We start from the raw sequence: 55,072 nt of genomic DNA on the forward strand, positions 1-55,072 counted from the left end.
AGAGCGCCGATGTCGTGCTGATGTCCGGCGATGTCGGCGGCGTGGTCAAGGCGATCGGCCTGTCGGAAGCGACGATCCGCAACATCAAGGAAAACCTGTTCTGGGCCTTCGCCTACAATGCCGCCCTGATCCCGATCGCCGCCGGCGCACTCTATCCGGCTTATGGCTGGCTGCTGTCGCCGATGCTGGCGGCCGGCGCCATGGCGATGTCGAGCGTCTTCGTCGTCGGCAACGCGCTTCGCCTGAAGCGCTACCGGCCCATCGAATAGCCAGGAGAGATCCAGCCCATGAACATTGGCGAAGCTTCCGCCGCCTCCGGCGTCTCGGCCAAGATGATCCGCTACTATGAACAGATCGGCCTGATCCGGCCGGCGGCGCGCACCGATTCCGGCTATCGGGTCTACGCGCCGAGCGAGGTCGAGACGCTGCGCTTCATCCGCCGCGCCCGCGATCTCGGCTTCTCGGTCGAGGAGATGGGCACGCTACTCGCGCTCTGGCAGGACAAGGGCCGCGAGAGCGCCGACGTCAAGCGCCTGGCGCTGCAGCACGTCGCCGAGATCGAGAAGCGCATCCACGAACTGGAGGGGATGGCGCGGACGCTGCGCCATCTCGCCGGCCATTGCCATGGCGACGAGCGGCCGGATTGCCCCATTCTCGACGACCTCGCCACCCTTTCCGACGCGGAGACGGCGGCGCCGGCCCGCAAGCCGGCGCTGCGCGGCCGGCGATAGGCCGCGTCAGCGGCAGACGCCGAGCATCGCGTTCAACTGGCGAGCGACATGCTCGATCACACCCTCGGCACCGAGTTCGACGCCATGCAGCAACGCCACCACGATCACCGGCGCGACCAGCAGCCAGACCCAGCGGAGCCGCACCGGGCGCTGGAAGAGATCCTGCCGACTGGCAAGGAGGGAGGGTGCGAGCAGGCCGATCGCCCCGCCGAGCACCGTCTCCGACAGCGTATGGGCGCCCAGAACGATGCGCGTGACGGCGATCGCCAGCGAAAGCCCGAAACCGCAGAAGATCGCCAATCCGGCCAGCGCTTGGGTTCGCGCCAGCCGCGCCACCAGCACCGCCAGCCCGCCATAGACCGCGACCGACGCGCCGGCATGACCGCTGGGGCTGCGCAGATTGAGGCCCGGGAGATAGCCGCCGCAGGGGATGAAGGCGATCTTGGCGACCAGCACCAGCCCCAGCACCAGAACGACCGAGAACGCCCACCAGAACGCGGCGCGACGCTGGCCCGACGCCAGCAGGATCAGCGTTACCAGCAGCAGGATCGGCAGGATCACCGCCTGGCCGCCGAAACTGGTGACGAAGAGAGTGAGGGGGCGCAGCGACATCGGCGTTCCGGAAAGAGCAAGGTAAACGCGGCCCCTGCCGGCGCTGCGCCGCGCCAGGCGGGTCGATTCGTCCCGCTTCCCGCGCGTGAGCGCCACCATGGCGGCCGCCAATCGCCCTGTCCATGCGGCGATGCGCCGAAGGCTTGCATCCCGGCGGCGATCCCGGCCAAGTGGGCGCCCCAATGCAATCGGACAGCCTGCTAGCCATGACCACCATCGAACGCTTCGCCATCGCGGGCCCCGCCCTCCTCCACCCCAAGGTGCATGGCGATGCACGCGGCCATTTCTTCGAGGCCTTCCGGCAGGACATGTTCCAGCGCCACGTCGATCCGGCCGTCGCCTTCGTCCAGGACAACCAGTCGCTCTCCCGCCCGGCCGGCACGGTGCGCGGACTGCATTTTCAGCTTGAGCCGCGCGCGCAGGCCAAGCTGGTGCGCGTGCTGCGCGGTTCGATCCTCGACGTCGCGGTCGATATCCGCCCGTCCTCGCCGACCTTCGGCCAGCATGTCGCGGTGACGCTTTCCGCCGAGAACCGCGCGCAGCTCTATGTTCCCGCCGGCTTCGCGCACGGCTTCTGCACGCTCGAACCCGATACCGAGGTCTTCTACAAGACGTCGGACTATTACAGCCCCGAACATGATCGCGGCCTTGCCTGGAACGATCCCGCCCTTGGCATCGACTGGCCGGTCACGGAAACGGCCGCGACCCTTTCGGATCGCGACCGCAAGCATCCCCGCCTGTCCGATTTGGCCCTCTAGCGTCGGGCGCCCTCCGAGGCGCTCTACCGCATGCGCGCCAGACGAGAGAGATCCGAACCCTCGAAATCGGTCGAGGCGCTGACCTCGGCCCATTCCCTGGCATCCGCCTGCCGGACTGCCTCGGCTTCGCCGTAGACGAAGAGGGCGTCGCTGCCGAGCAGCAGGTGCGCAGGGACCTTGTCGCGCCCCGCGAGATCGACGACGACCTTGGCGACCTTGGCCGGATCTCCGACCTCGTGGCCGATATAGCCCTTGAGCAGAGCCAGCATCGCCCCCACCCCCGCCTCGTAATCCGGCAGGAGCGGCGGCGTGTTGCCCCGCGCGACGAACCCCCAGTCGGTGCGCATGCCGCCCGGCTCGACCGCAACCACCTTCACGCCGAAGCCCGCGACCTCCTTCGCCAGCACCTCCGTGAAACCGCCCACCGCCCATTTGGCCGCCTGATAGGCGCTCATGCCGGACGCGCTGGTGCGGCCGCCGACCGAGGAGATGTTGATGATGTGGCCCGAGCGTTGCCGGCGCATAACGGGGAGCGCGGCGCGGCTGAGATGCACGACACCATAGAAATTGGTGTCGATCTGCGCCCGGAAATCATCCTCGTCCGTCTGCTCGAATGGCGAGAAATGCCCGAAGCCGGCATTGTTGACGAGCACGTCCAGCCGCCCGAAGGTCGCGACGGCGAAATCGACGGCGGCCTGCGCTGCCTTGGCGTCGGTCACGTCGAGCGCGAAGCTGCGCAGGCTTTCGCCATGCTTCTCAACCAGATCGTCAAGCCTTTCGGGACTGCGTGCCGTCGCGACGACGCGATCGCCCGCCGCCAGCGCGGCCTCGACGATCGAGCGACCCAGCCCGTGGGCGCTGCCGGTGATCAACCAGATCCTGGACATTGGATGTTCCTTTCGATGAGACAATTTTAATGAGTGAGTACACACTCATTAAAAAGACAAAACCCTATCGGGCAATTCCTCGCCAGAAGGCGTCGAAGCCGGCGCGCTTGTAGTGTTCGCGCTTGTCCGGGTACCGCATGATGAATTCGAGCGTCGTCTCGGCCAGCGTGTCGAGAATGGCGCTGACATAGGCCGCGTCATATTCCGTCGAGACGTGACCGGCGAGGTTGCCCTCCAGCCGCCCGACGATCTCTTCGAACAGCCCGCTGGCGCGGCAACGGCTGGCCTCCGAAACGCGATCGGAAACCTTGAGCTGCCGGATCGTCTTCCGCTTGGCCGGGTTGGCCGCGCCCCAGTCGATCAGGCGGCTCCAGATATGCCGGGTCCGCTCATACGGGCTGCCATCGGCCGGGTAGTCATCCAGCAGGGCCGCCGCCAGCTCCGCCTCGATTTCGAGGAAGAGCTCGTTGAGGAGGTCGTCCTTGGTGGCGAAATAGGTGAAGAGCGTTCCCTCGGCGAAGCCGGCTTCCTTGGCGATCTTGGCCGTCGGCGCGCCGGTTCCCTGCGCCGCCACCAGATCGACGGCGGCGGTCAGGATCGCTTCGCGCTTTTCTTCACTGAGGGGGCGTGCCATTCGAAGACCCTATGAGCGAGTGCTTGCTCATTAATTGGATCAAGCGTGGCGACGCTTCAAGGGGCCCTTCGGCCAGCCGGACGAATTTTTTCGCCCGGCACGCCGCGCGCAGGCCGATAGTCTCCGGAAATCAGCGACTTGGATGATCCGACAATTTAGAGAGGCTCAACCCCGACGCGGCGCCGGGCCGGCAACGCCGGGGCCTCAGCGCTCGGCGAGCACCATCTTCAGCAGGTACTGGCCATAGCTGCTCTTGCCGAGCGCGATGCCGAGGCGTTCGAGCGCTGCCGCGTCGATGAAGCCCATGAGATAGGCGATTTCCTCGGGACAGCAGATCTTCAGGCCTTGCCGCTTCTCGAAGGTGCGCACGAACTCCGATGCCTCGATCAGGCTGTCCGGCGTGCCGGTGTCGAGCCAGGCATAACCGCGCCCCATCTTCTCGACATGCAGCGCGCCGCGTTCGAGATAGGCGCTGTTGACGTCGGTGATCTCCAGTTCGCCGCGCGCCGAGGGCTTCAGGTCGGCGGCGATGTCGACCACCGCCTCGTCATAGAAATAGAGCCCGGTCACGGCCCAGTTCGAGCGCGGCGACTTCGGTTTCTCCTCGATCGAAACCGCCTTCTTCTGGCGGTCGAAGGCGACGACGCCATACCGCTCGGGATCCTGCACGTGATAGGCGAACACGGTCGCGCCGCTCGTCCGCGCCCGGGCCTCCGCCAGCAGGTCCGTCAGGCCATGGCCGAAGAAGATGTTGTCGCCGAGGATCAGTGCCGACCGTGAGCCGGCGACGAAATCCGCACCAATGCGATAGGCCTGCGCCAATCCCTCCGGCGCCGCCTGCTCGGCATAGGAAAGCGCGATGCCCCATTGCGAGCCGTCGCCGAGCAGCGCCTGGAATTTCGGCAGGTCCTGCGGCGTCGAGATAACAAGGATGTCGCGGATCCCGGCCAGCATCAGCGTCGACAGCGGATAGTAGATCATCGGCTTGTCGTAGATCGGCAGCAGCTGCTTGCTGGTGACAAGCGTCATCGGATGCAGCCGCGTGCCGGCGCCGCCGGCGAGAACGATACCCTTCATGCCGCATTCCGTTCGAGATCGAGGATGGCAGCGACCGCAACGCCGAGGCTTTGCGGCCAGCCGGGGAGCCGGACGCCGAAGCTGTGTTCCGTCCGCCCGCAATCGAGCCGGGAATCGCGCGGCCGCGCCGCCGGCGCGACATAGGCATCGCCCGAGATCCGGCCGAGCGTCGGCACCCTGCGCCCGGCTTCGGCAAGCCGCGCCATGACGCCGGCGGCGAGGTCGAACCAGCTCGCCTCGACGCTGCCGGCGAGATGAAAGATGCCGCCCGAGGCGACGCCCCTCGCCTGCCCGGCGATCGCCAGCAGGCCGTCGGCGAGATCGGCGGCATGGGTCGGATTGCCGAAGCGGTCGGCAACGATGTCGAGATGCTCCCGCTCGCCGGCGAGGCGGACCATGGTGCGGACGAAATTGCCGCCATCCTGGCCATAGACCCAGCCGGTGCGGAAGATCAGCGCGTCGGGATTTTCTGCCAGCACCCGCTCTTCGCCGGCAAGCTTGCTGCGTCCATAGACGCCGAGCGGGTTCGTCGCGTCGGTTTCGACGTAGGGCTCGCCCTTCTCGCCGTCGAAGACATAGTCGGTCGAGACATGCAGGAACGGCAGGCCGAGTTTTCGCGCGCTGGCGGCGAGAGCCGCTGCACCGTCACGGTTGATCGCCATGGCGAGCGCTTCCTCGCTTTCGGCCCGGTCGACCGCCGTATAGGCGGCGGCGTTCAGGATCAGATCCGGCTCGAAGCCGGCGATCCGCTTCGCAGCACCATCGGGATCGGCAAGATCCAGCGCCGGCCGGCCGAAGGTCTCGACGACATGGCCATGCGCGGCCGCCCGCGCCTTCAGCGCGCGCGCCAACTGGCCGCTGGAGCCGGCAACGAAGATCCGCATCAGTTCGCGCCCTCAAGCAGGCCGAGGCGCTGGCCGCGATAGACGCCGCTGCGGATCGGCTCCCACCAGTCGCGCCGGTCGAGATACCAGGCGACGGTCTTCTCGATGCCGCTGTCGAAGCTTTCCGCCGCCCGCCAGCCGAGTTCCGTCTCCGCCTTGGTCGGGTCGATGGCGTAGCGCTGGTCGTGGCCTGGCCGGTCGGCGACGAACTCGATCAGTTCGGCATGCCGTCGGCCGCCGAGGCGGCGATCGAGAATGGCGCAGATGCCCTGCACCACGTCGAGATTGGTGCGCTCGTTGCGGCCGCCGATATTGTAGCTCGCGCCCGGCTTGCCCAGCGTCAACGCCAGGAACAGGGCGCGGGCGTGATCCTCGACATAGAGCCAGTCGCGCACGTTGGAGCCGTCGCCATAGACGCGGATCGGCGCGCCCGCGATGGCGTTCAGGATGACGAGCGGGATCAGCTTCTCCGGGAAGTGGTACGGCCCGTAATTGTTGGAGCAGTTGGAGATCAGCGCCGGCAGGCCATAGGTGCGCTGCCAGGCGCGGACCAGATGGTCCGAGGCCGCCTTGCTGGCCGAATAGGGCGAGGAAGGGTCATAGGGCGTCGCCTCATGGAAGAGGCCGTCGCTGCCGAGCGATCCGAACACCTCGTCGGTCGAGACATGCAGGAAGCGGAAGGCCGAGCGCTTCTCGGCGCCGAGCGTGTCGTGATAGGCGCGCGCCGCTTCCAGCAGCGTCGCCGTACCCATGATGTTGGTCTCGAGGAACACGCCGGGAGCACCGATCGATCGGTCGACATGGCTCTCGGCCGCGAGATGGATGACGCCGTCCGGCTCGTAGCGACGGAAGACGTCGGCAAGCGCGCCCGCATCGCCAATGTCGGCCTGCACGAAGGCATAGAGCGGATGATCGGCGATCGGCGCCAGCGAGGCAAGGTTCGCGGCATAGGTCAGCTTGTCGACATTGACGACGGCGACCCCGAGATCACCGACCAGATGGCGGCAGAGAGCCGAACCGATGAAGCCGGCGCCGCCGGTGACGAGAACACGCATACGAGACCGACCACCCTGTTGAGCGGTCAGCCTAACCCCTCCCCCTGTCATCGCAAAGGCGGCCTGTGGAAGACGGGCTCAGGCGCTGCCGATGAAGATGCCGGCGGCGAGCACCAGCAGGCCGCCCAGCACGACCTGCCCCATGGCGGAATGGAACTTCGTGTCCATGTAGCGCCAGCGGATCCAGGCGATGGCGATGAGCTCGGCCAGCACCACGACACCGGCCACCACCGTCGCCGTCCAGAAATGCGGGATGAGGAACGGCAGCGTATGCCCGAGGCCGCCGATCGCGGTCATCACGCCGCAGACGACGCCGCGCAGCCAGGGATGGCCGCGGCCGGTGATGACGCCGTCGTCCGACAGCGCTTCGGTGAGGCCCATCGAGATGCCGGCGCCGATCGAGGCGGCGAGACCGACCAGAAAGGCGCTGAACGAATTCTGCGTGGCGAAGGCGGCGGCGAAGATCGGCGCCAGCGTCGAGACGGAACCGTCGATCAGGCCGGCAAGGCCGGGCTGGACCACCTGCATGACGAACATGCGCCGCCGCGTCGCGTCCTCCTCGCTCCGCACGCTCTCGCGCAGGTGCTCGGCCTCGAGTTCCTCGACCTTGCGCTCGTGCTGCGCCTCCATGGCGGCGAGGTCGCCGAGCAGCTTTCGCACATCCGGGTCGGTCGCCCGCTCGGCCGCCTTCAGATACAGGCGCTGCGCCTCGAGCTCCATCGTCGCGGCGTCGAGCCGGAAGCCGTCGACGGAGATGTTGCGCATCGACCAGACCGGCGCATGCCGGACGAAGCCGCGCACGTCGTCGCGCCGGACGAGTGGGATATGATCACCGAACTTTTCCTTGAAGAGATCGATCAGCAGGCGCCGGTGCCCGTCCTCCTCGACCGCCATGGCGTCGAAGACCCTGGCCGAACCGGGAAAGTCGGGCGCAAGCCGCTCCGCCATGTCGCGATAGCGCCGGGCATCCTCTTCCTCGGCGCCGATCGCCAGCGCCATGACCTCGCGCACCGAGAGGTCCTTGAACGAGCGCTTGCCGAATGAAAACACGGGAGTAGTCCTTACAGATTAGAATTTTTCTAATCTGGTATCAGCTGCGCCATCCCTTCACAAGCGCGACACCTTGCCAACGAGGTTGCCGGATGGGGATCGGCGAAGCGGCGGCGCCGCCCAAAGAAAATGGCCGGGATTCGGGTCCCGGCCATCGGATCGAAAGGTCCTGAGTGCGGTGGTCAGATCGAGACCGCGATCGCCCGCTTCTCCTTGACCGACTGCAGCGCGGCGTCGGCGAGCACCAGCGCCTTCCAGCCGTCCTCGCCGGAAGGCGTCGCCGGCCCCCCCTTCTCGACGGCCTGAATGAAGGCGGCGATCTCGTTGCGATACGCCTCCGTGTAGCGGGTCATGAAGAAGTTCAGCAGCGGCTCGCGGCGATAGCCATCGCCATTGGCGATCTCGACATTGGTGGCGCGCAGATTGTCGGCGCTGACCAGCCCCTTCGAGCCATGCACCTCGATGCGCTGGTCATAGCCATAGCTGGCGCGGCGCGAATTCGAGATCTGGGCGATGCGGCCGGATTTCGTCGTCAGCACGACGGAAGCGCTGTCGAAATCGCCGAGCTTGCCGATCTCCGGATCGACCAGCACCGACGCCGAGGCGAAGACGCTGACCGGCTCCTCGCCGAGCAGGAAGCGCGCCATGTCGAAATCATGGATGGTCATGTCGCGGAACAGCCCGCCCGAACGGCGGATATAGTCGGCCGGCGGCGGGCCGGGATCGCGCGAGGTGATCGACACCATCTCGACCTTGCCGATGGCGCCGGCGTCGATCTGCCGGCGCACCTCGATGAAGTTCGGATCGAAGCGGCGATTGAAGCCGACCATCAGCAGCGCCTTCTCCGCCGCGACGACGGCGAGGCATTCCTTGACGCGGGCGACGTCGAGATCGACCGGCTTCTCGCAGAAGATCGCCTTTCCGGCGCGCGCCGCCTGCTCGATCATGCTGGCGTGCAGGTCGGTCGGCGTCGTGATCAGGACGGCGTCGATGTCGCCGGCGTTCATGATCGCGTCGGCCTCGCGCACTTCCGCGCCGGTCGCGGCGGCGAGCGCCTTGGCCGCCTCGGGGAAGGCGTCGGCGACGGCGACGAGCGTCGCGCCCGCATTCGCCGCGATCGCGCCGGCATGTACCTTGCCGATCCGGCCCGCTCCGAGAAGTCCCAGTCTCACGGTCATTCCAATTTCCTCAATCTGGTTCGGCGCCCGCAGGGCTCGCCGGTCTGGAGCTCAATCGATGTCGACCCAGCCGCGCGTCTCGTGCGAGCGGGCCATGGCATGGACGGTGCGTTCGATCCGCAATCCCGTTGCAAACTCGATCAGATGGGCCGGCTCGCCGGCGATCCGCCGCATCAGTTCGCGCGCCTCGATCACCTTCAGATCATTGAAGCCGAGGCCATGGCCCGGCGCCGGGATGAAGCGGTCATAGGGTGGATGCACCGTCCCGGTCAGGATGGTGCGGAAGCCCTGCTCGGCCGCCGGTCCGCGCGCCTGGAACAATTGCAGCTCGTTCATCCGCTCCTGGTCGTAGAGCAGCGAGCCCTCGGAGCCGAAGATCTGGATGGCGATCCGGCCCTTGCGGCCCCAGGCCGAGCGATTGACCAGCAGGCTGCCGGACGCGCCGCTTTGAAGGCGGAACAGGATGTTGGCGATATCGTGCGTCTCGACCGCGCGGCTGCCGCCCGAGGCCAATGGCCGCTCGGCATAGGGCTTCGCCATGTCGACCACGACGCTCGCCAGCGGCCCGACCAGAATGGTGAGCAACGACAGCGGATGGACGGCGAAATCGTCGAGCGCGCCATAGCCGGACGCGGCCTCGCTCTTCCAGCCGAACGGCGCCGCCGCGTCGGCCATGAAGTCCTCGTCCATCTCGACGCGGACATGGTTGACCGTGCCGATCGCGCCGTCCGCGATCAGCCGGCGCATGTGCCGCGTGGCGGGGTTCTGGATGTAGTTGTAGCCGAGCGCCGCCACCTTGCCGGATGCTTCGGCCGCCTCAAGCATCGCCGTCGCGTCGGCGAGCGACGTCGCCATCGGCTTCTCGCACCAGACATGCTTGCCGGCCGTGAGCGCGGCGATCGCCATCTCGGCGTGGAACTGGTTCGGCGTCGTGATCGAGACGAGGTCGACCTCGGGATCCTCGACCACCCTGCGCCAGTCGCCCGAGGCGCGGGCGAAGCCCAGTTCCGTCGCCTTGCTTCTGGCCAGCGCCTCGTTCGCCTCGCCAAGATGCACCAGCCTTGGCCGTGCCACGTCGCCGAAGGTCGGCGCGACGGCGTTCCAGGCGAGCGCATGGCACTTGCCCATGTATCCAGTGCCGATCAGCCCGATGCCGAGAGATTTCATGCCCAATATCCCGATTCTTCCTGCTCTCAGACCGTGCCGCCGAGTTCGGCGGAAAGATCGGCGAGTTCCTTGCCGCCGGCCATGAGATTCTGCAGTTCATCCGCCGTGATCTGGCCGCGCGCCGCCGTGCCCAATGTCCGCCCGCGGTTCAGCACGGTGAAGCGGTCGCCGACCGCGAGCGCATGGCGGACATTGTGGGTGATGAAGACGACGCCGAGCCCGCGCTTGCGCACCATGTCGATATATTTGAGCACCATCGACGTCTGCCGGACGCCGAGCGCCGAGGTGGGCTCATCGAGGATCAGTACCTTGGCGCCGAAATAGACGGCGCGCGAGATCGCCACGCATTGGCGCTCGCCGCCCGAAAGCGTGCCGACCGCCTGGCCGGGATCGCGCACGTCGATGCCGATCCGCTGCATTTCCTCGCGCGTGACGCGGTCGCAGAAGCCCATGTCCATGAAGCGGAACGGCCAGATGCCCTTGACCGGCTCGCGACCCATGAAGAAGTTCCGCGTCACCGACATCAGCGGGATCATGGCGAGGTCCTGGTAGACCGTGGCGATGCCGGCATCGAGCGCCTGACGCGGGCTGGTGAAATGCACCGGCTGGCCGTTCAGGAGCATCTCGCCCCGGGTCAGCCTGTGCACGCCCGCCATCGTCTTGATGAAGGTGGACTTGCCAGCGCCATTGTCGCCGAGCAGACAATGCACCTCGCCGGCATGGATCGAGATCGACACGCCGGCGAGCGCCACCACGGAGCCGAAATGCTTCTCGATGTCGCGCATTTCCAGGATCGGCGTCGTCATCAGCGCTCTCCCGTCACGCGCTTGCGGATGATGTTGTTGAAGAACACGGCCATCAGCAGCATGCCGCCGAGGAAGACGAGGTACCAATCCTGGTCGATGGCGGTGTAGGTGAGGCCGATCAGCACCATGCCGAAGATGACGGCGCCGACCGCCGCGCCCACGACCGAGCCATAGCCGCCCGTCAGCAGGCAGCCGCCGATCACCGCGGCGATGATCGCCTCGAACTCCTTCTGGAAGCCGCGCCGAGCATCCGTCGAGCCGGCATCGAGCACCGTCAGCACGGCCACCAGCGCCGCGCAGCAGGCCGTGAGGACGAAGAGGGACGTCTTCACCCGCCGGGTCGGGACGCCGGAATTGCGCGCGGCATTGGGATCGCCACCGGCGGCGAAGATCCAGTTGCCATAGCGCGTGCGGGCCAGGACGATGGCGCAAACGACGGCGAGCCCGACGAACCAGACGATCTCGACCGGGACGCCGGTCACCTTGGGCTGGCCGTTCGGGAACTTGGCGATCCAGTCATGCGCGGCGAGCCAGGCGAACAGGCCCTCGAACGCGTCGCCGGCGAAGAGCTTGTAGATGAAGGCGTCGAGCGAAGTCCGCGTCGCCGCCTCGCGCACGCCGCGCAATTGCGTCGCGCCGCCGGTCGCCCATTTGAGCCCGACCAGCGAAAGACCCCGGAGTACGAACAGGAAGGCGAGCGTGACGATGAAACTCGGCAGGCCGGTGTGGATGACGAGCTGGCCGTTGATGAAGCCGATCGCGGCGGCGCAGATAAAGGCGATCAGGATCGCCACCGGCAGCGGCAGGCCGAAGGTGACGAGGCAGGCGGCGAAGATCAGGCCGGCGAAGGCAACCATCGAACCGACTGAAAGGTCGAACTCGCCGCCGACCATCAGCAGCGAGGCACCGATCGCCAGGATGCCGAGCTGGGCCGCCGGCGCCATGAAGTTCATGATCCCGGACAGCTCGAACATCACCGGATTGGCGATCGCGATGAAGAAGCTCGTCACGATGACGAGGCCGAGTATGGCTCCGAGTTCGGGCCGGCGCAGCAGGCGCGTCAGCGCGGACGCATGCTTGAGCCGTTCATCGGCCGCCTTGGCGGCCAGCGCCGCCGGGCTATTCGGCTCGGTCATGGCGGCGTCCTCCCTGCTTCGCCATCCTGTCCCGCCGGCTGCCGGCGCCGACGAGACGAGCCGATGCATCCACGACGGCAGTACCTGGAAGCGGGCGCACCGCGAAGGTGCCGGGCGCCGTCATCGCGGCGGCGCTGACCTGATTGCTGCGCATTTCGTCTTTCCGACTTGGGTATTCGGCGGAGGCCGCGGATCTTTCGTGGGATCGACGCGCCTCGGCGGAGGAATCGGGAAAACGGGCGCGCGCGGGAGGGGGTGCGCGCGCCCGGGATGGCCTCAGCGAATGCCCTTGGCCGACAGTTCCACCACCTTGGCGGCCGAGTCCTTGGTCACGAGATTGGGACCCGACGGCACGTCGCCGCCCGGCATCAAGCCGTACTTGCTGTGCAGCGCCAGGAAGGCGACGGGCAGATAGCCCTGCAGGAACTGCTGCTGGTCGATGGCGAAGGCCGCCTTGCCGTCGGCGACGGCCTGCAGGAAGCCTGCCGAAAGATCGAAGGTGGCGACATTGACCTTGCCGTCCATGCCAGATTCCGAAACGGCGGCGACGGCCGGTTCGCCGGCGAGCGACGCATTCAGGGTCAGGATGGCGTCGATCGCCGGGTCCGAGGCAAGCGCCGCCTTGACCTTGGCCTTGACGTCGGCCGGATCGTTGGACGTCGGCAGCACGGTCACGGCGCCGAAGCCGTCGGTGAAGCCCTTGCAGCGCAGGTCGAGCGAGACGTTGCCCACTTCCTGGTTGACGCAGAGCCCCTTCTTGGCGCCCATCGTCTTCAGCTTCTCGCCGGCGGCCTTGCCGGCGTCATATTCGCTCTGGCCGACATGCAGCAGCGCGCCGAGCTTCTTCGAGACGTCGGAGCCGGAGTTCATCGAGATGACGGGGATGCCGGCGGCGACCGCCTTCTGGATCGACGGCCCGAGCGCATCGGCATCCGGGATCGAGACGACGAGGCCTTCCGGCTTCTGGTTGACGGCGGCATCGATCAGCTGCGCCATCGCGACCATGTCGAAGGTCTCCGGCGCGCGGTAGTCGACCTTGACGCCCAGATCCTTGCCGGCCTCGGCGACGCCGTTCTTGACCACCGACCAGAACGGATCCGAGGCCTGGCCGTGGGTGACGACGATGATGTCGGCATGGGCAGCGAGCGTGGAGACGGCAAGCGCCGTCGCGGCGAGCATTGCCTTGAATTTCAGCTTCATGACATTCCTCCCGAGAATGAAAAAAGGGCGGGAATCCGGCGTCTTTTTTTGGCTCTGATTTCCCTCGCATCGAGAATTTCGGAACAAAACAGCTCCGCATATCGATGTCGGAATATTCATTCCATAGAGGTTGACACCCGTCAAGAGTTGATTTTCGGCGAGAAGTGGGAGAAAGCTGCGGAAAATGCGCTGGAAAGGCCCGCGATGACGACGCCCGACGACCCCGATGCCTTGCCGCCCCGCGACTTCTGGAACCTGCGCAACCTGATGGTGAGCCGCAAGGACACGCTGCCGAAGCGCCTCGCCCAGGTCGCGATCTATGCCGTCGCCAATCCCGACGACGTCGCCTTCGGCACGGCGGCCAGCATCGCCGAGAAGGCGGAAGTGCAGCCGTCGACGCTGGTGCGCTTCGCCCAGGCCTTCGGCTATCAAGGCTTTTCCGACCTGCAGGCGGTGTTCCAGGACAGGCTGCGCGACCGCACCTCGAACTATTCCGAGCGGCTTTCCTCGCTGCGCTCGCATGTCGCCGGCGACAGCAAATCGGCGACACTCTTCTCAGGCTTCTGCAAGGCAGCGGAACGCTCCGTCGGCTCGCTGCGCGAGCGCGTCCAGGTCGAACAGATCGACGAGGCGGCGGCGCTGCTCGCCAAGGCCGAGACAATCTACCTGATCGGCCAGCGCCGCTCCTTCCCGGTCACCTCCTATATGAGCTACGCCTTCGGCAAGCTCGGCGTGAAATCCGTGCTGGTCGGCTCGGCGCAGGGCAACGACCCGGAAACCCTCTCCTTCGCCACCCCGCGCGACGCGGCGATCGCCATCTCCTTCACCCCCTATGCCTCGGCGACGCTCGCCTATGCGCGCCAGATCAACGAGGCAGGCACGCCGCTCGTCGTCATCACCGACAGCCCGTTCAGCCCGCTGATTCCCAAGCTCGGCGTCTGGTTCGAGGTGGTCGAAGCCGACTTCGAGGGTTTCCGCTCGCTCTCCGCCTCGATGGCGCTCGCCATGACGCTGACCGTCGCCGTCGCCGAGGCGCGGCGCAGTGGATGATCCGCTTATTCCATATTGACGAAATCGCAGAATTTTTGTTTCACTCTCCGCGACAGTGAAGGGGGCGCCAGGCCGCCGTTCCGGTAACGGCACGGCAACCCCTCGTTAACCGAGACGGAGAATGCGATGACCGAGGCTCCCGGAGCCGGCAGGGCGGCCCGACCGCTCGATGTGATCACCATCGGGAGATCATCGGTCGATCTCTACGGCCAGCAGATCTTTTCCCGCCTCGAGGACATCACCTCCTTCGCCAAGTCGGTCGGCGGCTGCCCGTCCAATATCGCCATCGGCACGGCGCGGCTCGGCTTGAAGTCGGCCGTCATCACCCGCGTCGGCGACGAGCAGATGGGCCGTTTCATTCGCGAACAGATGGCGCGCGAGGGCGTCGCCACCGACGGCATCGCCACCGACCCCGACCGCCTGACGGCCCTGGTGCTGCTCGCCGTCGAGGACGAGGGCGTCTCGCCGATGATCTTCTACCGCACCGACTGCGCCGACATGGCGCTGTCGGAGGTGGATATCGACGAGGCCTTCATCGCCTCGGCCGAGGCGATCGTCGTCACCGGCACGCATTTCTCGCGGGAGAACAGCGACGCGGCGCAGCGCAAGGCGATCCGGATCGCCAAGGCGAATGGCGGCAAGGTCGTGTTCGACATCGACTACCGCCCCAATCTCTGGGGCCTCGCCGGCCATGGCGACGGCTTCGCCCGCTATGTGAAATCCGACCGCGTCTCCGAGCAGCTGAAGTCGATCCTGCCCGATTGCGACCTGATCGTCGGCACGGAAGAAGAAATCCGCATCGCGTCGGGCGCCGACGACGTGCTCAGCGCACTGAAGACGATCCGGGCGCTGTCGAAGGCGACCATCGTGCTGAAGCGCGGCGCCATGGGCTGCATCGTCTATGAAGGCGACATCCCCGACGACCTCGAGCAGGGCATCGTCGGCAGGGGTTTTCCCATCGAGGTCTACAACGTGCTCGGCGCCGGCGACGCCTTCATGTCCGGCTTCCTGCGCGGCTGGCTGAAGGGAGAGACACTGGAGACCGCCGCCACCTGGGCCAATGCCTGCGGCGCCTTCGCCGTGTCGCGGCTGCTCTGCTCGCCGGAATATCCGACCTGGACCGAGCTTTCGTATTTCCTCGCCCATGGCAGCCCGCACCGGGCGCTGCGCAAGGACGCTGATATCAACCACCTGCACTGGGCGACCACCCGCCGGGATCAGCCGGATACGCTGATGGCGCTGGCGATCGACCATCGCTCGCAGCTCGAAGCGGTAGCCGACAGGCTCAAGGTGCCGCGTGAAAAGATCGAGGGCATCAAGGCGCTCGCGGTCGAGGCGGCGGCCCGCATCGCCAAGGGCCGGCCCGGCTTCGGCATGCTGCTCGATTCGACCTATGGCCAGAAGGCGTTTCCGCGCGCTTCCGAGCAGGGCTTCTGGATCGGCCGGCCGGTGGAGAAGCCGGGCTCGCGCCCGCTCGATTTCGATCACCTGCCGGATCTCGGCAGCCATCTCTCCGAATGGCCGATCGGCCATACGGTCAAGTGCCTCTGCTTCTACCATCCCGACGACAGCGCCGAGCTGAAGGCGCGGCAGGAGCGCGAACTTTTGCGCGTCGCCGACGCGGCGCGGACGGTCGGGCGCGAATTGCTGATCGAGATCATCGCCGGCAAGCACGGGCAGCTTACCGAGACGACGGTCTCGTCGATCCTCGCCCGGCTCTACGAACTCGGCATCAAGCCGGACTGGTGGAAGCTGGAGCCGCAGACGAGTCCGGCCGCCTGGCAAGCGATCGAGCAGGTCATCCTCACCAACGATCCGCTCTGCCGGGGCATCGTCCTGCTCGGGCTGGAGGCGCCGGAACACGAACTGGTCGCCGCCTTCCGCGCCGCCGCCGCCACGCCGCTGGTGAAGGGTTTCGCGGTGGGCAGGACGATTTTCGCCGAAGCGGCCGAGGGCTGGCTGTCGGGCCGGATCGACGACGAGGCGGCGATCGCCGATATGACCACCCGCTTCGGCAAGCTGGTCGCGGCCTGGGAAAGCGCAAGACAGTCGGAAGTGGCGTGAGCGTTTCCGGCGTCATCCCCGCGAAGGCGGGGATCCATTCCGCCGCGCCATCGGGCGCTTCGAATGAAGGCAAACCCGGCGGAATGGATCCCGGGTCTTCGCCCGGGATGACGGCGAGGATGGAAATGCGGACGGCGCCAGGCGTTCGAGGGTGCGTAGAAGGACATGACGACCTCGGTCGTCATCCCTGCCAAAGCGGGGATCCATCCGCGCCATCGACGGTGCGAGTGGGACGAACCCAGCCGAGTGGATCCCTGCTTTCGCAGGGATGACGGCGGAGGGGATGACTGGGGACGGGTTTTGACGGCGACGAGCCATGCTTTTCTTCACCTCTCCCATTGGGAGAGGTCGGAGCGAAGCTCCGGGTGAGGGGCTGGGAACTATCCGGTGAGGCCTGAACCCCTCACCCGCCGGCCTGCGGCCGTCGACCTCTCCCGATGGGAGAGGTGAGGAAGATGGGGCGGCTCGCCTCGCCAGGAAAGATGAAGGTCTCTCGCGGCGACAGCGGGGAAAGACTAGCTTGAAGAAAAAGGGAGACCGCCTCTGGCGACCGGGGCGGGGTGCTGCAAAAATGGCCGAGGAAACAGCCCGATGACCACCATCCGTCTCACCATGGCGCAGGCGCTGACGCGATATCTCGCCAGCCAGAAGACCGTCATCGACGGCAGGACCGTGCCGATCTTCGCCGGCGTCTGGGCGATCTTCGGCCATGGCAACGTCGCCGGCATCGGCGAGGCGCTCTATCAGCACCAGGACGACCTGCCGACCTTCCGCGCCCACAACGAGCAGGCGATGGGCCACGCCGCGATCGCCTTCACCAAGGCGAGCTTCCGACGCCGCATGATGGCGGTGACGAGTTCCATCGGGCCGGGCGCCACCAACATGGTGACGGCCTGCGCGCTGGCGCATGTGAACCGCCTGCCCGTCCTGTTTCTGCCCGGCGACATCTTCGCCAACCGCCGGCCCGATCCTGTGCTGCAGCAGGTCGAGGACTTTGGCGACGGCACGGTCTCGGCCAATGACGTGTTCCGCCCGGTGTCGCGCTATTTCGACCGCATCACCCGGCCCGAGCAGATCCTCGCCGCCCTGCCCCGCGCCATGGCCGTGCTGACCGACCCGGCCGATTGCGGCCCGGTGACGCTGTCGCTCTGCCAGGACGTGCAGGCGGAGGCCTATGATTATCCGGAAGCCTTCTTCGACGAGAAGATCTGGACGCAGCGCCGGCCGCGCGCCTCCGACGACGAACTGGCCGCCGCGACCGCTGCGCTGCGCGCCGCGAAGAAGCCGCTGATCGTCGCCGGCGGCGGCGTGCTCTACTCCGGCGCGACGGCGACGCTTGCCGATTTCGCCGAAGCCCATGGCATCCCGGTCGCCGAGACGCAGGCCGGCAAGTCCTCGCTGCCGGCCGACCACCCGCTTAACATGGGCTCGATCGGCGTTACCGGCACCTCGGCCGCCAACGAACTGGCGGAAGAGGCGGATGTCATCCTCGCCGTCGGCACGCGGCTGCAGGACTTCACCACCGGCTCCTGGGCACTGTTCCAGAACGCGCGCAAGACCATTGTCGGCCTCAACACGCAGGTCTTCGACGCGACCAAGCACCGGGCCTTGCCGCTGGTCGCCGACGCCGACGCGGGCCTGCGCGAACTGGCGCTGCGGCTGGAAGCGCTGAAGGCGCCGGACGACTGGACGAAGCGGGCGGCGGAAGGCCGGACGCGCTGGTTCCTCGCCGCCGATGCCGCAACCGCGCCCACCAACGCCGCCCTGCCCTCGGACGGCCAGGTGATCGGCGCCGTGCAGCGGGCGATCGGGACGGGCGGAACGGTGGTCTGCGCCGCCGGCGGCCTCCCCGGCGAGTTGCACAAGCTCTGGCAGGCGGGCGCGCCCGGCTCCTACCATCTCGAATATGGCTATTCGACCATGGGCTACGAGATCGCCGGCGGCCTCGGGGTCAAGATGGCGAAGCCCGACCAGGAAGTCGTCGTCATGGTCGGCGACGGCTCCTACCTGATGATGAACTCGGAGATCGCCACCTCGGTGATGCTGGGGCTGCGGCTCACCATCGTCGTGCTCGACAATGCCGGCTATGGCTGCATCAACCGCCTGCAGATGGCCACCGGCGGCGCCAACTTCAACAACCTGTTCCGCGACGTTCGGCACGAGGTGATGCCCTCGGTCGATTTCGCGGCGCATGCGGCAAGCCTCGGCGCGATCGCGACCAAGGTCGCCTCGATCGCCGAGCTGGAGGCCGGCATCGCGGCGGGATTGAAGAACGACCGCACGACGGTGCTGGTCATCGACACCGACCCGCTGATCACGACGGAGGAAGGCGGCCACTGGTGGGACGTCGCCGTGCCGGAAGTGAGCCCCCGCAGCCAGGTCAACGCCGCACGCAAGGAATACGAGAAGGCAATCCAGGCGCAGCGCGTGCTGGATTGAGGTCTTCCCTTCACCTCTTCCTGAGGGAGAGGTCGACGCACGAAGTGCGGCGGGTGAGGGCTTGCGGCTTACCCGGATGGGTCCCTAAACCCTCACCCGGAGCTGCGCTCCGACCTCTCCCTCAGGGAGAGGTGCAGAAGAGAGTATCGCGGGATGAGAAGAGACGTTCCGGGATGACGGCGAGCGTTGGACCCATCCTCGGTCGTCATCCCTGCGGAAGCAGGGATCCATCCATCCGCTGGCAACACGCCGAGAGATGGATCCCGGGTCGCGCTTCGCTTGCCCGGGATGACGGCGGAGGAAACGTGAACGATCTGAAGGCTCTCCTCTTCTTCACCTCAAGAAACAGGCCCCCGCCTCGCTCGGCGGGACATTAGACAGACCGAACCGAACATAACGAGGAACACCCCATGATCCGCATCGGCGCCAATCCGATCTGCTGGTCCAACGACGACAAGCAGGACATCGGCGGCGACATCTCGCTCGAGCAATGCCTGTCGGAGGCGAAGGCCATCGGCATCGAAGGCATGGAACTCGGCCACAAGTTCCCGCGCGAAGCCGACGCCCTGCGGCCGATCCTCGCCGCGCACGGGCTCGACCTCGTCGGCGGCTGGTATTCGACCTTCCTGATCGAACGCGACGCCGAGGAGGAACTGAAGCAGGCCCGCGCCCATATCGACCTCTTGAAGGCGTTCGGCTGCAAGGTGTTCATCGCGGCGGAATGCACCCGCACCATCCACGGCACCCAGTCGGCGCCGCTTTCGACGCGGCCGGTCATGAGCGAAGTCGAATGGGGTCGCTTCACCACGCGCCTGACCGAACTCGCCGACTACCTCGCCCGCGAGGGACTGACGCTGGTCTATCACCACCACATGGGCACGGTGATCCAGACCGAAGCGGAGGTCGACCGGATGATGGAGGCCACCGGCCCGGCGGTGAAGCTGCTGCTCGATACCGGCCACATCACCTGGGCGGGCGGCGACCCGGCCCGGCTGGCGCGGCACTATCGCGACCGTATCGCCCATGTCCACACCAAGGACGTCCGCCCTGACGTCGCGAAGCAGGCGGCGGCCGAGGACTGGTCGTTCCTCGATAGCGTTCTCAACGGCGTCTACACGGTGCCGGGCGACGGCGCGATCGACTATGTCGCGGTGTTCAGGGAGATCCCGGACTATTCCGGCTGGATCGTCATCGAGGCCGAGCAGGACCCCGTCAAGGCGCCGCCCGCCCGCTATGTGAAGATGGGGTTCGACAACCTCAACCGGTTCATCGATGCTGCCGGATTGAAGCGGTAGACGCCCGATCCGAAAGGCCTCACCCTGCCTTCACCTCTCCCATGGGGAGAGGTCGGAGCGAAGCTCCGGGTGAGGGGTTGCGATCTATCGGGTGAGGCCTCAACCCCTCACCCGCCGACCTGCGGCCGTCGACCTCTCCCCGTGGGAGAGGTGAAGAACAGCACAGTCCATATGCTGAGCGCGGACATATCGGAGACCTTCATGGCAGATCTTCTCGTCAAGCCGGCCGGAACCAGGGGCCAGACCATCCATGTCACGCCGCAATCGGCGGGCTGGTCGCATGTCGGCTTCGATCTCTACCAGCTGGCGCCGGGCGAGATGGCGCAGGCCAATACCAACGACCGCGAAGTCTGCCTGGTGCTGGTTTCCGGCAAGGCGCGCATCATCGTCGAAGATGTCGATTTCAACATCCTGGGCGAACGCATGTCGCCCTTCGACGGCAAGCCGCATGCGGTCTATGTGCCGGCCGAGCACGACTGGATGGTGACGGCGACGACCGAGGTGACGCTCGCCGTCTGCTCGGCGCCCTCAACCGGCGGCAACCTGCCGCCGCGCCATATCCGGCCGGAAAAGATGGAGCACGAGACGCGCGGGCGCGGCACCAATGTGCGCCATGTCACCAACATCCTGCCGGAGACGGCGAAGGCGGATTCGCTGCTCGTGGTCGAGGTGATCACGCCCGGCGGCCACACCTCGAGCTATCCGCCGCACAAGCACGACACCGACAATTTGCCGGCGGAATCGCTGCTGGAGGAGACCTACTACCATCGCCTCAACCCGCCGCAGGGCTTCGCTTTCCAGCGCGTCTATACCGACGACCGCTCGCTCGACGAGACGATGCTGATCGAGGATGGCGTGGTGACGCTGGTGCCGAGGGGATATCACCCCTGCGCCACCATCCACGGCTACGACCTCTATTATCTCAACGTCATGGCCGGGCCGACGCGGACGTGGAAGTTCCACAACGCGCCCGAGCATGAATGGCTGCTGAAAGACTAGCTAGCCCTCGGCGGCCGGCGGCTGCGTGCCTCGCCGCGCGTAGCGGTCCCAGGCCTCGACGCCGACCGCCGTCACCAGCGCCAGCAGGCCGCCGATCACCGTCGCGATGATGCGGTGCTTGACGACCTCGATCTCCGGCAGGCCGGCGAGCGACACCAGGAAGGCGACGCAGGCGGTGACGCTGGCGACGAAGGCAGCATAGCCGGAGCGCTGCATCGAATAGGCGAGCCCCGCGAGCCCGACCACCAGTACCGCCAGCAGGCTCTCGTCCGGCCGCAGCACGGCGGCGATGAGCGTGGCGATGCCGGCGCCGGCGACCGTGCCGCAGATGCGGAAGACGACGCGCTCGACCGTCTTGTCGGATTGCGGCTTCAGGATGATCAGCGCCGTGACCGGGATCCAGTAGCCGTTCGGGATATGCGCCGTCTTGGTCAACAGCATCGTCAGCACGGCGAGGATGGCGGTCGCGACGGCGATCCGCAGCGTGTCGGAATGGCCGGTGAGGCGGTGCCCCATCACGGCGAACAGGTCCTGCCAGCGCTCGGTGCCGTCATGCTCGCGGATGATGGCCGACTTGCCGACCAGCACCCAGGCGGTCGTCACCAGCACGATCTGCAGCACGCCGCCCGTGAAGACGAGGCCCGCACGGCCGAGCGCGCCCATCATGTCGGCGGGATAGGCGTCGGCGACGAAGAAGGCGATCGCCCATTGCAGCGTGATCCACCACGCGGCCGGGCCGGCCGCGTTGGCGCCGCCGCAGAGCGCGCCGGCGACGGCCGAGAACAGGATCATCAGCGGCAGGTAGCCGCCGGAGAAGGAACCGAGCCACGCCGCGAAGGTCATCCCGACCATGGCGAAGAGCATCGGCGCGGCGCGCACCGCCGTGAAGCGCTGGAAGGCGCCGAAGCCGACCGAGAAGGCGCCGCTGGCCGCGACCAGGCCATAATCCGGCCGGCCGAGGAAGATTCCGGCGGCGAGGCAGATCGCCATCGCCGGCATGCAGGCGATGACCGTCTCCGGCCGGATGTCGCCGCGGCGGAAGGCGAACATTTCCTGGCTGTAGCGCCGCACCGGGATCCGGGCGCGCAGAAGGCGATGGACTGGCACGCGGGTCACCTGTTCCCGAAACGAACCGAAGCGACCTCCGATCACGGAGACCTTCGACCCTGGTGAGCCGATGCGGCTTTTCCGGGTCGCGACGCCGCGCCACTCTAGAGGCGCGGATCGCCGCCCGCCACCTCAGACATTCTCCGCCACATAGAGTTCGAAGGGCAGCAGGACACGGTTGTCGCCCTCCCCCGCCCGGCGCGTCGTCGCGCGGGTCAGGATCTCCACCGCCCGCTCGGCAAGCGCCCGGACCGGCGTCGCGATCACCGCGTCGAGAACGCCGTCGACCAGCGCCGCGCGCGTTTCCGGCACCAGTTCGTTGCAGACGGCGACGACGCGGCGCTCCGCGCCCGCCTCGCGCAGCGCCGTGACGAGACCGGCCATGCCGCCGCCGGCGACATAGATGCCGACGAGATCCGGATTGCGCTTCAGCAATTCGAGCGTGCCCTCATGCGCGAGATGCGGATCCTCCAGATTGGCGAGCGGCTCGAGCAGGCGGAACGCGGGCGCATGCTCACGAAAATAGGCGCGAAAACTGCTCTCGGCGAGCTCATGGCCGACAAAGCGATGGCTGCCGACGAAGCTGCCGACGCTACCCGCCTGCCGCACCAGCCGCGAGACGGCCCAGGCGGCGGTGCGCCCTGCCTTGCGGTGATCGATGCCGACATGGCCGATCCGCCCCGGTGCCGACAGTTCGGAGAGCAGCGTCATCACGCCGACGCCGCGAGCGGCGAGTCGCTCGACCGCTTCCGTCACTTTCGGATGGTCGGCGGCGACGACGGCGAGCGCATCAACGCGGGCACCGAGCGCCAGCAGCTTTTCCGCCACCGTGCCGGCCGAGATGTCCTCGACGAACTCGACGACCGGCTTGCCGCGCACGCCCGGAGCGGCGCGGGTCGCGGCGGAAAGCGCCGCCGCCATCTCCTGGAAGAAGGCATCGGCGCGACGCTGCAGCAGGAAGCCGAAGCTGCGGTCCGGCGCGGTTTCCTCCAGCCGCCGCTTCAGCAGGCCGGTGCCGTGATAGCCGATCGCCTCGGCGGCGGCGAGCACGCGCTCGGCCGTCTCGCGCTTCACCGGCGCGCGCCGGTTCAGCACGCGATCAACGGTGGCGACGCCGACGCCGGCGGCTTCGGCGAGGTCGCGGATCGTCGGCCGGTTCACGCCGTCCATGCTCGTCCAATCCTGATAGTTTCTATCATGAAGCCTCGCTGCATCCTTGAGCTTTCGTGAGAGATTCTATCATCGCGCGATTGAGCTTGAAACAGGCGGGGTCTAGACTCGTTCCAGACATCAAAGGCGCGCCTCCGCACGCGGAACGGCTCAAAAGCGCGATGCGGCGGAGGAACGGAATGACCACCGAGACGGTTCGGCGCGACTATTCCCTGGTCGGACGCGACACGAAGCGGGCCGAGGAAAACGGCCTCGCGGCGGCCGAGTGGTATCAGTGCCCGATCACCCGCAAGGAACTGAAGGAGCTGATGAAACGCTCCGACGGCCCGGCGCTGCGCGACACGGCGATCTGGTTCGCGGCGCTCTTCCTTTCCGGCCTCGGCGGCTACCTGCTCTGGGGCTCGTGGTGGGCGGCGCCGTTCTTCCTCGTCTATGGCGTGCTCTACGGCTCGGCCTCGGATTCGCGCTGGCACGAATGCGGCCACGGCACCGCCTTCAAGACGCGCTGGATGAACGACGTCGTTTATCACATCGCCTGCTTCATGATCCTGCGTGAGCCGACCGTCTGGCGCTGGAGCCATACCCGCCACCACACCGATACGATCATTGTCGGCCGCGACCCCGAGATCGCCGTGCCGCGCCCGCCGGATATCCTCGGCCTGCTGCTCAATGTCTTCGCGCTGAAGAGCACCTATGCCGCTTTCAGGAAGCTGTTCCTGCACGCGGCGGGAAGGCTGACCGACGAGGAATTGACCTACATCCCCGAGATGGAGCGCTCGAAGGTCTACTGGGTGGCGCGGCTCTATCTGGCGATCTTCGCCGCTGTCGCGATCTGGTGCGTCGCGATCGGCTCGATCCTGCCGGCGATGTTCATCGGGTTGCCAACGCTCTATGGCGGCTTCTTCACCATCATCTTCGGCCTGACGCAGCATGCCGGCCTCGACGAAGACGTGCTCGACCACCGGCTCAACAGCCGCACGGTCTACATGAACCCGGTCTACCGCTTCCTCTATCTGAACATGAACTACCACGTCGAACACCACATGTTCCCGATGGTGCCCTATCACGCGCTGCCGAAGCTGCACGCCGCCATCAAGGACGATTGCCCACGGCCCTATAACGGCCTGCGCGAGGCCTATGCCGAGATCATCCCGGCGCTGCTGCGCCAGGTCCGCGAACCCGGCTATTTCGTCCGCCGGCAACTGCCCGATCCGGCAAAGGCCGTGCCGCACAACCACGGCACGCAGTTCGTGTCGGCAGTGCCGGCGGAGTAGGCAACGCCGTGCGTGCTTCGAGGCGGGCCTTCGGCCCTCCTCAGCATGTTGAGGGTGGAAGGCTTCTGAAGGAAGCAAGCCCCTCGCCCAACCCTCTCCCGCAAGCGGGCGAGGGCTTTTCCGCCGGCTCGCCGGCCCGACGATCGAGCAAGAACGGCAGCGGCCGAAAGCCCGGGCTGGATGCGCCCCCTCTCCCGCAAGCGGGAGAGGGCTGGGGTGAGGGTCTTTCGAAAACCCTGCGACCAGCCGAACGACAGAACAACCGAGGAGACCATTCATGAACACCACCACGGCCGCCCGCTGGATCGAGGCTTGCGACGCCGACGAGATCGACGAGGAGGACGTCATCCGCTTCGACCATGACGGCCGCACCTATGCGATCTACCGCTCGCCCGACGACGAGTATTTCGCCACCGACGGCCTCTGCACGCATGAACAGATCCATCTCGCCGATGGCCTGGTCATGGACCACATCATCGAATGCCCGAAGCACAATGGCCGCTTCGACTACCGCACCGGCCAGGCCAAGGGCGCGCCGGTCTGCGTCAACCTGAAGACCTATCCCGTCAAGCTCGACGGCGGCAAAGTCTTCCTCGGCCTGGTCTGAAACGATGACGGGCGCGCCAGCGGAGACGATGGTCGTGATCGGTGCGGGCGAGGCCGGCGCGCGCGCCGCCATGGCGCTGCGCGAGAACGGCTTTGCGGGCAGAATAACGATCCTCGGCGACGAGCCGCACAGCCCCTATGAGCGCCCGCCGCTCTCCAAGGCGGCGCTGACCGACGCGGACGAGCCGCAGGCCGCCTATATCCTGACGCCCGAGCGGCTCGACGAGCACGGCATCGCCCATCTCGGCGGCCGGGCCGTCACGGCGATCGACCGCGCCGCCCACATGGTGGATCTCTCCGATGGCGAACGGCTCCGCTATGACCGCCTGCTGATCGCCACCGGCGCCCGGGCGCGAAAGCTTGCCGTTGCCGGCGCGACGCCGGAGAGCATCCTCTACCTGCGCAGCTTCGACGAGGCCCGCGCGCTCCGTTCCCGCCTCGCGCCGGGCGCGCGGATCGTCATCATCGGCGGCGGCTTCATCGGCCTCGAACTCGCCGCTTCCGCCCGCGCTCGCGGCGCGGAGGTGACGCTGATCGAACTGGCGCCACGCCTGCTCGCCCGCGCGGTGCCGGCGGCGATCGCCAGCGTCATGGCGGCGCGGCACGAGGCGGCCGGCGTGCGGCTGCTGACGGGCACCGGCATCGAGCGGATCGAGGTCGAGGAAGAGCGGCACGTCATCCAGCTTTCGACCGGCGAGCGGATCGTCTGCGACGGCATCGTCGCCGGTATCGGCGCGGTCGCCGAAACCGGCCTCGCCGAACGCGCCGGGCTCGCCATCGACAATGGCGTCGCGGTCGATGGGAGGCTCGCGACCCTGGACCCGGACATCTTCGCCGCCGGCGACTGCTGCTCGTTCCCGCATCCGCTCTATGACGGCCGGCGGCTGCGGCTCGAAGCCTGGCGCAACGCGCAGGACCAGGGCAATGCGGCGGCGCGGGCGATGCTGGGCGGCAGCGACGACTACGACGCCGTGCCGTGGTTCTGGTCGGATCAATACGAGCTGACACTGCAGATCGCCGGCCTCCCCGACGAGGGGGAGGAAACGATCTCACGCGATCTCGGCGACGGCGCCCGGCTCGATTTTCATCTCGCGGGCAAAGGCCGCCTGGTCGCGGCCAGCGCGATCGGCCCGAACGGCAAGATCGCCAGGGACGTCCGGCTGGCCGAGATGCTGATCGCAAGGCGCGCGCATCCCGACCGGGCCGCGCTGGCCGATCCAGATGTGAAGCTCAAGGCTTTGCTGGCCGGCTGAGACGCTCGACCCTGACGCCTTGCCAGATCGCGTTTCTTCACGCGAACCGGCATCCCCTTGGCCCGAAACCGCCCTACGCCGTCCAGACGCCCGCGAGCTGGAATGGCGTCGGCCCAAGGGCGGCAGCTTCGCGGTCGGTCGCATCGGGCGGAATAAAGCGCACGGGTCGGGCGTTGATCGCGACCGAGATGTCGCCGACCAGTCCGTTCGGCAGCGGCAGGTGGAAGGTCCGCGACACCTCCCTGCCCGCGCCGCGCCCGCCGGCGCGGCTGCGCAGCCGGGCGATGGCGACCCCGTTGCAGGTGATGTCGAAGAACAGCCGCCGAGACATGGCCGGCGCTTCGAGCGTCAGCTTCAGGATCAGGCTCCGGCGCGGCTGGCGCAATGTCAGCGTGTGCAGCAGCGAGCGGCCGTCCGGCAGGCCCTCGACGGGCTTGGCCAGGCCGAGCAGCCAGCGAAACGGGATACGCGGCCGCGTTACCGTGATGGCGCGCCGGTCCTTGACGATGAGCGAAAAGCCCTGATGGCGGAGCAGCCGGTCTGCGAGACGGTTGCCGGCTTTCTCAAAGAGATTTCGATCGCTGCGGTCGCGCACGTTGGACCAGTATTTGAGCCGCTCGCCGAAGGGCGCCGGACGGGACGCCATCGCCGCCAGCGCCGCGTCGGGAACCGGCAGCGACAGTTCCTGCCGCGCATATCGCAGGCCCGCCAGGCAGGCCGGCACGAGGCCGCGCTGATGCGCCATCGACGCCAGCAGCGCCCAGTCGATCGCCTGCCGGTCGATTCGGGCCGCGAGGTCGATCGCCCAGTCGCCGCTCTCGCTCGTGGCGGAATGGGCAAGAAGCAGCAGCGTCGCGTCTGTCGGCGCGGGGACCAGGATCGGCCGCAGCGCCAGCTTCGCATTCTGCGCCGACCGCCACATCGCCTCGTCCAGGAGCGGCTGGATGCGGGCGAAGTGGAAGGGCGAATTGTGCAGGTCGATCTCGCCGCGTTCGCCCTTCTTGAAATTGCCGCTCAAGCGGACATTGGCGAGTTCGCGCAGATATTCGAACGACTCGCCATTGGTCGCCGTCCAGCCATCCGCCGCCAGCGAATCGAGCGCGCGCACCGTATCTTCCGGCCGCACCAGGATATCGACGTCGCCCATGATCCGGCGCGTCGCCGCGGCGAGGCCTTCGGCATATTGCGCGCCGCCCTTGAAGACGAGGAAGGGAATGCGGTCGGCCGCGAGCCGGTCGAAGGCCGACGCCGTCTCGCGCAGGCTGAGCTGTGTCTTGGTCCAGAGCTGCTTGGTCAGACCGTCGATGCGCGGGCGCAGCGGCGTTTCGGGATCGAGTTGCGGCAGGCGGACCGAGAGCGACGCGAGCAGCCGCATCTCCGTCCAGACGATGTCGTCGAAGTTCCGCCGGGCCTGCCAGGCCTGCCAGGCCGCCTTCGCCTGCGCTTCCGGCGCCAGAACGGCCTGCAGCAGAAGATGGACATAGCCGTCGGGCCAGCTTCGTTCGCGTCTCCAGGCCATCAGTCGCCACCCCCGCCGCCGTCGAGCGCGGCGCGGCGGCGGGCCAGCGCGCGCTTGGCGATCTCCAGATAACCGATGTCCCGCCCGTCGCGGCCATAGCTCATGCTGCCGGGGATGACGCGCCGGAGCGCCACCACCTCCGGCGACATATGGAACCGCAGCCCCATCTCCCGCCCGCGCGCGATCCAGTCGACCATGTCGCCCCGACCGCCGCCCGGCGGATCGAAGATCGGCCCGACCGCCCGGGCGCTGGCCGTCCGGATCATCATCGTCGTCCGCCCCCAGCCCTCGTGCACCCGCCCATCCGGCGCTACCGGCTGGCCGTGGAAGAAGACGCGGAGATGGCCGAAGACGCCATCGAGATCGGCCTGATCCTCGAGGTTCGCCAGCTGCGACGCCGCCTTTTCCGGCAGCCAGATGTCATCGGCATCGAGGTAGGCGACGACCGGCGTCTCGACCTGGACCAGCGCATGGTTGCAGGCGGCGCCGGGCCCCTGGTTTTCCTGGCGGATGACTTCGAGGCCGAGCTCGCGGGCGAGATCGCCGGTGCCGTCCGTCGAACCGTCATCGACCAGCAGCGCGCGCGCCGGCGGGGCGGTCTGGCTCCGCAGCGAAGCGACGGAATCGGCAAGGGTCCGGCTGGCGTTGAAGGCCGGGATGATCACCGTGTACTGGCTCGTCATGACCCGCTGTCCCGTCAGGAATTGAAAGTGGCTGCCGCCGGCGCCGGCGTCTCCTGGCAGCCGCCGAATTCGGTTTCACGATCGAACTGCCGGAAGAAGAAGACGTCGAGCCGGCGCGTGCGCCCGGTCGCGCGGCGGCGCAGCATCGAATTGTGATAGGCCTTCAGACAGGCCCTGTGCATCGCGTCGCGGTCGTTCGTCATGTTGCCGGCGTGGCGCCGGTAGTAGATCGCGGTGTCGATTTCGATGATGAAGCGGCTATCCGCTTCGAACAGGCGGAAATAGAAATCGATGTCCTCGCCATAGGTGAGCGCCTCGTCGAAGCCGCCGAAACGCTCGAAGGTCGAGCGGCGGAAGACGGCACTGGCGAGGCAGATGTCGAGCTTCTGCTCCCAGAGCGAGCCTTCCCTCGGCTGGAAGTCTGCGGTCATGTCGTTGAAATAGATGCGCTGCCCGACGACGGCGGCGATGTCGGGCCGTGCGGCGAGCTTGGTCACCTGGCGCAGGATCCGGCCAGGGGCGCTGACATCGTCGGAATCGAGAAAGGTCAGGAATTCGCCCGTCGCGGCGGCGAGGCCGGCATTGCGCGCGGCCGAGACGCCGCGATGGTCCTGCCGGATCAGGCGGACGCGCGGATCGGCCGCCGCGATAGCGGCCACGACGGCATCGCAGCCATCGGTCGAGCCATCGTCGACGACGAGGATCTCGGCGTCGATTCCCGGCTCTGTCTGGAGCGAGCGGAGCGCCTCGGCGACATAGTCGGCCCTGTTGAAGGCCGGCATGACGACGCTGACGCGGGGCCGATCCATCGTCATCCTAGCCTCCGGGCCACTGCGCCCGCATCGCGTCGAGCAAGGGGTGACGCAGCGCCCCCGACTGGCCGCTCTGCCGCCGCCTCTGCACCGACCGCTGGAACACGTAGAGCAGCTCGCGGCTGAGCGCCGGCCGGTCGCCGCTGGCATTGCCGCCATGGCGCCGGTGCAGCAGCGCCACCTCGTCGTCGATCGTCACCGCGACGCCCGCCTCGATCATACGGAGATAGAAGTCGTAGTCGCTCCCCATCTCGAGATCGCTGGCGAAAGCGCCCAGCCGCGCGAACAGGCTGCGCCGGAACGTCCCGGCGCCGAGCAGCGTCGCCAGCATGCGCTGGTGACGTCCGCCGGTGACGTCGCCGCCCTCGCTGATCCGGTCGAACATGACGCTCTCGCCGACGACCGCCTGCGTGTCCGGATCGGCCTTCAGAAGGTCGACGTGCCGGATAAGCCCGCCGGCGGGCTTCAGGTCGTCCTGGTCGAGAAAGCTGACGAGGGGCGCCGTCGCGCGGTGGAGGCCGCGATTGCGCGCCGTCGCCACCCCGCCCCTCGCCCCGCGGACCAGCAGGATCCGGCGATCCCGTTGCGCGAGGCGGTCGACGCAGGCGGCGGTATCGTCCTCCGACCCATCGTCGACGACGACGATCTCGCTCCGCACCTCGCACTGATCGAGCACCGAAGCGATCGCCTGCTCGATGAAGGCCACGCCGTTAAACGCGGGCATGATCACCGAAAGCTGCGGAGACTCACTCATGAACTGACCTTCCCGTTCGCGCGCCCGCCCGGGACGCCGCGGCCGACATCGGCGGGCGACATGGCCAGCTGGTCGAACGGCGTCTGGAGCGGAAACTCCGTCGCCGGCTGCCGATAGCCGTTCGCGCGGCGCCGCGCCATGGAACGCTGCAGCGCCTGCAGGATGAAGCGGCGGTTTTCCCCGGCATCGTTGGTCATGTTCGCCTCGTGCCGGCGATGGAACAGGGCCACCTCGCTCTCGACCCCGATACGCAGGCCCCCCTCATGGATGCGGAGCAGGAAATCCAGGTCCTCCGAAAAGCGCATCGCCTCGTCGAACAGGCCGATCGCGCCGAAGACCGAAGCGCGCATCGTCGTGGCGCCGAGATTGACGCTGCGAAGGCGGACATGCGCCGATCCGGCCACAGGCTCGAACATCTCGCCGATCGCCTCGAAGACGAGCACCTCGCCGGCGACCACGTCGGTCGACGGATCCCGCGCCAGCCACGCGACGTGCCGCGCCAGGCGGTCAGGTCGCCACAGATCGTCGGCGTCGAGGAACGAGACGAACGCGCCCCTCGCCGCGCGAACGCCGTGATTGCGCGCGGCGGCGACGCCCGCATGCGCGATCGGCAGCAGGCGGATCCGCCCGTCCCGCACCGCGGCATCGGCGACGATCCGCGCCGTATCGTCCCGAGAACCGTCGTCGACGACGACGACCTCGAAATCGGCAAAGGTCTGGGCGGAGAGGCTGTCGAGTGCCGGGCGGATGAAGCGCGCCGCATCGCGGGCCGGCATGACGACGCTGGCCGACGTCATCGCGCGTGCTCCGCGATCACCGACCGCACGGTCGCCGCGATCTCGACGGGGTCTTCGGAAAGCCGGAGCCGGTAGACCGGCAGCCGCATCGAGAGACCGGTCAGGAACAGAAGATCCTCGGCCGAACGGGACTGGAACTCCCCGAACAGGGCATCGGTCAGATAGCGGATGGCATCGGCCCGCGGCACCGCCTCGATCGTCGAGCGCTCCTGCCGCGCCACGACCGGCAGGAGTATGGCGCCGATCCGCAGCCGATCCGCCATGCATCCCGGAAAGGCCCGCTCGGGATCGAACTCGAACTTGCCCTGCCAGTTGGGCGACAGCGCGCCGAGGCGGTCCGCGAGACCGGGAATGCGCGCGATCCCGGCCGCGTCCTGCTTCAGCAGGCGATAGAGCGGCAGGACCGTCGGAGGCCCGTCCTGATCGAGCAGGATATAGTCGTCGCCGACCGTCTGCAGCCCGCCCGCGAGGCCGGCGAGCGTGGTGCCGGACTTTCCCGCCCCGCCCGGCCCGGCGACCAGAACCCCCTGGCCGTCGACGCCGAGGCTGCCGGCATGGATCATCCGACGCCTCGCCTGCCGCAACGCCCAGTTCAGGGGAACGCGGACGGGGGCGCCGCTGTCCCATGGCAGCAGATCATCCATATGGTCGAGGAAATAGGCGGCATTGCCGGACCGACGCTGCCGCACGATCCATTGCCGGTCGAAATAGGGATAGGTCGCGACATAGCCGCCGACATCGGCAGCCTCGTCGAAATGATGCATCTGCCAGTCGGGTTCCGCCCAGAGGCCCGCGCGCCAGCCCATCTCGGACGCGGCAACGATGTCGATCCGCCGCGCTTCCCCGATGGGCTCGCCACGCGTCACCAAACGGTCGCGGTAGCGGTCGAGCACGACGCGATTGCTGCTGCGGAGCTTGAACCCGACGCCGCCGAGCGTCACCTCGGCCACATGCAGCCGGTCATCCGGCGTCGCGTCGAGCCGCTCAAAGAGCGTATCGAAGAACGCGGCCAGGCTCTTGTTGTCGACAACCGCAGGGTCGCACGCCCCTCCAGGGCCGCCCCGCATCGGTCAGGCGTCCTCGCGCCGTACCGGCCAGCCAACTTCCTCGACGACCTCGTGGATCGGATCCGTCATGACCAGGTCGCGGAGGTCGTCATAGGAATCGATGGCGAGCGAGGTCGTCCCGCTCGCGACGAACGCCATGACGCTCGGCTCGCCCTGCGGAGCCACGGCCGCATCGGCAAGCTGCATCAATCCCTCGGACTGGATCCGATCGATCAGGCGGGTCGCGTCGTCCACGAGGGGGTCATGCCCCCCGAGCGCGCCGAGAACGGTTTCGACCGCATGGCCGGCGGCCAGGTCCCGCCAGATCGCCGAGGCCAGGTCGCGCAGGCTGAAATAGAAGCCGGTATCAAGGTTGAGGGCCACGATCTCGCCGCCGAAGTCATCCGCGACGCAGTTGGGGACCGCAACACTCAGAAAGGTAGTCCCTGTCAACACGCACCTCGTCGTCGTTCGCAAATACTTACTTTGCGTTATGTTATCGGATAGCGATAACAAACGATCCGGGAAATGTGCAACAGATGGATCGTTAGGCTTGACGACCACAGATGGTTTTCAACAAAAATGTGGGAAAAATCCCACAACAATCACGGCGCGAGAGATATATCTTGGAAATTGACCTGAATACTGATCACATCAAGGAGTTTATCCGATCTGAACGAAAGTCTAACCCTGTACTCGACCGCTTCCTATCCATGATGGAGGATGGTTTCGTTGCAGACGAGGATGGCCATCGCGAGCCGCTGACACATATTGGAATCGATATAGACTCGGTCGGCGTGGTCTACTTTCTCACGCGTACTTTGAAAGCCGCCTACACGGTCGAAACAGGCTTTGGCATGGGCACCTCCGCCATGTCGATGCTGGCCGCAAAATTCGATATGCCCGACCATCGGCACATCTCCATCGACCCGTTCGGGTTGTCGGACGGGGCCGGGCTGGTGCTGCTCCGCCACCTCGAAAGCCGGTATGGCGATCACTTCGAACGGGTCTGGGAGGCGTCGGAACTGGCGCTGCCGGCGATGGTGAAGCGCGGCGAGGACAGGCCGCTCATGCTCGCCATGATCGACGGCGACCATCGCTTCGACGGCGCCCTTGTCGACTTCTTCTACATGGACAGGCTGCTTGCGGTCGATGGGCGGATCCTGATCGACGACATCGCCTATCCCGCCGTTGAAACCCTGCTGAACTTCATCACCACCAACAAGCCGAACTACCTCATCGAAGAGATCGGCCGCTTCGCCGTGCTGCGGAAGCGCGAGGCCGACGACCAGCGGCAGTGGGACCATTTCCGCGCCTTCGCCGTCCCGAAGCGGCAGGACTGGACGCCGCGCGAGCTGGAGCCCGTCGAGCCGAAGCGGCGATCACGGCTGGCGCGGCTGCTGCGCGGCCGGTAAAGCGGGACCAACGGACAGTTCGCGCTTCGCCTCGTCCGCAACCGGCGCTAAAACCTCTCTCAGCCGAATCTGGCCCTGGAGCCCGCCATGCAACGCCTGCTCGTGTTCGAATCGCTCTGGGGCATGCAGCGCCTGAAGGGGCGCGACGCCGACCTGCCGCTGGCCGACATGGTGGCGGAAGCCGCCGCCGCCGGCTTCGACGGGGTGACGAACCTGTTCTTCACGAAGGAACTGGCGGCGCCGCTGGCGCAGGCGGCGAGCGACAACGGCATCCAGGTCGAGGGCCAGTGCTTCCCGACCTCGATCGAAGAACTCAAGCCGGCGCTCGAACTCGCCAACCACTACGGCATCCATCACCTGACCATCCAGCCCGACATCCGCCCGCGCGCGCTCGCCGAAAGCCTGCGCATCCTCGAGGGCTGGAACCGGATGGCCGAGGAGTCCGACGTGCCGGTCTATGTCGAGACGCATCGCGGCCGCATCACCAACGACCTGCTGGTGACGCTCGACATCCTCGACGCCATGCCGGAATTGCGGCTGCTCGCCGACCTCTCGCATTTCATGGTCGGGCGCGAATTCCCCGAGGTGCCGGTGCCAAAGGAGATGGACGAGCAGATCCGGCAGGTGCTCGACCATTCCTGGGCAGCGCACGGCCGCGTCGCCTCTCCCGAGCAGGTGCAGGTCGAGATCTCGTTTGCGCACAACAAGCCCTATCTCGACCAGTTCCTCGCCTGGTGGGGCTATCTGTTCGAGAGCTGGAGCCGCCGCGCCGGGCCGAACGACACGATCTCGTTCACCTGCGAGCTCGGGCCGAAGCCCTATGCGATCAGCGGCCCCGACGGCTTCGACCAGTCGGACCGCTGGGCCGAGGCGCTGCTGCTGAAGGATCTCGTGCGGGGACTTTGGGAGCAGAACGCGGCCAGGCGCTGAGGACCCGCCGGCCCCTCCATTTCGCCGCTTCGGGAAAGCCGCGAAATGATCTAGTTTCGTTTTTCGACTGAATCGAAACATTCGAAAGCCGAACGCATGCTGCCGTCGCGCCAGACCGCCATCCTCGAAATCGCCAAGCAGCGCGGCCGCGTTCTCGTCGACGAACTGGCCGCGCAGTTCGCGGTGACGCCGCAGACGATCCGCAAGGACCTGAACGACCTCTGCGACAGGAAGCTGATGGCGCGCACCCATGGCGGCGCCATCCTCGCCTCGGGCATCGAGAATGTCGGCTACGAGGCCCGCTCGCAGATCGCAGCCCGCGAGAAGACTGCGATCGCAGAGGCCGTCGCGGCGCGCATCCCGGACAATGCCTCGCTGTTCATCAACATCGGCACCACCACCGAAGCCGTGGCGCAGGCGCTTCTGCAGCACCAGGGACTGATGGTGATCACCAACAACATCAACGTCGCCCACATCATGCGGCCCTACCCGCAGATCGAGGTAGTGATCGTCGGTGGCGTCGTGCGCAGCGCCGATGGCGGCATCGTCGGCGAGGCGGCGATCGACTTCATCCGCCAGTTCAAGGTCGACTACGCCATCATCGGCACCTCGGCGATCGACGAGGACGGCTCGCTGCTCGACTTCGATTTCCGCGAGGTGAAGGTGGCGCAAGCGATCATCGCCAACACCCGCCACGTCATCCTGGCGTCGGATTCGACCAAGTTCGCCCGTACCGCGCCAGTCCGGATCGGCAGCCTGAAGCAGATCCACACCTTCATCACCGATTTCTGCCCGAGCGAGACAGTGCGCGTCTTCTGCGCCGAGAACGACGTCGAGCTGATCGAGGCGCTGCCGGAGGCTGCCGGGGCGCAAGGCTGAGGCTCGGCCCGCCCGCGACCCATTCGATTTTCGCATCGCGCCCATGCGCCGCACGATGCCAGCACCGGACGAAACTGGCGCTGAAACGAATTCCTTATTTTTTCCAGCCACTTGACGCTGAATACCCGAGATCGACCGTCGAATTCGCGCTTTCGGTTATAGGCGCGAAATCTTCGAATTTAGTTGCGTTTTTGTTTCGCCAGGCGCATACGACCTGCATTGCACAGGGAGGCGTTGCGTCTTGGCCATGCTCGACATCTTCATCATCGGCGGCGGCATCAACGGTTGCGGCATCGCCCGCGACGCGGTCGGCCGCGGCTTTTCGGTCGGCCTCGCCGAGATGGACGATCTCGCGAGCGGCACCTCGTCGCGCTCGACCAAGCTCGTGCATGGCGGCCTGCGCTATCTCGAGCATTACGAGTTCCGCCTGGTGCGGGAATCGCTGATGGAGCGCGAGGTGCTCTGGGCGAGCGCACCGCACATCATCCATCCGCTACGCTTCGTGCTGCCGCATCACAAGGGCCTGCGCCCGGCGTGGCTGCTGCGGCTCGGCCTCTTCCTCTATGACCATCTCGGCGGCCGCAAGCTGCTGCCCAAGACGAAGACGCTCGACCTGACCCGCGATCCCGCCGGCAGGCCGCTCAAGGGCGACTATCGCCGCGGCTTCGAATATTCCGATTGCTGGGTCGATGACGCCCGCCTGGTGACGCTGGTCGCCCGCGATGCCGCCGATCGCGGCGTTGACGTCTCCACCCGCACCCGCGTGACGCGCGCCGAACGCGTCGGCGACCACTGGCGGATCACGCTCCACGACCGGCTGAGCGACGAAACGCGGCAGGTCGAAGCCCGCCTGCTGATCAACGCCGCCGGCCCCTGGGTCGACCGCGTGCTGCGCGAACTGCCGGACGGCGATGCCGGCCACCATGTGCGCCACAATGTGCGCCTTGTGCAGGGCAGCCACATCGTCGTGCCGAAGATGTTCGACCACGACCGCTGCTACATCTTCCAGAACGCCGATGGCCGCATCATCTTCGCCATCCCCTATGAGGGCGATTTCACGCTGATCGGCACCACCGACCGCGACTACAAGGGCGACCTGAAGGCGATCGCGATCTCGGACGAGGAGACCGATTACCTCTGCGCCGCGGCGAGCGAATATTTCAAGCAGCCGGTGAAGCGCGAGGCGATCGTCTGGTCCTATGCCGGCGTGCGGCCGCTTTATGACGACGGCGCCTCGAGCGCCCAGGAAGCGACGCGCGAATATGTGCTGAAGGTCGATGGCGCGGCCGAGGCGTCCAAGATCATCAACGTCTTCGGCGGCAAGATCACCACCTATCGCAAGCTCGCCGAACACGTGCTGCAGCATGTCGAGGCGGTTCTCGGCAGACGCGGACCGGCCTGGACGGCGAAGGCCACGCTCCCCGGCGGCGATTTCCCGGTCGATGGCGTCGAGGCGACCCTTGCCGCGCTCGCCGCGCGCTATCCGGCGATCGACCGCTCCCTGATCGAGCGGCTCGTCCGCCACTATGGCACGCGGACCCGCGACATCCTGGGCGCGGCCCGCAACGAGGCGGAACTCGGCCGCGCCTTCGGCGCCGGACTGACCCAGGCCGAAGTGCACTACCTGATCGAGCAGGAATGGGCGCGCAGCGCCGCCGACATCGTCTGGCGGCGCAGCAAGCTCGGCCTGCGCATGACGGCGGCCGAGATCGCCGCGCTCGACGCCTATGTGCAGGCGGCGCTGGCGGAGCGGATTTCGGCCGCGGCGCAGTAGGCACGCACTCCGACCGTCCGATCGGGGCAGGAACGACGACGCGGCCGGGCGCGAATACCACTGGACCGCGAGGCGATCGGCTGGCACACTTGCCGGATCTGATATGGGGGAACTGCCATGAAGAAGACTTACACCAAGCCGACGCTTGTTCCGTCTGCCATGCTGCAGGAAATAGCCGCCGTCTTCATCAGCGGCGCCGTCTAGCCCGCAACCGGTCCGGCAGCATCGTCAAGCAACGCCCGGCGCCTCGCGGGGCGTTGATTTGTGCTGCGCGGCCTGAACTTCCAGCGACCGCCGCCGTTGACCGGCGGAGCCCAGGAGACCCGAGATGAGCGGCCCGAAAGACTTCAGCGAGATCAACGGACGCATCGCGGTCGTCCGCGAGGAGATCCGCATCGTCACCGAGCAGGCGGCGGCCGAAACCGGCGGCGCGGTCGAGGAGCGCCTGAGCGAGCGCATCGCCGAACTCGAGGCGGAACTCGCCGAGCTCCTGAAGCAGCGCGACGACAAGGCCTGAGGCCGGCCGCAGGCACGCAATTCGAAAGCGCGCCGTCCGGGCCCTGGCCCCGACGGCGTTTTGTTCCGGACGACGGCAAACCGCGCGAGACGGTCCCGCCAAAGGCGTCAGGAGGCGTTCTCCGCCTGCCAGGCCTTGTCCTGCAGCGCGGCGTCCACCATCGCGGAGAGGATGCGCGCCGGCTTCCTGCCGTCCCAGGGTGCGTCCTTGACCAGCCCACCCCGAAAGATCATCTCCTCGGTCGGCTCGCGCATTGCCTCGATCGCCGCGCGCGCCTGCCTCTCGAACCGCTTCCAGTCAAGCGCCGGGTCGGCGCCGGCACTTCCGGCACTGGCTTCGGAGATCGCCATGGCGACGCGTCTCACCATCTCATTGGTCATGATGATGGCCTCCTTTCTCCTTCAGAAGACATGGCGCTGCGATCCCCCCGCCGCAATGCTCCCTGACGCGGCGAAATGGCGGCGCGCGGCGATTGTCCGGTCTGCAACGGGTCGGGAGCGTGCCTTCCGCGGCACATCGGCCCCTCGGGCCGGCAAGGCGCTCGCACGGAGGGGACATGGTGGGCCCACCAGGACTCGAACCTGGAACCAGACCGTTATGAGCGCGTTGCTCTGTCCATAAAATGGCTGAAATGCGCCATTCCCGATGCCGTCTATTCGCAAAAGTCTGCGTTTGTTCCGCCCATTGATTGCCGTATTGATTGCCGTAGGCTCAACCCATGTCCTACCGCCGCCTCCGCATCCCGATTGCCGCGTGCATCTTCATAGCCGGGCTATGGGCCGTGATGCTCTGGGTGATAGCCGGGAACGTGCTGGCGCTCGTCAGGCGAGTGGTGGGGTGGTGAGCCATCAGTCGCACCGAAACTCTCGCACCTGTCGAGATGCGGCATCCTTTCGACGGCGGTCCGAAAATCGGTCGCGCTCGTGAAGGCAACTGCCCTGACGCTTATGAGGCTTGCAGAGAAGGCATCCGGCCCGAGACGATTTCGGACGCTTGCGCTTGAAGTTCATGGTGGCTCCTGATCTCAGCCAGCGCGCCCTCTCGGCGCCCGGCTAGGATCGTCAGCCCACCCCATCCTTCAGTCATGACAGTCTCCATGAAGATAGCCCGGCCCCGTCCGAAGGCAGAGCAGGGCTGATGATGGCCTGAGGGCCGACTACCTTTTAGCCAAGTATCTCCGATGACTTCAAGGCGGTATGCTCAATCATCGGAGGTAACGCTGCGATGACCGAAACAGCCTCGGAAATTATCCTTCGTCCTTACCAGATCGCTTTTCCTGACTTCCCGGTAGAAGATTGCCCAGACATTCCAGAGGGATGGATCGACGTCTCCGACGATTCCTGGATGTGCCCGTCGTGGAGAGTTGGCCGAATGACCATCTGCGTCGACTTCGCTGATCCTGAACGCAGGGAAATTCCTGAGGGCGCGCGCTTCTTCGTCATCGAAGAGGGCCCCAACGAAGTTGTCGAACTGTTCGCGTCCGACAACTGGCGAGAGGTCCGCAGCTTCGTGGCATGCAGACTGTGATCGCACCTCAGTAGCGAAAGTGAGGGCGCGAACGCAGGTGGTCGATTCAGCTACCCACTTTGGAGGATACGGCTACCGTCAATGGCCTACGAATTACATCACGAAAAGTTTATTTCAAAATTCGAACTGATGTGAGACCTAATAGATACAACCTTACGTAGGGTAAGGGACGCACAGAGCGGGGAAAGGAATGACCAACAACGCTGATTACATCCATGAACTGGCTCACGAACTTAGTGTCATCGCGCTAAAGGAAGGCCACCTTGATTTATCCGTACTCCTCCAAATTGCCGCCGAGCGAGCAGAAGCAGCAGCTAATACCAGACGAGGTATTGGAAGTTCAGCAGATTGCAGTCAGGATCGACGACCTGATTCAGCTCTGTAATACGCCTGAACTCCGAGCCACGTATGAAACGCTTGTTATTGCTCGGCAAGCAGCCGAAAGACTGCTCAAGATAAAGATGGCGAACTGATAGAGCGGATGGGGAAGGATGAGACGATCCAGTCGTCGCCCTCATCATGGGAAGCAGCATCCGCTCCCTTCGCCCGAAGAGGGCAACCAGGCACTAGACCCGCTTGAGACCTAAGCGACGCATTGGTCATCCTCGCGATCATCGAGAACGCCGGCAGACCATCGCAACTGCGAGACCTCTCTACCAACTCCCCAGCCCCATAGGTATGGGGGCAGTTCGGGCGAACCAAGCGCAGGCTCAAAGTCACTGTCGCCGTCGCAGCGATCCAGCAAGTCAATCAACAAATCAATGACGCTTTGAGTGATTTGAAGCTGAACAATTTGGCGCTCGATTTCCTGTTCGATGAGGCGTCGCATGCTGGCTCTCCACAACCAAACATGCAAGATACTAAACCATAACGTGTATATGGCTGCAAGTGCTGCAGCACGGCTACAACTTCAGCGCGTCGGCGGCCTGGCATAGCTCCCAATGCGCTCCCCGGAGCCAGAGGCCTGCTGGGTTCTGCGATGGGATGACATTCAGCGTCGCGCGCGGCAAGGCCTTGAGTATCTCCTTTTCGAGCTTCTCTGGGTCTCGGCCCGTAAGGAAGACGCAATAGGCCGACCACCCGCGAACGTCCGGCGGAAGACCACGAGCCTTCCAATCCTGCTCCTCTGCGACGACATCCTTCCCCTCGAGAAACATGCGGCGGACGATTTCGGGCATTCCAGTCTCCTTGTCGAAGACAGGTGCCTATCCGATTCCCTCGGTGTGAGCTTGGGTCAGAACAGCGCGGCGGGCGCGGGAAGCGGGCCGAGGGCAATCATCAACCGTGCGATCGCCCACCACAGAAGGATGCTCGCAGCGATCAGCCCGGCAAAAACGCAAGTGCGCAGAATGACTCTACGCCAGGCGACGCTATCCATCCTGTTTCGTCCCGCGTGTAAGATCGGCGGTGCGAGTTAGACCGACAAGGTTTTCACCTTTCGGCACAGCCTTCTAAAATCCTCACGCCGGATAACACTGTCGATCTGGCTTGGCTCATGGCGCCATAGGGGCCGATCCCTTCTTGCGCCGCTTCTTGTCAGATTCAGGCAAGGGCAGCGTCGCGGCTTTCGACTTTCGCGAGGCTGCGCCATCCAACTCCGCCGTATCGCTATTGTCGTCGTCATCGTCCCCAGACTGGCCGCTGGGGACGCCGTCCAGCCGGTGCTTCAATGCGAGAGCATAGATGACGTCGAGGATATTCCGATCCTTGAGGGTAGGCTCGCTCAGCGCATGAAACGCAGCACGAACAATCTTGCTCGTCTTCACCTTCGGATACCGTTCCCGCACCCGCTCGAAGAGCTGCTTGTTATTGAGCCCCTCTGTCGCGCCATCGACCAGGGCTTCTTCCAGATCTCGCTTCGAAACCGACATTTCAGTCTCCATGGTAGACATCCGCGCCGCAATCGTACTCGGAGAGTACAACGGCAGATATGCCCTTACGTCAACCACATGTTGGATGGGGGATCAGACAGCTCGGCGCGCGGCCCCATGCGGGGAGCGGACGGTCCGCTAATGCCCCGAGCCCGCAACGCGCCCGGTTGGGGATTTTGTACCGCTCAACCGGAGGCAGATTGACTCTGATACAGGCGAGAACAAAATAGGAACATATACCCAGAGGAGACCGTCATGGGGCCAGCCGCAGAGATCGTGGATGCCGAGCAGCATGCGCTCGACGAGCGGGTCGACCGCCTGCTCGCCGCTCACAATGGCGACGCCCGCGCTGTGATCGAGACGCTGTTGCTGACAGCGGATAGCCGAGCGACGCGGATCTCCTTCGGCTATGTCCGCCGCCGCCTGACGACGGCATGGAGGGATCCCGATGGGGCGATATAAGGGCCAGCGAACGGCTGCCGTGATCGACCGCGACTACCCGCACCAGGTCTGCCTGGACGTGCCGCGCATCGGCTTCGGCGCCCGCATGAACGAAATCACCGACTTCTGTCGCGAGCGCGACTATGCGCACCGACCAGGCGATGACCGCTTTGTGCATCAGGCAATCTGGTGCTTCCGCTCGACCGGCGAGGCCGACGAATTCCATGCTCGATTCTCGCCGATCTGGACCTGCCTGCGGATCGACCGATGAGCATCGAAACCCTGGGCGAGGCTTGGCTGGCAGGCTGGCGCGTCAAGGCCCGCTGCCTCGGCCGGGACGCCAGCACCAAGAAGGGCACCCGCCCTTGCTTGAAGAACATCGATCTCGACATGGAAACGCTGCTCTGGACCCGCGGCCGGGACTTCCCGATTTCCCTGCTGCCGCAGCGGCTGAAATGCCCCGCCTGTGGCTGCCGCCATATCAGCGTGATGTTCGATGTTCCGACAGGTCGGAAGCGGGCGTGACAGCCACCAAAATACTTGGCCGACGTCGAGCGGGAAATGCTAGGCAGAGATGGGGAAGATTCTTCTTGCCCGGAACCAGGGCGAGACAAATGGAAGACTGTTCCCCGACTCTTCGTGAGGCGCTGGAGGCGCTGGCAGAACAGTCCCTCAGCGAGGAGGCGCGCGAGGCACTGCAGAAGGCAGCCCGCGTCGTCAAACAGGTGGATGAGAGCAGAGGCAAGGCCCTCGACGAAGACCGCCTGAACGGCGGATTGATCGATCCGCCTAAGGAGTAGTAGCGAGAGCAGCGCTCCTCGAAGTGCCCTCCGGGTCAGCAACACGGTCGCAACGAACGGCCGGAATGTCTCGCTCACTTCGAGCGCAAGAAGCCCGACGCCTCGCCAGCACTGGAGGGACCCGATGAGGGCCGGATGACCCCATCGTTCCGGGCTCGTTCGAGAGGGCTGAGCCGAAACGATGCTCCGCCCAATCAGTCGGGCACGAAACGCAGTTTCAGACCGGTACAATTCTGGGAGGGAAAGCGGCTGGTGGCGAGAGCTTTCCTGCGAGCCGCAGCAGCATCGAGCGGCACATCGACGCCATGGAAATCTGCCTCATGGAACTCGATTGCAACGCGACGAGTGGCGAGGTGCGTGTTCTGTTCGTCGAGGCCGCGCGAGTGGCTGACATACTCGCAATGGATCTTGGAGCTTGAGGCGCGACGGGGTTTAGATTGTTCGTCGAGAGGCCACGAGGAACTTGCCGTAGTCGGTGGCGGTCCAACGCGGACCATTCGAAGCCGCCAATCCCAACTCCTTCAGTCGAGCCAGTGCCGCGGCGGCCTCTTCCAGATCAAGGTTACCCAATTCAAGGGTCCTCAGGAGAAGCCATTCAGTCCTGGTAAGCTGGAACGGTGTCGCGGGCATAGGGGTGCTCATTCCTGGATTCATTTTTTCCCCAACAACGCCTCCGACCCGAGCCGGTTCATGTCGCTCCGAGCCATTTTCCCGCGCGTGGCTGGTAGCGGGCAATCTCACCCGCGACCTGTCGAAAAATCCTGCAACACGGCCCAAACGCGAACGGCCACTCCGAACGCAAGCACCTTGAGCTGGATCTCATTGTGCCGGGCCGGTTCGACCGGGATGAGATGCGCTGTAGTCATACCGGAAACGTGTGCGCAGATGCGCTGGGTGCGGAAGTCCACCATCAAGACGAACTGAATGGCCCGATTGGCGAGCGCGTTCCTATGCCGCCCACTGCCAGCCGACTAGGCTTCCCCTTCCGGCTCCAAGTCGTCGAGTACGAGCTTCGTGACCGCCATCGAGGCTCGGACCCGGAGCAGTTCGATCTCAACAATGGCTTCGCGCAAGAGCGCCTCCATCTCCTTTGGCTCAACCGACTGCGGATCAAGTGCAGCGATGGCTAGGCGAATAGTGATGTCTTCGCGCATGGTTCGCACCCAAATCCCGAGACCATTTTGACAAAGGTGCGCCCGTTTGCATGCTGGAACATTGCGAACGGGCACACCAGAGCGCAAGCGTGTCACGAACGCAGCGCTCATGCGATCCAACGTCAGAGCATACTCGCCGTTGCAGAGGATATCATGGCTACCCCTACCGCGGCGGCAGACGTGGTCGGCTAAGTAGATTCGCGCTCAAGAGACCGCTTCAAGGCGTCATAGTGAGCGCCTAAGATTTCGAGAACTTCGCTCAATCCTCGGCGATTGCTGACCGCTCCAGAATACACCCTCGCGATTCGTGCGTTCACGCTTCCGAGCGGCGCAACATCGGTTGCGATGCGCTTGGCGACAGGAGCGCAATGTTGTGACAGCATAATAGCCCAACTGGAGGCGCTACTGGTTTTCGTGCAGAACGCTGACAGGAGGCTACCGAACTCACGAAGGTCCTGGCTATCAAGCTCAACAAGGCAAGATCCGGGCACGAACTGCCGCTCGAGTAGATCCCCCTCTTGACGCTCCAGAAGACGAGATGCCCTGTCAGCTGATTGGATAAGGTCCGCCGTGGCGTCAAAAAGAGGGCGGAGAATTGTGCCGCCGTTTCCAAATCTCGTTTCATGTTCTCTCGAACCGTGGCCGAGTTGTGAAACGGCAAGGGCCCCCTGAAGAGCTTGAGACACCAAAGGCCAAGCATCGACTACGGCCCCCAAGCGCCTGCTCGCCAGGAAATGGGACGATGCGGTCTGGACGTTCATAATGGCTCCGATTGGTAGAATTAGCCTTTCTGCCCGGTGGACGGCCGGGCGAGATCAGAGTTGGGAAGCCATGCCAAATTCGTCAAGCGATCGACCGACTGGACCGGTTCGACAGATCCCTCAGAACTTATGAAAAATGAATGCGGCGCCGCCGGCGATCATCGCGAAGCCGACGAGATGGTTCCAGCCAAGCGGCTCCTTCAGATAGAGCCACGAGAACAGGGCGAAGACGACGAGGGTGATCACTTCCTGCATCGTCTTCAGCTGCGCCGCCGAATAGACGCCATGGCCGATGCGGTTGGCCGGAACGGCGAGGCAATATTCGAACAGCGCGATGAACCAGCTGATCAGGATCACCTTGACCAGCAGCGTGTTCGGATATTTCAGGTGCCAGTACCAGGCCGACGTCATGAACACGTTCGAAAGGACGAGGAGAACGATCGGCGCTATGGCAGGCGAAAGAAAGCTGGGCAATGCGGTGGCTCGGCTGCTGGTGGTGACTAAGGCGCGTTCACTATCCCCTAGCGTCACCAATCACCAGATGCTGGCGCCGTGGCTAAGCGCCCCGCGTTGACGCCACGGCCGCGCCGCAATCCTCTGCTCTATTGGAACTCGAAACGGTGCGGCGCTGCATATCCCCTTGCGTCATCTATCACCGCTGTGGCTGAGAGCCCTATCTCGGACGCCCCTTCAGCGTCTCGATCGTCGCGGTCAACATCGCAATCTGGCCGGCCTGGTTGTCGACCTTGTCGGTGAGCTTGATCAACTGCGCCAGCACCTGATCCTGATAGCGGATCCGGTCCTCCCGCCCGGTGGCTTCGTTCCCCTCCAACACGGTGACGCGGGTCTCCAACTTGGTCGCGGTTCCAACGGCGGCGCTGGCATCGGCAGCAATCCCGTTAAGGTAGAGCCAGAACAGAAAGCTGATGGCAGCGAGAAGCCCCGGCGTTGCGACCATGGAAAGCCGCGACAGGATTAGTATCGTCGTGTTCGCGGCAATCTTGTCTGCAGCAGTCATCGTGCCTTCCACCCGCATGCCTGTTCGCCATAGCTGTCGTGCTTCAGGATCTGGCGCTGGGTTTCTCCGCTGAGGCGATCCTCAACGGACGGCCGGATCGGCGCCGCGACGTCGCAGAAGTCACCGGCCGTCACGCATCCAGCGAGACATGCGTTGATCAACATCAGCGGCCCCAAGCTGGTCCACCTCGGCATCGCTCGTCCTCCTCTTCGAAATGGCCTTGAGTTTGCCGGCCGCCTGCCTCGCCTGTTCCTGCGCCCGCCCCATGGCGATCAGCTTCAGCGCGAGGCCGGCCAGGATCAGCAGCAGGGCGCCGATGGCCGCCACATAGCGGCCGACGCGCGTCGTGAAGAACCAGGCGATCACCGCGACGCCTGCAGGGTCCGGCGGATGAAGTAGAAGGCGGCCACAGCGGCGCCGATCACGATCACCGCGCCAATGGCATAGGCGATCGGCCCCGGCCCATTGGCCGCCGCGATTACGGTGCCGGCGGCGGTCGCGGCGGGCATCAGCACTTCCGGCTTCGTGAGGATGTTCGCCTTCGGCGGCGCCGCCGGCACCGAGGCGCTGGAGACGAAGGAGCCCTTCACCCAGAGCCCGCCCTCGGCATTGCGCCGGTTCACCAAGCCGGTGATCTTCTTGCCGTTGTCATTGACCCACTTCGCCATCTCGGCCGGGACCGAGGCGTAGTCGCCCTTGTTCAGCTTCTTCAGAAGGGTCGAGCCGCGGAACTGCTTCTCGCCGATGTTGAAGACGAAGGAGACCAGGGCGGCGAACTGGTTGTCGTTGAGCGACACCTTGACCAGCCGGTTGATGATCTCTTCCGCCTCGCGCAGATCCAGCCGCAGCAGCTCCTCCGCCTTGGCTTCCGTGATGACGGCGCCGGCCTTCACGACATAGTTGCTGTCCGAGGTGTGGCCGTAGCCGATGGTCAGGACATTGCCGGTGTCGAGGTAGGCCTTCGCCTTGAAGCCCTCGAACCCTTTGATCATGGCGATGCCTGCCGCCGTAACTTCGCGGGTCATGTCGTCTCTCCGAGATGTGGGGTTGAAACGGCCAGGGTAAGCGCTAGCTAAAAACCCCTGGCTATAAGGACTTCGCCCGCCGGCTCCGCCGCGCGGGCACTCTTCTGGAACGGGCGGCGTCGAGAAGCGTTGATCAGTGTGGGCGAGTGAAGCGCCAGCCCTCCGAAAGCAGCGCAATCATCGGGTCCGCCCACAACGGCATAGCCATCCACCTGGCGGAGGCTGGTATGCCTACAGAGCCCGTCGGCTGCGCAGAGCCGGCGGGTTCATTTCGATCAAGCCGCGAGTTGATACCAGCCCTCGCCCCAGAGGGTCAAAAGCCGCTCGAAATAGCGCTCGTATTGGGCGCCGATCACGTCGAGGGAGTAGTGGTCCAGGGCGTGCTTGCGGATGACGCTGCGATGGAGGGACGGCGCGCGCCGAGCGGCGTCGATGAACTCGGCCAGCGAGCGGCAGCGGAAGCCAGTCACGCCGTGAATGTTGGTCTCGGTGAAGGCGCCCCAGTCCGTTGTGATCACCGGCGTACCGCAAGCCATGGCCTCGATCGCGACGTTGCCGAATGGCTCGATATAGGTCGTCGGCGCGAAGACGGCGGTGGCGCCGGCCATGAGGTCGCCGCGCTCTTCCGGCCCGACCACGCCGACGAACTCGCCATAGCCAGACTGTTCACCCGGCCCCGCCAGAACGAGCCGCTTCCCGAGCCGCCGGCAAACTTCCTGCGCGGTGGCGTAGCCCTTTCGGTCGATCAGCCGGCCGACGAAGAGGAAATAATCCAACGGGTCATGCGTGTCTTTATCATGAGTGGCATAGAATAAGTGCCGTTGATGTTTGGTACGCGCCCGGTCCTGTGGGGTTCGGTCGCATAGACCCCAGTCGATCACGCCATAGCGGGCTATCGAATTAGGATAGCCCGCTTCTATTGCCATACGTTTTTCCTTGATATCGACTGGAAACTCCGCCGGATCCAGATACCCCGGGATCACCGCATCGAACCACGTCCCATCGACACCGCACGGATTGTTCATCGAGCGAGCGCCGTAGACCGTGTGCATCCAGGCGTAGCTCTCGAACACCTTGAACGGCAGGAAGCAGCCGCCATAGCCGACGCCGATCTCGACGCAGAGGTGAGCCGGGAATGCGTCTGATATCGCCTTCTGGGCATAACCGCCGATCAGGCAGATGAAGTCGCGCTGCCCTGCCCGCACCCGGATGCCGGCAATGGCGTTGGCGAGGAACGCGGACCAAGCCGCGCTGCTCGGCTCCCAAGGCGCCTCGGTGTAGTGCCTGGCGCCGACATGGGCCGCGCGGGCCGCCTCGTCGATGCAGACGACGTGCTCGGTCACCGGCGCCGCGTTCTGCTCGCCAGCATAGAGCACCACATCATGGCCGCGCTCGATCATCATCCGGCAGAAGTTCTTGACCTTCATGGTGAAGGCGCAGGCAGAGAACGCGTCCGTCACATGGGTGTGCGGAAGCGCGACGACATGGAAGCGCATGCAGATCTCCGGGCATGGAAGGGGCAGTCAGGTGACGACAGCGTAAAAGCCCTGGTCGCCTCGGTTGCCCGTCGATGCGGTTTGGCCGATCGTCCGGGACGAGAGGGTGGGGCCGTTCTGGATCTCGATCCAGGTTGGGAAATCGCTGTTGCCGTTCTCGTTGTAGCGGTCGCCGTAGGTCGGCAGCGTCCCCGTGATGCTGATCGTCAGTTCCATGAACAGACGGGCGAACAGGAAGGCCGGGCCGCTCGGCGCAGGCCCGATCGTGTCGCTACTGGACCCGCTGCCCGAGTTGATGAAGCCGAAAACATCCCCAGTGGTGATGCTCGTGATCGGCTTCGAAGGCCGGATGATCCGGACCGACTTGAGGTTGCTCGACGAGTTCATACCCGTCAGAGCGGCGCCAATGTCGCCGGCCGTGAGGACCTTATAGCTGATCATCACGCGCCGGACGGTGCTCGGCCCCCCGGCCACGTTATTGACGGTCGTCGCCCCCGAGAATTCTACCGCGGTCGGCGTGCCCCCGCTGCTGAACGCGTACTGGCTGAAGACGGCAATGTCACCGGCCTGAGCCGTGCCCGGAATCGTGATGGTCGATCCGGTCGAGCTGGCATTGATGCCGGGCAGCGTCAGCGTCATCGGGTTCTCGATGATCCGCCGGCGACGGGCAAGCAGCCCGTTCGAGAGCTGCGTGCTCACGGCGCCATCACCACTTCCGGGTCAGCCCCGATGCTATCCAGCAAGGCCAGCGCGTCAGGGTCGTCGGCATAGACTTCCGGATAGTCCATGTCGAACCACCGGGCGAAGGCGACGGGCTGCGACGTGAGGGCGGCATAAGCCGCGTCCATCAACCCGAGGTCAATCAGGCGCTGCTTGACGAGGCTCTTGCGGATCATCCGGCGAGGCGGCGGAGGCGCATCCTCCATCTTCCAGGTCGGCACACCATCGATCAGTTCGATGCCGTCGATCCCTCCCGAGACGAGTTGCTTACCGGCCGGGATCTCTGCCGGTACGATGCCGGCGATGCGATAGCCGTCGCCAGACCACCCAGCCTCTGGTGGCGAAAGTTGGCCTACGCCGGGGAGATCGATCCTCCCCTCAGTCGACGGGAAAACCGAGATGATCGCCTCGGGAGACCTGGTGCTTATGAGCGCGCGCTTCGATGTCATGATTTATTCCCAGGCGTAGAGCTGGAGCTCGCCAACAGAGCCAAATCCTGCGGATCCTCCGACCAACGACACCCAGACATGGTCCCAAACGGTCGTCAGGTCGGAACTACTGATGTCGCGGCCGGTGCTTTCATTTGTGATGGAGGTGATCGATGCGGATCCAAGGACAGTTCCATCGTTGTACGCAGAGGGAGCGGTCCCGTTCTTGGCATAGAGGTACATCGTGAAGGTCCCCCCCGTGGTGAACGATGTGCCGCCCCCGTAGCCACTGTTGTTGGTCCCGAAAGTCGTGACCTTCCCGATCACCCGCGAAGTGCTCAGGGTCTTGCCGACCCAACCCGTTGTGGACGAGGCCGAGAACCGCGAGGCGTTCGCATACGTCTCGCTCGTGGTCCCATTGAAGGAAGCGGCGAGACCGCCTGCGCCCGTCATGCTGCCGCGGTTCGTGCCCGTGGTTCTGTCAATGAGAACCAGCTGCTTTGACTGGCCCATGAAGGGCGGCGGGCAGAAGATCATTGCAGCGCCTGCACGATCAGGAGGGAGCCGCCATTGCCGACCGAGCAGTGGCAGCGGAACTTGTTGGCGTTCGTGGTGGTGAAGGCGTCACCCGACACCTTCGTCCAGCCCGAGGTCGTGATCGCTCCCGCGGATGCACCGTTCGTGATGTCGAGCAAGTAGGAGCCCGTTACCGTTCCAGGCGCGAGCGTGTGCGCTCCGTTGTTGGTGTAGTGCTGCAGCATCCGGTCTCCGGGGTCAGGCGTTACCGTCCCGGTAGTGATCGTGCCGAGCGACTTGGAGGTGACATTCGCGCCGCCGGTTAGCGTCTGGTCTTCCGTCTCAAGCCGGGCCATCGCCGTCACCGCAGGGCCGGCCTTGATCAGCTTTCCCGTGGTCGAATTGAACAGCGCGAGCTGGCTGTCCACCGCCGAGCTCGGACCGATGACGTCACCGCTGCCCGAACCGGCCGGGCCAGTGGCGCCCGTAAGACCGGTTGCACCGGTCGGCCCGGTTGCGCCGGTAACGCCCGTCGCGCCGGTGGCCCCAACACCGGTAGGCCCAGTTGCACCCGCTGGCCCAGTCGGGCCGGTTGCACCCGTTGCGCCAGCCGGCAGCGGCACGTCCTCGGCCGCCACGCCCGACACGCTGAAGTCGATCCGGGTCGCGCTGACCACATGATAGTCGATGCGCCAGAGGGCATTCGCCGCGGCCGGGATGCTCGGGGCCGTCGCCCAACCGATCGGCTTCCAGTACGAGCCGTACGCGAGCGAGTAGCCGCCGGCCGTGCTGTTCGTACCGGAGATCGATCCCTTCTGGCCAACCGTGATGTTGGTCGGGTTCGCCAGCGTGGCGCCCGTATGGGCAAGCGTGAGGGTGAAATCCTGGCTGGTGTAGTCAGGGGTTATTGTGGTGCCGGACGTCAGAGCGTCCTGCTGGCGCCTCTGGCTGGTGGTCCAGGTTCGCGCCTGATCGGCGACGCCGGACGGGCCGGTCGCGCCCGTCGGGCCCGGGACCGTAGATGCAGCGCCAGAGGCCCCGGTCGGCCCCGTCGCGCCCGTTGGCCCCGCAACCGTCGATGCCGCCCCGCTTGGACCCGTGGGGCCGCTGGGGCCAGCCACACCGCTAGGACCGGTGGCGCCGGTGGGCCCAGGCACGGACGACGGCGTTCCGCTCGCGCCGGTCGGGCCAGTCGCGCCGACACCGCCGCTAGGCCCTGTGGCACCGGTCGGGCCCGGAACAGTCGAGGCAGCACCACTCGGGCCGGTCGCTCCGGAAGGGCCGGTCGGGCCCGTGGCACCAGTCGCGCCCGCCTGCCCAGCGGCACCGGACGGAACCCACATCCACTCGGCGCTTCCAACATCTGCGTCCGGCGGCTCATTCCCGGTGTTGGAATCGATGAGCGAGACGAAGGTCCGGCCGTTGAAGGTGATGTAGTCGCCGACGACGTAGGTTGTCCCGACATCCCACTCACCACGCGGCGTCAACCCCTCGCCGATCGGGCCAGACGGGCCCGTGGCGCCTGTGGGACCGGTTGCGCCCGTAGCGCCCTCGCCGCCGCTCAGGCCAGTCGGGCCATCGGCGCCGGTCGCGCCAGTAGCGCCAGTCGGGCCCGGCACGGTAGATGCGGGGCCTGTCGGTCCGGTTGCGCCAGTCGCACCACGAGCGCCAGAGGCCCCCGTAGGACCTACCTGCCCCGCGGCGCCTGATGGCACCCACATCCAATTGCTGTCGCCGACGTCCGCGTTCGGAGGCTCATTGCCGACATTGCCGGCGACGAGCGAGACGAAAGTGCGAGACAGGTAGGTGATGTAATCGCCGACGGCATAGACGGTCGTGTTGTTCCACTCACCGCGCGGACGCAGGCCTTCACCGGCCACTCCGCTTGCCCCGGGCGCGCCAGACGGTCCAGTCGGGCCAATGGGTCCCTGCGCGGCGATCTGGCCGGCAGGAGCGTGCACGGTCACCCCGTTCTGGACGATCGGCACAAGTTCGTCACCGGCGAGCGGGACCGTCGCCGCGGGGAGCGACGATATCTTCAGGTCGGTCATGTTGTGATCACGGCTCCCAGAAGAGGCCAGAAGAGGTTTCCTGCAGAACCTTGCTGCCGCTTTCCTGCAGGACGTATTTGCTCAGGCCATCCGCCCAGAGCTCGGGCGCCTCATCGACTGCGACCATCTTGTAGATGAGGTCCGTCGTGGGCTGCATTTCGCTGACGATGACGCGCTTGTAGACCCGGTCATGGTTGCCAACGATCACCAGGCACCCGGGGCTGATCTCCGGTATCTCGGTCGGGTCGAACACTGAGCCAGGCGCGTAGAGATCCGCCAGCGGACTGGCGAAGGTGACCAGATCGGTCTCTTCATCGGAGGACGACGAGGTGAGATGGGTGGTGATCCATCCATTGGTTCGCCGGACAGCCAGCGCGGTGCGGATGCCGACGGTGTGCATGTCGACGACGGCATGCATATCCGTGACGGCGTGCATGCCCGGCGTGTTCAGGATTGAGGCGACCGAGTCCAATCGAATGCCGGTGATCAGGTTCGTGGCCGGGTCGATCAGGACTTCCTTGATACGGGCCCGGCCGGTGTGACGCGCGAGCGTGTCATGCTCGATCGCGACCAGTGATCCCCGCCGGCAGACGATCGCCTCGGCCGGAGCCTCCCAAGAATAAAAAGTGGCCCGTTTTTCCGCCTGGGCGAGATCGAAACGGGCCCGCATGACGACCTGCGTCTCTTCATCGAGGCCGCCGTAGTAGACGCCCTCCAGCTTGCCGTCTTCGCCCCCGTCATAGCCGTTGCGGAAGACCACCACTTCCTCGGTGGCATAGTCGGCGGTCTTGTCCCGGTAGTTGATCCGAAACCCGTCGGGCAGCTTCGGGAACGCCTTGTTGAACGAGAAGCCCCTGGCATTGCGAGGCGAGAAGACCTGAACGACCGGCTCCTGCGATCGGTCGTAGTCCTGCACCACACTCCAGAGGTCGGACTGGTAGGGCTTGGCGTAGCCGCAGGAGGCGATCAGGGACCGGACGTCATCGATCGACTGATCAACGATGATCTCGTTGCAGGTGTAGCCCGCATCGATACAGCGCTGCCGCCACTCGATCATCTCCTCGAGGTCGAGAAGGTCTTCCGGCAGCGGGTCCACGTTTTGACCGCCGATATGGACATCGACATAGTGGGGAACCGGGTTGGACGTAGTCACCCATTTGTCGAACCTGCCCGTCGCTGGGTCATAGTCCCGCACATAGCCGGAGGCCATGCAGGAGACATTGTTGATCTGAGCATTTCGGGCCCGGACGGCGATCGTCGCGAAGCCTGGCGTCGGCAGGATCGGGGCGTTGTAGACCGACGTCGTGAACTGGTGGACGATCTGCTCGCCCTTGTTCTCGCGGGACTCGGCGATCGTCCCATTGTCCGTGAACCAGAAGAAGTCCGTCACCGCCGACTTGAACTGGTAGTTCGATTTGCTGAAGTCGCTCGCCTTGTACGAAAAGCCGCGCTTCATCTGGATATCGTAGATGCCACGCGGAAAGGCGGCGCTCGTCAGATGCATCACGATCCGGTTGTCGTAGGCGAACACATGCCGGACATTCGAGGTGCTCTCCGTCCCCCGATAGAGGTAATCGTTGCCGCTGCCGGCCGAGAAATAGCCATCCGCCTGGTTGGCTGCGGTGACCGGGACATTGGTCTGGCCCGGGGTCGCCTTCGCGACGAAATAGACCCCGTTCTTGCTCGGCACCGTCGGGACGTCGGTCGGCTCCGGCATGTCCCATTTCAGCTGCAGCTCGTTCTTGAAGGGCGAGATAGACTGGGCCGAGATGTGAAACTCGGGCAGATTGCGCCACTGCGTCGTACCGCGGAGACGGATGCGCGTTCGGATTGGGATAACCAGCTGATCTTCGGTCGTCCGGTAACCCATGGCTGGCAGAGTGAAGCGGCACCAGACCTCATCTGGGCTGCGTCGCGTCGGCACACCGTGCCACTTCGGCACGTTCTCCGACGGGTTCACCCGGTTGAGCAGCTGCGACATGTCCTCGGGGTCGACAGTGTGCGCCGACAGCTCGAACTGGGCGCCGGTCTGCCGGCCGTAGCGGTTCACCAGGTCGATCGGCTGGTCGTCCTGCCAGCCTTCTCGATACTGAACCTGGATATCTGAGCTGGCTTCGAACGGTGCCTCGTCGATCCGCAGGTCTTCGATCTTGTGCGGACCGTTGAGCACGAAGACCGCCTCGACGATGTCGTCCCGGTTCTCGATCGAAATAACCGGCTGGCCGACCAGGCGCGGATAGACCTTGGTCGTTCCGATCACCCGGTCGATCGACCCGCCGGGCTCCGCTGCGCTGTTTCCTGAAGCGCTGGCCGATCGGTTGTCGTCGTCACTCGTCGACTTAGTATCTCCGGCCCGCAGGACCGGCGCGCTCGTCAGAGCGCTGATCGCGAGCGAACCGGCAAGACCGACAGCGCCTGCTAGCACCGCGGCCCCGACGGTTGCACTCCCGAACAAGGATGTTCCTAGCATACCCGTGAAGGTGCCGAGGATTGCCCCACTCGCGATGCCGCCTGTGACCACAGTCAAGGCCAGCGCCGCCACCAGACCAATGATCTGCTTGGCCCCACCCCCGCCACCGCTATTCTCATGGACGATGTGGAAGGTGACCGCGATCGGCCGCTCAGCGCTGCTGGCCTTCGGCCGAACCGAGCGCCAGAGAGCCCTGGGCACGAGCTCGCCGTTAATGCGGATCTGCCCGCGCTCCACGAACTGCGATGGCAGGCGGTCCTGCAGATCGGCGACGATTTCGGAGACGGACAGCCCCTCTCGAAGGAAGAGCACGTCCGGCTTCCTGGCGCTGAAGGGCGTTGCCCAAACACACACTACAGACATCTGTGCCGCCGAAAACCGATGATCCTGGAAGAGACGGAGAAGTGCGAGAGAGGCACGACCACGGACTGGGTCACCTTCTCGATATGGAGGACATGGCGAGGATCGGTAAGGATCCCGACATGGCCCGGCTCGCGCGAGCGCCTGCGGAGCATCACAACGACGTCGAATGGGCGAGCGTCGGAGAGGGCCACCTCGGCCCATGGAAGCGCATCTGTGCTCGGCGCACCCAAGGCATCGCTGACACGAACAGCGTCCTCGGCTGAGATATCAGCGTAGTCCGGCAGATCGATCTGGCGTTCCGCCTTGAGCACCAGCCGGACCAGGTCGTAACAGCGCATGGTCTCGGAAAACTCCAAGCCCACGTATTTCGAGGACCAGTGCATCAGCGCCAGTGCTTGTCGTTGCGGTAGTCGGAAGGGGTTGGCGTCTTGTCCTTCAGTCGACGCGCAGCCAGCGCCAGAGTTGACCTCCGCTCGGTCACGGCACGGCCGAGCTCGATCATCTGCTCTGCCGACAGAACAACGATGTGGTTGTCGAGCGCGATGCGGGAGAAACTGGTCTGCAACCCAGCGACCGCCAGGCCGAAGTCGTCCTGAATGGTGCCGTCGGTCGCCTGGTACTGCTCGCCCCCGAACTCGATCGGGAGAGCCAAGCGGCGGTCCCGCTCAGCGTTCACGTCGGAGGCCGAGATAGGATCAGCCGGAGGCGGGATCGACTTCGTGCCGTCCCAGCCGTGTCCGAGGACCATGGCGAAGTCGGCGTCTCGCACCCACTCGCCTTCGAGCGTTGCGATGAACTCTTCATCGGCCTCGATGCGCGAAACCACGATGCCGTTGATGATCTGAGCGAAAGTCGTCATGCGATCACCCACAC

At 65.7% G+C, this 55,072-nt stretch carries 60 protein-coding genes and 2 pseudogenes (2 of these 62 running past the window's edge); 22 read left to right on the forward strand and 40 right to left on the reverse strand.

All coding sequences use genetic code 11. From position 1 onward, the window contains the following. Positions 1-269, forward strand: a pseudogene (locus OSH07_RS10060) (heavy metal translocating P-type ATPase) (its annotated part extends 1,978 nt beyond the left edge of the window); the annotation flags it as partial. An 18-nt stretch (positions 270-287) separates the two neighbouring features. Beyond that, on the forward strand, positions 288-731 hold the full coding sequence (cueR, locus tag OSH07_RS10065; protein ID WP_266338498.1) for a Cu(I)-responsive transcriptional regulator: 444 nt from the start codon (positions 288-290) through the stop codon (positions 729-731). A 6-nt stretch (positions 732-737) separates the two neighbouring features. On the opposite strand, the gene OSH07_RS10070 is transcribed toward cueR, so the two are convergent. Beyond that, complete coding sequence (locus tag OSH07_RS10070; RefSeq protein WP_266338499.1) at positions 738-1,343, reverse strand: phosphatase PAP2 family protein; 606 nt, start codon at positions 1,341-1,343, stop codon at positions 738-740. Positions 1,344-1,549: 206 nt separating this feature from the next. Between OSH07_RS10070 and rfbC the strand changes: the two genes are divergently transcribed. Continuing rightward, the gene (rfbC, locus tag OSH07_RS10075; RefSeq protein WP_266338500.1) at positions 1,550-2,101 is read left to right on the forward strand and encodes a dTDP-4-dehydrorhamnose 3,5-epimerase; all 552 of its coding nucleotides are present in this window, start codon (positions 1,550-1,552) and stop codon (positions 2,099-2,101) included. A 23-nt stretch (positions 2,102-2,124) separates the two neighbouring features. Here rfbC and OSH07_RS10080 read toward each other — a convergent pair whose 3' ends face one another. From OSH07_RS10080 to OSH07_RS10130, 11 genes are all read right to left on the reverse strand, one after another. Continuing rightward, positions 2,125-2,988, reverse strand: a complete 864-nt coding sequence (locus OSH07_RS10080) for an oxidoreductase (RefSeq protein ID WP_266338501.1) — start codon at positions 2,986-2,988, stop codon at positions 2,125-2,127. Between the two features lie 64 nt (positions 2,989-3,052). Further along, positions 3,053-3,622, reverse strand: coding sequence for a TetR/AcrR family transcriptional regulator (locus OSH07_RS10085; protein WP_266338502.1), 570 nt, complete (start codon positions 3,620-3,622; stop codon positions 3,053-3,055). A 204-nt stretch (positions 3,623-3,826) separates the two neighbouring features. After that, positions 3,827-4,699 carry a glucose-1-phosphate thymidylyltransferase RfbA gene (gene rfbA, locus OSH07_RS10090; protein WP_266338503.1) on the reverse strand — a complete coding sequence of 291 codons (873 nt, stop codon included), beginning with the start codon at positions 4,697-4,699 and terminating at the stop codon, positions 3,827-3,829. Then, the gene (rfbD, locus tag OSH07_RS10095; RefSeq protein WP_266338504.1) at positions 4,696-5,583 is read right to left on the reverse strand and encodes a dTDP-4-dehydrorhamnose reductase; all 888 of its coding nucleotides are present in this window, start codon (positions 5,581-5,583) and stop codon (positions 4,696-4,698) included. The genes rfbA and rfbD overlap by 4 nt, the downstream gene beginning before the upstream one ends. Beyond that, complete coding sequence (gene rfbB / locus OSH07_RS10100) at positions 5,583-6,638, reverse strand: dTDP-glucose 4,6-dehydratase (RefSeq protein WP_266338505.1); 1,056 nt, start codon at positions 6,636-6,638, stop codon at positions 5,583-5,585. Before rfbB ends, rfbD begins: the two co-directional genes overlap by 1 nt. A gap of 78 nt (positions 6,639-6,716) precedes the next feature. Further along, a complete protein-coding gene (mbfA, locus tag OSH07_RS10105; RefSeq protein ID WP_336800603.1) occupies positions 6,717-7,688 on the reverse strand; it encodes an iron exporter MbfA in 972 nt (323 codons plus the stop codon). A 182-nt stretch (positions 7,689-7,870) separates the two neighbouring features. Continuing rightward, complete coding sequence (iolG, locus tag OSH07_RS10110; RefSeq protein WP_266338506.1) at positions 7,871-8,866, reverse strand: inositol 2-dehydrogenase; 996 nt, start codon at positions 8,864-8,866, stop codon at positions 7,871-7,873. A 51-nt stretch (positions 8,867-8,917) separates the two neighbouring features. Next, positions 8,918-10,033 (reverse strand): Gfo/Idh/MocA family protein, encoded by a 1,116-nt coding sequence (locus tag OSH07_RS10115; RefSeq protein ID WP_266338507.1) that lies wholly within the window; start codon positions 10,031-10,033, stop codon positions 8,918-8,920. Positions 10,034-10,059: 26 nt separating this feature from the next. Beyond that, positions 10,060-10,839 carry an ATP-binding cassette domain-containing protein gene (locus OSH07_RS10120; protein ID WP_266338508.1) on the reverse strand — a complete coding sequence of 260 codons (780 nt, stop codon included), beginning with the start codon at positions 10,837-10,839 and terminating at the stop codon, positions 10,060-10,062. Next, the gene (locus OSH07_RS10125; protein WP_266338509.1) at positions 10,839-11,975 is read right to left on the reverse strand and encodes an ABC transporter permease; all 1,137 of its coding nucleotides are present in this window, start codon (positions 11,973-11,975) and stop codon (positions 10,839-10,841) included. Before OSH07_RS10125 ends, OSH07_RS10120 begins: the two co-directional genes overlap by 1 nt. A gap of 276 nt (positions 11,976-12,251) precedes the next feature. Then, the gene (locus OSH07_RS10130) at positions 12,252-13,175 is read right to left on the reverse strand and encodes a sugar ABC transporter substrate-binding protein (RefSeq protein WP_266338510.1); all 924 of its coding nucleotides are present in this window, start codon (positions 13,173-13,175) and stop codon (positions 12,252-12,254) included. 204 nt (positions 13,176-13,379) lie between these two features. Here OSH07_RS10130 and OSH07_RS10135 point away from each other — a divergent pair, with 204 nt between their 5' ends. From OSH07_RS10135 to iolB, 5 genes are all read left to right on the forward strand, one after another. After that, positions 13,380-14,225, forward strand: coding sequence for a MurR/RpiR family transcriptional regulator (locus OSH07_RS10135; protein WP_266338511.1), 846 nt, complete (start codon positions 13,380-13,382; stop codon positions 14,223-14,225). 126 nt (positions 14,226-14,351) lie between these two features. Beyond that, on the forward strand, positions 14,352-16,289 hold the full coding sequence (locus OSH07_RS10140) for a bifunctional 5-dehydro-2-deoxygluconokinase/5-dehydro-2-deoxyphosphogluconate aldolase (RefSeq protein WP_266338512.1): 1,938 nt from the start codon (positions 14,352-14,354) through the stop codon (positions 16,287-16,289). 591 nt (positions 16,290-16,880) lie between these two features. Then, positions 16,881-18,728, forward strand: a complete 1,848-nt coding sequence (gene iolD, locus OSH07_RS10145) for a 3D-(3,5/4)-trihydroxycyclohexane-1,2-dione acylhydrolase (decyclizing) (RefSeq protein ID WP_266338513.1) — start codon at positions 16,881-16,883, stop codon at positions 18,726-18,728. Positions 18,729-19,138: 410 nt separating this feature from the next. Then, positions 19,139-20,023, forward strand: coding sequence for a myo-inosose-2 dehydratase (gene iolE / locus OSH07_RS10150; protein WP_266338514.1), 885 nt, complete (start codon positions 19,139-19,141; stop codon positions 20,021-20,023). Between the two features lie 201 nt (positions 20,024-20,224). After that, a complete protein-coding gene (gene iolB / locus OSH07_RS10155; protein WP_266338515.1) occupies positions 20,225-21,022 on the forward strand; it encodes a 5-deoxy-glucuronate isomerase in 798 nt (265 codons plus the stop codon). Here iolB and OSH07_RS24445 read toward each other — a convergent pair whose 3' ends face one another. Together OSH07_RS24445 and OSH07_RS10165 are read right to left on the reverse strand one after the other, a co-directional pair. Beyond that, complete coding sequence (locus OSH07_RS24445) at positions 21,023-22,129, reverse strand: FUSC family protein (RefSeq protein ID WP_266338516.1); 1,107 nt, start codon at positions 22,127-22,129, stop codon at positions 21,023-21,025. 132 nt (positions 22,130-22,261) lie between these two features. Next, a complete protein-coding gene (locus tag OSH07_RS10165; RefSeq protein WP_266338517.1) occupies positions 22,262-23,299 on the reverse strand; it encodes a LacI family DNA-binding transcriptional regulator in 1,038 nt (345 codons plus the stop codon). Between the two features lie 179 nt (positions 23,300-23,478). On the opposite strand from OSH07_RS10165, the gene OSH07_RS10170 reads away from it, so the two are divergent. The 3 genes from OSH07_RS10170 (at position 23,479) to OSH07_RS10180 (ending at position 26,432) form a co-directional block, all read left to right on the forward strand. Next, entirely contained in the window at positions 23,479-24,573 is a 1,095-nt protein-coding gene (locus OSH07_RS10170) for a fatty acid desaturase family protein (RefSeq protein WP_266338518.1), read from the forward strand. 277 nt (positions 24,574-24,850) lie between these two features. Next, positions 24,851-25,180, forward strand: coding sequence for a MocE family 2Fe-2S type ferredoxin (locus OSH07_RS10175; RefSeq protein ID WP_266338519.1), 330 nt, complete (start codon positions 24,851-24,853; stop codon positions 25,178-25,180). A 28-nt stretch (positions 25,181-25,208) separates the two neighbouring features. Then, positions 25,209-26,432, forward strand: coding sequence for an NAD(P)/FAD-dependent oxidoreductase (locus OSH07_RS10180; RefSeq protein WP_266338520.1), 1,224 nt, complete (start codon positions 25,209-25,211; stop codon positions 26,430-26,432). Positions 26,433-26,505: 73 nt separating this feature from the next. Here OSH07_RS10180 and OSH07_RS10185 read toward each other — a convergent pair whose 3' ends face one another. Genes OSH07_RS10185 through OSH07_RS10215 form a run of 7 tightly spaced genes read right to left on the reverse strand, consistent with a single transcriptional unit; the run spans position 26,506 to position 32,427 of the window. After that, a complete protein-coding gene (locus tag OSH07_RS10185) occupies positions 26,506-27,951 on the reverse strand; it encodes a nucleotidyltransferase family protein (RefSeq protein ID WP_266338521.1) in 1,446 nt (481 codons plus the stop codon). Further along, the gene (locus OSH07_RS10190) at positions 27,951-28,634 is read right to left on the reverse strand and encodes a glycosyltransferase family 2 protein (RefSeq protein ID WP_266338522.1); all 684 of its coding nucleotides are present in this window, start codon (positions 28,632-28,634) and stop codon (positions 27,951-27,953) included. The genes OSH07_RS10185 and OSH07_RS10190 overlap by 1 nt, the downstream gene beginning before the upstream one ends. Before the next feature lie 14 nt (positions 28,635-28,648). Then, positions 28,649-29,449 carry a glycosyltransferase family 2 protein gene (locus OSH07_RS10195; RefSeq protein WP_266338523.1) on the reverse strand — a complete coding sequence of 267 codons (801 nt, stop codon included), beginning with the start codon at positions 29,447-29,449 and terminating at the stop codon, positions 28,649-28,651. Position 29,450: 1 nt separating this feature from the next. Further along, positions 29,451-30,200, reverse strand: a complete 750-nt coding sequence (locus tag OSH07_RS10200) for a glycosyltransferase family 2 protein (RefSeq protein ID WP_266338524.1) — start codon at positions 30,198-30,200, stop codon at positions 29,451-29,453. Next, positions 30,197-30,997: a glycosyltransferase family 2 protein gene (locus tag OSH07_RS10205; RefSeq protein WP_266338525.1), complete on the reverse strand. Its 801-nt coding sequence runs from the start codon at positions 30,995-30,997 to the stop codon at positions 30,197-30,199. The genes OSH07_RS10200 and OSH07_RS10205 overlap by 4 nt, the downstream gene beginning before the upstream one ends. Continuing rightward, positions 30,994-32,064: a phosphoenolpyruvate carboxykinase (ATP) gene (locus tag OSH07_RS10210; protein ID WP_266338526.1), complete on the reverse strand. Its 1,071-nt coding sequence runs from the start codon at positions 32,062-32,064 to the stop codon at positions 30,994-30,996. The genes OSH07_RS10205 and OSH07_RS10210 overlap by 4 nt, the downstream gene beginning before the upstream one ends. A 3-nt stretch (positions 32,065-32,067) precedes the next feature. Then, complete coding sequence (locus OSH07_RS10215) at positions 32,068-32,427, reverse strand: hypothetical protein (protein ID WP_266338527.1); 360 nt, start codon at positions 32,425-32,427, stop codon at positions 32,068-32,070. Between the two features lie 242 nt (positions 32,428-32,669). On the opposite strand from OSH07_RS10215, the gene OSH07_RS10220 reads away from it, so the two are divergent. From OSH07_RS10220 to OSH07_RS10240, 5 genes are all read left to right on the forward strand, one after another. After that, on the forward strand, positions 32,670-33,458 hold the full coding sequence (locus tag OSH07_RS10220; RefSeq protein ID WP_266338528.1) for a class I SAM-dependent methyltransferase: 789 nt from the start codon (positions 32,670-32,672) through the stop codon (positions 33,456-33,458). Between the two features lie 87 nt (positions 33,459-33,545). Further along, positions 33,546-34,388 carry a sugar phosphate isomerase/epimerase family protein gene (locus OSH07_RS10225; protein ID WP_266338529.1) on the forward strand — a complete coding sequence of 281 codons (843 nt, stop codon included), beginning with the start codon at positions 33,546-33,548 and terminating at the stop codon, positions 34,386-34,388. Between the two features lie 96 nt (positions 34,389-34,484). Beyond that, on the forward strand, positions 34,485-35,267 hold the full coding sequence (locus OSH07_RS10230) for a DeoR/GlpR family DNA-binding transcription regulator (RefSeq protein ID WP_266338530.1): 783 nt from the start codon (positions 34,485-34,487) through the stop codon (positions 35,265-35,267). Positions 35,268-35,514: 247 nt separating this feature from the next. Next, complete coding sequence (gene glpD, locus OSH07_RS10235; RefSeq protein ID WP_266338667.1) at positions 35,515-37,041, forward strand: glycerol-3-phosphate dehydrogenase; 1,527 nt, start codon at positions 35,515-35,517, stop codon at positions 37,039-37,041. Between the two features lie 328 nt (positions 37,042-37,369). Then, complete coding sequence (locus OSH07_RS10240; RefSeq protein ID WP_266338531.1) at positions 37,370-37,558, forward strand: hypothetical protein; 189 nt, start codon at positions 37,370-37,372, stop codon at positions 37,556-37,558. 107 nt (positions 37,559-37,665) lie between these two features. Here the strand turns inward: OSH07_RS10240 and OSH07_RS10245 are convergent, their stop codons facing one another. After that, positions 37,666-37,938, reverse strand: a complete 273-nt coding sequence (locus OSH07_RS10245; RefSeq protein WP_266338532.1) for a hypothetical protein — start codon at positions 37,936-37,938, stop codon at positions 37,666-37,668. 844 nt (positions 37,939-38,782) lie between these two features. Here OSH07_RS10245 and OSH07_RS10250 point away from each other — a divergent pair. After that, entirely contained in the window at positions 38,783-39,085 is a 303-nt protein-coding gene (locus tag OSH07_RS10250) for a hypothetical protein (RefSeq protein ID WP_266338533.1), read from the forward strand. A gap of 263 nt (positions 39,086-39,348) precedes the next feature. Continuing rightward, the gene (locus OSH07_RS10255) at positions 39,349-39,558 is read left to right on the forward strand and encodes a hypothetical protein (protein ID WP_266338534.1); all 210 of its coding nucleotides are present in this window, start codon (positions 39,349-39,351) and stop codon (positions 39,556-39,558) included. Positions 39,559-39,668: 110 nt separating this feature from the next. Here OSH07_RS10255 and OSH07_RS10260 read toward each other — a convergent pair whose 3' ends face one another. From OSH07_RS10260 to OSH07_RS10275, 4 genes and pseudogenes are all read right to left on the reverse strand, one after another. Beyond that, a complete protein-coding gene (locus tag OSH07_RS10260; RefSeq protein ID WP_266338535.1) occupies positions 39,669-39,914 on the reverse strand; it encodes a hypothetical protein in 246 nt (81 codons plus the stop codon). Between the two features lie 73 nt (positions 39,915-39,987). Beyond that, positions 39,988-40,263, reverse strand: a complete 276-nt coding sequence (locus OSH07_RS10265; RefSeq protein WP_266338536.1) for a hypothetical protein — start codon at positions 40,261-40,263, stop codon at positions 39,988-39,990. A gap of 56 nt (positions 40,264-40,319) precedes the next feature. Next, positions 40,320-40,463, reverse strand: a complete 144-nt coding sequence (locus OSH07_RS10270) for a hypothetical protein (protein WP_266338537.1) — start codon at positions 40,461-40,463, stop codon at positions 40,320-40,322. A 220-nt stretch (positions 40,464-40,683) separates the two neighbouring features. Further along, positions 40,684-40,956, reverse strand: a pseudogene (locus OSH07_RS10275) (hypothetical protein); the annotation flags it as partial. 255 nt (positions 40,957-41,211) lie between these two features. Here OSH07_RS10275 and OSH07_RS10280 point away from each other — a divergent pair. The 4 genes from OSH07_RS10280 (at position 41,212) to OSH07_RS10295 (ending at position 42,197) form a co-directional block, all read left to right on the forward strand. Continuing rightward, positions 41,212-41,418, forward strand: a complete 207-nt coding sequence (locus OSH07_RS10280; RefSeq protein ID WP_266338539.1) for a hypothetical protein — start codon at positions 41,212-41,214, stop codon at positions 41,416-41,418. A 19-nt stretch (positions 41,419-41,437) separates the two neighbouring features. After that, entirely contained in the window at positions 41,438-41,668 is a 231-nt protein-coding gene (locus tag OSH07_RS10285; protein ID WP_266338540.1) for a hypothetical protein, read from the forward strand. Then, the gene (locus tag OSH07_RS10290; protein WP_266338541.1) at positions 41,665-41,922 is read left to right on the forward strand and encodes a hypothetical protein; all 258 of its coding nucleotides are present in this window, start codon (positions 41,665-41,667) and stop codon (positions 41,920-41,922) included. The genes OSH07_RS10285 and OSH07_RS10290 overlap by 4 nt, the downstream gene beginning before the upstream one ends. An 89-nt stretch (positions 41,923-42,011) precedes the next feature. After that, complete coding sequence (locus tag OSH07_RS10295; RefSeq protein WP_266338542.1) at positions 42,012-42,197, forward strand: hypothetical protein; 186 nt, start codon at positions 42,012-42,014, stop codon at positions 42,195-42,197. Positions 42,198-43,168: 971 nt separating this feature from the next. Here the strand turns inward: OSH07_RS10295 and OSH07_RS10300 are convergent. The 14 genes from OSH07_RS10300 to OSH07_RS10365 form a co-directional block, all read right to left on the reverse strand. Continuing rightward, positions 43,169-43,351 carry a hypothetical protein gene (locus OSH07_RS10300; protein WP_266338543.1) on the reverse strand — a complete coding sequence of 61 codons (183 nt, stop codon included), beginning with the start codon at positions 43,349-43,351 and terminating at the stop codon, positions 43,169-43,171. Positions 43,352-44,232: 881 nt separating this feature from the next. Next, the gene (locus OSH07_RS10305; RefSeq protein WP_266338544.1) at positions 44,233-44,586 is read right to left on the reverse strand and encodes a DMT family protein; all 354 of its coding nucleotides are present in this window, start codon (positions 44,584-44,586) and stop codon (positions 44,233-44,235) included. Between the two features lie 199 nt (positions 44,587-44,785). Then, entirely contained in the window at positions 44,786-45,130 is a 345-nt protein-coding gene (locus OSH07_RS10310) for a hypothetical protein (protein WP_266338545.1), read from the reverse strand. A gap of 120 nt (positions 45,131-45,250) precedes the next feature. After that, entirely contained in the window at positions 45,251-45,496 is a 246-nt protein-coding gene (locus OSH07_RS10315) for a hypothetical protein (RefSeq protein WP_266338546.1), read from the reverse strand. Further along, positions 45,493-46,155 (reverse strand): lysozyme, encoded by a 663-nt coding sequence (locus tag OSH07_RS10320; protein ID WP_266338547.1) that lies wholly within the window; start codon positions 46,153-46,155, stop codon positions 45,493-45,495. The genes OSH07_RS10315 and OSH07_RS10320 overlap by 4 nt, the downstream gene beginning before the upstream one ends. Positions 46,156-46,430: 275 nt before the next feature. Then, positions 46,431-47,651, reverse strand: coding sequence for a glycosyltransferase (locus OSH07_RS10325; protein ID WP_266338548.1), 1,221 nt, complete (start codon positions 47,649-47,651; stop codon positions 46,431-46,433). A gap of 27 nt (positions 47,652-47,678) precedes the next feature. Next, the gene (locus tag OSH07_RS10330; protein WP_266338549.1) at positions 47,679-48,350 is read right to left on the reverse strand and encodes a hypothetical protein; all 672 of its coding nucleotides are present in this window, start codon (positions 48,348-48,350) and stop codon (positions 47,679-47,681) included. Next, on the reverse strand, positions 48,347-48,820 hold the full coding sequence (locus OSH07_RS10335; protein WP_266338550.1) for a hypothetical protein: 474 nt from the start codon (positions 48,818-48,820) through the stop codon (positions 48,347-48,349). The genes OSH07_RS10330 and OSH07_RS10335 overlap by 4 nt, the downstream gene beginning before the upstream one ends. A gap of 3 nt (positions 48,821-48,823) precedes the next feature. Continuing rightward, entirely contained in the window at positions 48,824-49,336 is a 513-nt protein-coding gene (locus tag OSH07_RS10340) for a hypothetical protein (protein WP_266338551.1), read from the reverse strand. After that, positions 49,333-51,366, reverse strand: coding sequence for a hypothetical protein (locus OSH07_RS24360; protein ID WP_277614218.1), 2,034 nt, complete (start codon positions 51,364-51,366; stop codon positions 49,333-49,335). Before OSH07_RS24360 ends, OSH07_RS10340 begins: the two co-directional genes overlap by 4 nt. Positions 51,367-51,373: 7 nt before the next feature. Next, positions 51,374-54,148 carry a phage tail protein gene (locus OSH07_RS10350; protein ID WP_266338552.1) on the reverse strand — a complete coding sequence of 925 codons (2,775 nt, stop codon included), beginning with the start codon at positions 54,146-54,148 and terminating at the stop codon, positions 51,374-51,376. A 41-nt stretch (positions 54,149-54,189) separates the two neighbouring features. Continuing rightward, on the reverse strand, positions 54,190-54,582 hold the full coding sequence (locus tag OSH07_RS10355) for an NlpC/P60 family protein (RefSeq protein WP_266338553.1): 393 nt from the start codon (positions 54,580-54,582) through the stop codon (positions 54,190-54,192). Then, positions 54,582-55,058: a DUF4376 domain-containing protein gene (locus OSH07_RS10360; protein ID WP_266338554.1), complete on the reverse strand. Its 477-nt coding sequence runs from the start codon at positions 55,056-55,058 to the stop codon at positions 54,582-54,584. Before OSH07_RS10360 ends, OSH07_RS10355 begins: the two co-directional genes overlap by 1 nt. Continuing rightward, positions 55,055-55,072, reverse strand: the 3' portion of a protein-coding gene (locus OSH07_RS10365) for a glycine-rich domain-containing protein (RefSeq protein WP_266338555.1). 1,062 nt of this gene lie beyond the right edge of the window; 18 of the gene's 1,080 nt are visible here — the last part of the coding sequence; its start codon lies off the right edge, out of view; its stop codon occupies positions 55,055-55,057. The genes OSH07_RS10360 and OSH07_RS10365 overlap by 4 nt, the downstream gene beginning before the upstream one ends.

The sequence above is a fragment of the Kaistia nematophila genome (assembly GCF_026343855.1).
Classification (GTDB): domain Bacteria; phylum Pseudomonadota; class Alphaproteobacteria; order Rhizobiales; family Kaistiaceae; genus Kaistia; species Kaistia nematophila.

What these genes read in the sequence shown, in the direction of transcription:
- cueR (WP_266338498.1), top strand. Translation starts at nt 288, where the DNA reads ATGAACATTGGCGAAGCTTCCGCCGCCTCCGGCGTCTCGGCCAAGATG.
- OSH07_RS10070 (WP_266338499.1), bottom strand. Translation starts at nt 1,343, where the DNA reads ATGTCGCTGCGCCCCCTCACTCTCTTCGTCACCAGTTTCGGCGGCCAG.
- rfbC (WP_266338500.1), top strand. Translation starts at nt 1,550, where the DNA reads ATGACCACCATCGAACGCTTCGCCATCGCGGGCCCCGCCCTCCTCCAC.
- OSH07_RS10080 (WP_266338501.1), bottom strand. Translation starts at nt 2,988, where the DNA reads ATGTCCAGGATCTGGTTGATCACCGGCAGCGCCCACGGGCTGGGTCGC.
- OSH07_RS10085 (WP_266338502.1), bottom strand. Translation starts at nt 3,622, where the DNA reads ATGGCACGCCCCCTCAGTGAAGAAAAGCGCGAAGCGATCCTGACCGCC.
- rfbA (WP_266338503.1), bottom strand. Translation starts at nt 4,699, where the DNA reads ATGAAGGGTATCGTTCTCGCCGGCGGCGCCGGCACGCGGCTGCATCCG.
- rfbD (WP_266338504.1), bottom strand. Translation starts at nt 5,583, where the DNA reads ATGCGGATCTTCGTTGCCGGCTCCAGCGGCCAGTTGGCGCGCGCGCTG.
- rfbB (WP_266338505.1), bottom strand. Translation starts at nt 6,638, where the DNA reads ATGCGTGTTCTCGTCACCGGCGGCGCCGGCTTCATCGGTTCGGCTCTC.
- iolG (WP_266338506.1), bottom strand. Translation starts at nt 8,866, where the DNA reads ATGACCGTGAGACTGGGACTTCTCGGAGCGGGCCGGATCGGCAAGGTA.
- OSH07_RS10115 (WP_266338507.1), bottom strand. Translation starts at nt 10,033, where the DNA reads ATGAAATCTCTCGGCATCGGGCTGATCGGCACTGGATACATGGGCAAG.
- OSH07_RS10120 (WP_266338508.1), bottom strand. Translation starts at nt 10,839, where the DNA reads ATGACGACGCCGATCCTGGAAATGCGCGACATCGAGAAGCATTTCGGC.
- OSH07_RS10125 (WP_266338509.1), bottom strand. Translation starts at nt 11,975, where the DNA reads ATGACCGAGCCGAATAGCCCGGCGGCGCTGGCCGCCAAGGCGGCCGAT.
- OSH07_RS10130 (WP_266338510.1), bottom strand. Translation starts at nt 13,175, where the DNA reads ATGAAGCTGAAATTCAAGGCAATGCTCGCCGCGACGGCGCTTGCCGTC.
- OSH07_RS10135 (WP_266338511.1), top strand. Translation starts at nt 13,380, where the DNA reads ATGACGACGCCCGACGACCCCGATGCCTTGCCGCCCCGCGACTTCTGG.
- OSH07_RS10140 (WP_266338512.1), top strand. Translation starts at nt 14,352, where the DNA reads ATGACCGAGGCTCCCGGAGCCGGCAGGGCGGCCCGACCGCTCGATGTG.
- iolD (WP_266338513.1), top strand. Translation starts at nt 16,881, where the DNA reads ATGACCACCATCCGTCTCACCATGGCGCAGGCGCTGACGCGATATCTC.
- iolE (WP_266338514.1), top strand. Translation starts at nt 19,139, where the DNA reads ATGATCCGCATCGGCGCCAATCCGATCTGCTGGTCCAACGACGACAAG.
- iolB (WP_266338515.1), top strand. Translation starts at nt 20,225, where the DNA reads ATGGCAGATCTTCTCGTCAAGCCGGCCGGAACCAGGGGCCAGACCATC.
- OSH07_RS10165 (WP_266338517.1), bottom strand. Translation starts at nt 23,299, where the DNA reads ATGGACGGCGTGAACCGGCCGACGATCCGCGACCTCGCCGAAGCCGCC.
- OSH07_RS10170 (WP_266338518.1), top strand. Translation starts at nt 23,479, where the DNA reads ATGACCACCGAGACGGTTCGGCGCGACTATTCCCTGGTCGGACGCGAC.
- OSH07_RS10175 (WP_266338519.1), top strand. Translation starts at nt 24,851, where the DNA reads ATGAACACCACCACGGCCGCCCGCTGGATCGAGGCTTGCGACGCCGAC.
- OSH07_RS10180 (WP_266338520.1), top strand. Translation starts at nt 25,209, where the DNA reads ATGGTCGTGATCGGTGCGGGCGAGGCCGGCGCGCGCGCCGCCATGGCG.
- OSH07_RS10185 (WP_266338521.1), bottom strand. Translation starts at nt 27,951, where the DNA reads ATGGCCTGGAGACGCGAACGAAGCTGGCCCGACGGCTATGTCCATCTT.
- OSH07_RS10190 (WP_266338522.1), bottom strand. Translation starts at nt 28,634, where the DNA reads ATGACGAGCCAGTACACGGTGATCATCCCGGCCTTCAACGCCAGCCGG.
- OSH07_RS10195 (WP_266338523.1), bottom strand. Translation starts at nt 29,449, where the DNA reads ATGACGATGGATCGGCCCCGCGTCAGCGTCGTCATGCCGGCCTTCAAC.
- OSH07_RS10200 (WP_266338524.1), bottom strand. Translation starts at nt 30,200, where the DNA reads ATGAGTGAGTCTCCGCAGCTTTCGGTGATCATGCCCGCGTTTAACGGC.
- OSH07_RS10205 (WP_266338525.1), bottom strand. Translation starts at nt 30,997, where the DNA reads ATGACGTCGGCCAGCGTCGTCATGCCGGCCCGCGATGCGGCGCGCTTC.
- OSH07_RS10210 (WP_266338526.1), bottom strand. Translation starts at nt 32,064, where the DNA reads ATGCGGGGCGGCCCTGGAGGGGCGTGCGACCCTGCGGTTGTCGACAAC.
- OSH07_RS10225 (WP_266338529.1), top strand. Translation starts at nt 33,546, where the DNA reads ATGCAACGCCTGCTCGTGTTCGAATCGCTCTGGGGCATGCAGCGCCTG.
- OSH07_RS10230 (WP_266338530.1), top strand. Translation starts at nt 34,485, where the DNA reads ATGCTGCCGTCGCGCCAGACCGCCATCCTCGAAATCGCCAAGCAGCGC.
- glpD (WP_266338667.1), top strand. Translation starts at nt 35,515, where the DNA reads ATGCTCGACATCTTCATCATCGGCGGCGGCATCAACGGTTGCGGCATC.
- OSH07_RS10240 (WP_266338531.1), top strand. Translation starts at nt 37,370, where the DNA reads ATGAGCGGCCCGAAAGACTTCAGCGAGATCAACGGACGCATCGCGGTC.
- OSH07_RS10245 (WP_266338532.1), bottom strand. Translation starts at nt 37,938, where the DNA reads ATGACCAATGAGATGGTGAGACGCGTCGCCATGGCGATCTCCGAAGCC.
- OSH07_RS10250 (WP_266338533.1), top strand. Translation starts at nt 38,783, where the DNA reads ATGACCGAAACAGCCTCGGAAATTATCCTTCGTCCTTACCAGATCGCT.
- OSH07_RS10260 (WP_266338535.1), bottom strand. Translation starts at nt 39,914, where the DNA reads ATGCGACGCCTCATCGAACAGGAAATCGAGCGCCAAATTGTTCAGCTT.
- OSH07_RS10265 (WP_266338536.1), bottom strand. Translation starts at nt 40,263, where the DNA reads ATGCCCGAAATCGTCCGCCGCATGTTTCTCGAGGGGAAGGATGTCGTC.
- OSH07_RS10270 (WP_266338537.1), bottom strand. Translation starts at nt 40,463, where the DNA reads ATGGATAGCGTCGCCTGGCGTAGAGTCATTCTGCGCACTTGCGTTTTT.
- OSH07_RS10280 (WP_266338539.1), top strand. Translation starts at nt 41,212, where the DNA reads ATGGGGCCAGCCGCAGAGATCGTGGATGCCGAGCAGCATGCGCTCGAC.
- OSH07_RS10290 (WP_266338541.1), top strand. Translation starts at nt 41,665, where the DNA reads ATGAGCATCGAAACCCTGGGCGAGGCTTGGCTGGCAGGCTGGCGCGTC.
- OSH07_RS10295 (WP_266338542.1), top strand. Translation starts at nt 42,012, where the DNA reads ATGGAAGACTGTTCCCCGACTCTTCGTGAGGCGCTGGAGGCGCTGGCA.
- OSH07_RS10300 (WP_266338543.1), bottom strand. Translation starts at nt 43,351, where the DNA reads ATGCGCGAAGACATCACTATTCGCCTAGCCATCGCTGCACTTGATCCG.
- OSH07_RS10310 (WP_266338545.1), bottom strand. Translation starts at nt 45,130, where the DNA reads ATGACTGCTGCAGACAAGATTGCCGCGAACACGACGATACTAATCCTG.
- OSH07_RS10320 (WP_266338547.1), bottom strand. Translation starts at nt 46,155, where the DNA reads ATGACCCGCGAAGTTACGGCGGCAGGCATCGCCATGATCAAAGGGTTC.
- OSH07_RS10325 (WP_266338548.1), bottom strand. Translation starts at nt 47,651, where the DNA reads ATGCGCTTCCATGTCGTCGCGCTTCCGCACACCCATGTGACGGACGCG.
- OSH07_RS10335 (WP_266338550.1), bottom strand. Translation starts at nt 48,820, where the DNA reads ATGACATCGAAGCGCGCGCTCATAAGCACCAGGTCTCCCGAGGCGATC.
- OSH07_RS10340 (WP_266338551.1), bottom strand. Translation starts at nt 49,336, where the DNA reads ATGATCTTCTGCCCGCCGCCCTTCATGGGCCAGTCAAAGCAGCTGGTT.
- OSH07_RS24360 (WP_277614218.1), bottom strand. Translation starts at nt 51,366, where the DNA reads ATGACCGACCTGAAGATATCGTCGCTCCCCGCGGCGACGGTCCCGCTC.
- OSH07_RS10355 (WP_266338553.1), bottom strand. Translation starts at nt 54,582, where the DNA reads ATGCACTGGTCCTCGAAATACGTGGGCTTGGAGTTTTCCGAGACCATG.
- OSH07_RS10360 (WP_266338554.1), bottom strand. Translation starts at nt 55,058, where the DNA reads ATGACGACTTTCGCTCAGATCATCAACGGCATCGTGGTTTCGCGCATC.